We start from the raw sequence: 56,317 nt of genomic DNA on the forward strand, positions 1-56,317 counted from the left end.
GCTCGGCTGACCTGGCCTACCTGATGTACACCTCCGGTTCCACCGGCGCACCCAAGGGGGCGCTGAACAGCCACGCCGGCATCCGCAACCGGCTGGCCTGGATGCAGGACGCCTACCCGCTGACCGCCGACGACCGGGTGCTGCACAAGACACCGATCAACTTCGACCCGTTCGTCTGGGAGATCTTCTGGCCGTTGATCGTTGGTGCCCGGGTGGTGATCGCCAAACCCGAGGGCCACAAGGACGCCGGCTACCTGGCCCGCACCATCATCGAAGAGCGCGTCACCACAATGCATTTCGTGCCGTCGATGCTTCGCCGATTCCTAGCGGAACCCGAGGCGGCGTCCTGCACCGGCCTGCGGCAGGTGTTCTGCAGCGGTGAGGCACTCACTGCAGACCTGCGCGATGCGTTCTTCGCCGCGCTGCCCGCCGAACTGTACAACCTCTACGGCCCGACCGAGGCCGCGATCGACGTCACCCACTTCCATTGTGAGCGCGGGGTTTCTGACCCCGTCATCCCGATCGGGCGACCGATAGCCAACATCGCGATCCACCTGCTCGACGCCGCCGGCAACCCGGTACCGGTGGGGGTGCCCGGCGAGCTGTGCATCGGCGGTGTCGGCGTGGCCCGCGGCTACCTGAATCGGCCCGAGGCCACCGCCGCCGCATTCGGCGACGACCCGTTCAGTTCTGTTCCGGGCGCACTGCTGTACCGCACCGGCGACCTGGCCCGCTACCGGCCGGACGGCAACATCGAATACCTGGGCCGCCGCGACGACCAGGTGAAGATCAACGGTTTCCGAATCGAGCTCGGCGAGGTGGAGGCCGCGCTGGCCAAGCACCCGGAGATCGCCGAATGCGCTGTGGTAGCCCGCAAAGACGCCTCGGGCAACACGTTGCTGATCGCCCATATCGTGCCGGTTGCGGCAGCGCCAGGCACCGCCGAACTGCGCCGCTTTCTGCTGGACCTGGTCCCCGCGGCGATGGTGCCCGCCGTGTTCCGCGCAGGCGACCTGCTTCCGCTGTCGCCCAGTGGCAAGGTGGATCGGCGGGCGCTGCTGGCCCTCGACGCGGAACTTGATGGCGCGCCAACGGAGTTCGTCGCCCCGCGCAACCGCACCGAAGAGGCGCTGGCTGCCATCTGGCGCGACGTGCTCGACGCGGACCGCGTCGGGGTCACCGACGACTTCTTCGCTCTCGGCGGGGCTTCCACCCAGGCCCTGGAGGTCGCGGTGCGGGCGGGCGAGCTCGGTATGGAGCTGCGCCCGGAGTCGCTGTTCGTCTACGGCACCATCGCCGAGCTGGCACAGGAGTTCGGCCCGGTCCGCGATGACGCCGCCGGGGCGGCCGCGGTCGCCCCGGTTGCTCAGCAGGCGCCCGCAGCCCCGAAACCCGTTGCGGTGCCAGTGCTCAAACCGGTGCAGACCGGTCCGGCACGCAACGTCGTGATCGAAAGCCTCGGCGTGTACCTGCCGCCGCGGGCGGTCTCCACCGAGCAGGTGCTGGCCGACTGCGTCAACGAGGTGAAGATCCCGCTGGAGCGGCTCACCGGCATCAAGAACCGGCGGATGGCCGGGGTCGACGAGTTCTCGATCGACCTGGGCCGCAAGGCCATCAGCGACTGCCTGTCCCGGTCGAGCTATGCCCCCGAAGAGATCGACCTGGTTATCGCCTGCAACATCTCCCGGTGTGACGGCCCGGAGCACATGTTCACCTTCGAGCCCAGCACCGCCTCCCAGCTGCGCGACCAGCTCGGCCTGACGGGCGCCGTCTGCTTCGACATCAACAACGCCTGCGCGGGCATGTTCACCGGCGTCAGCGTGGCTCAGGACTTCCTCAAGACTCACTTGGTGCGCAACGCACTGGTGGTCAGCGGTGAGTACATCAGCCACATCACCGAAACCGCGCAGAAGGAGATCGACGGGCCGATGGACCCGCGGCTGGCCTGCCTGACCGTCGGCGATGCCGGCGCGGCGGTGGTGCTCGAACTCGGGGCAAGCGACCGCGTCGGCTTCCACGACCTCGACCTGGCCACCTACAGCGAGTTCGCCAAGCTGTGCATCGCCAAGGCCACCGACGGCCCGCACGGCGGCGCCATCATGGTCACCGACTCGGTCACCCAGACCGCGATCGCGGTGAAGCACTCGGTGCCCTACGTCGCGGCGGTGATGCAGCGGCACGGCTGGCGGCCCGAGACGGCCGATCAGCTGCTGATGCACCAGACCTCCGAGGCGTCGATCAACGACGCGATCCTGACCATCAACCGGGTCTTCGGGCCGGGCGCGGCCAGTCGGGCCAACACCATCTGCAACCTGGCCGAGCGCGGGAACACCGCCACCACGACGCATTTCGTCGCGCTGTATGACTACATCAACGCCGGCCGGATCAACTCCGGCGACAACGTGGTGCTGTCCATCACCGGATCCGGCCAGACCATCGGCACCGGGCTGTATACCTTCGACGACCTTCCCGACCGGATGCGGCGTGCCGCGGCCGGCCACTCCGGCCGCCCGGTCCGCGCCGGACGGTCCGCCGGCCGTCGGGAACTGCCGGCGACACCGCGGGTACGTATCGACGGCATCGGCATCGCTCCGGACGGCCAGGGCCCGCCGAGCTCCATCGCGTTCGCCGCCGACGCCGCCCGGGCCTGCCTGGACGACAGCGGAGTGGACTCTTCCCAGGTCGGCCTGATGATCCACACCGGCATCTACCGCGACGACTTCTTGAGCGAACCGGCGGTCGCCACCCTGGTGGCCGGCGAGGTCGGGATCAACGCCGAGCCGGAGTCCGCGGATGCGCCCAAGACCTTCGCGTTCGACATCCTCAACGGCGCAGTCGGTTTCCTCAACGGCTGCCATGTCGCCGCCGGCATGATCGGCGCCGGCCGCACCGGCCACGCCATGGTGCTGGCTTCCGAGGTGGAGAACAACACCCCGCAGAGCGGCTACCCGCGCAACGGCATCACCGAGACCGGTTCGGCGATCATGCTGAGCCCCAGCCCCGGCCGGGAAGGCTTCGGCCGGTTCGTCTTCGAACACCACCCGGAGTACCGCGGGGCGCTGGCCACCCACACCCAGGAGCGCGACGGCCGGATGTGGCTGCGGGTGGATCGCGACCCGAACCTGGCGGCGATCTATGTGAGCTGCCTGCCGTCCGCGGTCAAGCAGTTGCTGACGGCCGAGGCGCTGGATCCCGAAGACATCGCACTGGTGTTGCCCCCGTATCTGCCCGGTGCCGCTCTGGACGACCTGGCCGCGCGGATCGGGGTGGACCGGTCACGGTTCGTCGACCTGGAGGCGCAGGGCCACGCCAGTGACCCGTTCACCTCGACCCTGCCCTATCAGATCGCCGACGTTCGCCGGCGGGGGCTGGTCAAGCCGGGCGATGTCGCGCTGATCATGGCCGTCGGTTCCGGCGTTGAGGTCGGCTGCACCACCTACCGGTTCTGATGCGGGCATTCGTCACCGGGGGAACCGGATTCGTCGGCTCGAACCTGGTAGCAGCGTTGCTCGATCGCGGCATCGAGGTACGGGTGCTGCGACGCGCGACCTCGCCGATGGCCGCCCTCGAAGGCCTCGACTTTCAGACCTGCATCGGTGACGTCCTCGACGGTGTCGACGCGCTGACCGAGGCGATGACCGACTGCGACTGGGTGTTTCACACTGCGGCGGTGTCGGACTACTGGCGTTACCGCACTCAGACCCGGCTGTACCGCACTAACGTCGACGGCACCCGCGACATGGCGGAGGCCGCCCGGCGGGCCGGCGTCAAGCGGTTCGTCTACACCAGTTCCATTGCCGCCCTGGGCGTTCCGCGGCGCGGCCAGGAGCTGGTCGAGACCGATGAGTTCAACATCCGTCCGCGCCGATTCCCCTACGGGCACAGCAAGCATCTCGCCGAGGCGGTATTGCGCGAGGCCGTCGCGGCGGGCCTGCCCGCAGTGATCGTCAACCCGTCGGTGGTCATCGGACCGCGCGACGTCAACCGCATCGCCAGCGCGATGATCGTCGAGGCGCAACGCGGCCGGTTGCGGGTCGCCGCACCGGGCGGCACCAATTTCGTCTCGGTGGATGACGTGGTGGCCGGCCATATCGCCGCGGCCGAACGGGGCCGGATCGGTGAACGCTACATCCTGGGAGGGGAAAACCTGCTGTTCCGTGAGGCGTTCGCGACCGCCAACGAGGTCACCGGACGCCGTGGTCCCTCGATCGTGCTGCCGCGCTGGACGATACCGGTGGCGGCGGCCGGGATCAGCGTCGCCCGCGCCGTCGTGGGGCCCCGGCTGCCGATCGGCGCCCACCAGATGCGCCTGTCGAAAGCGGAGATCTACTGCGACGCCACCAAGTCCCGCACCGAACTCGGCGTACCGTTCACGCCGTTCCGCACCGCGCTGCGCAGCGGCTACCAGTGGTACCGCGACAACGGATATCTCGACGGGTGACCTGACGCGCCTCCATCGACAGCGGTTGTCAGCCGGCATGTTCCCACTCGGCGTCGTAGCCGTAGGTGCGGTGAAGTTCTTCGAGGGCGGCGTCGTAGTCGAAGTCGTCGTAGTCGAGATCTGGCGGCTGGGGATCGGGTGGCTCGTCGGCGTCGTCATCAGATCGGGCGGGCCGGTGGTAGTCGATGACGGCTTCGATGAAGTGGAACGGGTTGATCCGGGGTTGGCCGTGGTCGAGTTTGGGTGGGGGGATCCATTCGACGCGGCCGGACTCGCCGAGTCGGGTGGTCCAGCCCTGCTCGCTGGCCATCCGGTTATCCGGTGCGCATGCCAGGGCGAGGGAATCAATGTCGGTGTGGCCGTTGTCGGCCCAGTCCCGGTCCAGATGGTGTGCCTGGGTCAAATATCCCGGCACCGGGCAGCCCGGCCGGGTACAGCCGCGATCGCGCGCGTGCAGCACGATGCGCTGATCGGCTGAGGCGATCCGCTTGGTGCGGCCCAGCCACAACGCTCGGCCCTGGCCGTCGAAGATCGTCAGATAGTGGTAGGCGTGCGATGCCATCCGCAGCAGGTCCGGAATCGGCAACAAGCTGCCGCCGGCGGTGTGGGCCTTACCGGCGGCGGCCTGCAACTGCTCGAGGGTGGCCGAGGCGATCACCGTGACCGGCAGGCCGTTGAGCTGCCCGAGATCCCCGCACGCCAGGGTCGCCCGCAAGGCGGCCAACAGCGCATCGTGCTGGCGTTGATCGCGGGTGCGGTGATCGGCCTCGATCTGCTCCTGCGAGGGCGTTCCCGACACGCAGGGCTGCTCATCAGCGGAATTGCACATCCCGGGTGCTCCCAGTTTGGCCAGCACCGGCTCCATGGTGGCCCGCAGCTCCGGGGTGATCGTCCCGGACAGGGTGCTCATCCCGTCGGGGCGTTGCGGCCCCAGCCGCAGGCCGCGGCGGGCCTGGCGTTCACGGTCGTCGGGCTCGTCGCCATCCGGGTCCAGTACCGCGATCAAGTGAGCGGCCAGGCGCCCAAAGCTTTCCGGGGTGAACAAGGTGCCCAGCTGCGCCAGGTCACGCTCGGCACGCTCCCGATCGGCCACAGTGACCCCGGCCGGGATCTTGGCCATCGCCTTACGCGCGATCGCCACCTGCTCGGGGCCGACCTGCCCGGCGGCCTGGGCCGCCGCCAACGCCGGCAACACCGGTTCCAGGGGCTCGCCGGTGATCGCGGTGCGCGGGCCCAACTCGGCGGCCTCCTCGATGCGCCGCCGGGCCTCTTTCGTGCTGATCCGCAACCGCTCACTGAGCGCCTTGGTCAGCGAGCACCCCGCCAACACCTCCCCATGGCCCTCCGCCACCAATCGGGCCAAGATCTGATGATCGATCACCGGCGCCTGCCACGCCAACGCCTCCCGGCGGGCCAGCACCTCCACCAACTCCTCGGCACTCAACGCATCAAACGAACACTGCGCCAACCGGGCAGCAATCGCCTCCTGCTCATCGAGACATCCCATGATGGTGTCCCGATCCGCGAACGCATCCCTACCCATACTTCGAACACTAGTTCGACCCTCCGACAGAAAACCGGTCCGATCCAGCAACCCAGCTCTAAGAAAACCATGAGGAAAACAGCTCTCTGCGCTCGGTAGAGTCGATCCGCAACCCCATCACCGAAAGGGGAACACCGTGGCAGTCACCGTCGTCGACGCCGGCCCCGGGCAGGTCAGCCGGTCAGTAGAGGTTGCGGCCCCGGCTGCTGAACTGTTCGCGTTGGCTGCCGATCCCCGACGCCATCGCGAACTGGACGGGTCGGGAACCGTCCGCGACAACGCCAGGGCGCCGGCCGACATCACGGTTGGGTCAAGGTTTTCGACGAACATGAGGATGTTCGGGGTGCCCTACCGCATCACCAGCACCGTGACCGCGCTCCAGCCCGACGAGCTGGTCGAGTGGCGCCACCCGGCCGGCCATCGTTGGCGATGGGAGTTCGAGGCGCTCTCGCCGGGGTTGACCAGAGTCACCGAGACCTTCGACTACCGCAACGGCGGTGCGCTGCAACGGAAGTTCTACGAACTGACACGGGCGGTCAAGAGCAACGCCGCGGGTATCGAGGCGACGCTGACGGGGCTGCGTGCACGCTACCCGGCCAACTAACCGACCTGGGACAGTAACGCCTCGGTCGGCGGCCGGCGCTGAATCCACGGCCGCACCGACTCGATCTGTGCGGCAAGCAAAATCAGGGTCGCCTCGTCGTTGGCCCGCGCCACCAGGTGCACCGCCTCCGGTACGCCGTCGGCAGCCAGCCCGGTCGGGACCGAGATCGCCGGCTGGCCGCTGTAGCACTGCGGGAAGGTGAACGGGATGAACTTCAGCATCCGCAGCATGGCGCGGGTCGGGCCGTACCCCTCGAAGTAGCCGACCCGCACCGGCGGGATCGCCACTACCGGCGTCATCAGGATGTCGAAGTCGGCGATCGGGCGCTGGGAGCGGGCGGTGATCGCCGGCTCGGCGGCCACCGCGCGCCGGGCCAGCCAGTCCGGCACCAGCCGGCTGGTGCGGGCCTCGGCCTGCATACGCCGTTCCAGCAGTTCGGTTTTCGGCAGTCGTTCGATCTCGTGGGCGAACCCGTTCATGAACAGTGCGAGCACGGCGGCGATGCCCGCCACCGGATAGACCGGGTCCCGCTCGATCACCTCGTGGCCCAGCGAACGCAACAACTCCGCGGTCTCCAGCACCGGCCGGCGCACCTCGTCGCTGACGTGTACTGGCACCACCGGCTTGAACGACATGGCGATCCGCAGCGGCCGCGGCGGCGCCAGCAGCGCGTCCATCAGCGGCGGTGCCGGTGGGGGAGAGGGGATCTCGTCGTCGGGTTCGGGTCCGGTCATCGCATCGTGTAGCAGCGCCACGTCGACGACGCTGCGGGCCAGCGGGCCGATGTGGTTGAGGCCGTGGAACCGGTAGGCCCGTTCCGGTGACTCCTTGGTGCTGATCCGTCCGCGCTGGCCCTTCAGGCCGACCAGCCCGCAGCAGGCGGCCGGAATGCGCACCGAACCGCCGCTGTCACTGCCGGTGGCACCGGGCACCATGCCAGAAGCGACGGCCGCAGCCGAGCCGCCACTGGACCCGCCCGGGGTCCGGTAGAGATCCCACGGGTTGCGGGTCACCCCCCAGGTCGCCGATTCGCACACCGGGTAGGCGCCGAACTCCGAGAGGTGGGTCTTGCCGATGATCACCGCTCCGGCGGCCCGCAATCGGCGCACTGCGGCGCTGTCGGTGCTCGCCGGGCCGGCGTCAATTCCGGTGCCGCACATCGACGAAACGCCCGCCACGTCGGTGTCGTCCTTGACCGCGATCGGGACGCCGGCCAGCGGCAGCACCTCACCGGCGGCCAACCGGCGCTCGACCTGGGCGGCCTCGGCCATCGCCCGGTCGCCGAGCACTGTGCGAAATGCGTTCAGCACCGGGTCAAGTCGGGCGATCCGATCGAGATACAGCGTCACCAGTTCGCGCGGCGACACCTCCCGCTCGCGCACCAGCTGCGCCAGACGCGCGACGCCGGCGAAGGCCAACCCATCATCGTGCGCGCCCGGCATGCTTGCGTCCTTTCCCCCGCGGACAACAATACCGACCCTGCGCTGCGCAAAACGTGTGTCGGTGTTGGCGACACACGCAAGACCGTGAACGTCAGCCCGCGGGCTTGATGTTGTGGTTGAGGGTGAACCGGTTGTGCGGGTCCAGCCGCGCTTTGAGCTCGGCGAGGCGTTTATAGCCGGCGTCGCCGAACGTCGCGCGGATGCGGTCCTGCCCTTCGTCGCCGACGAAGTTCAGGTAGGCGCCGGCTGGGCCGAGCGGCCGCAGGATCTCGAAGGCCTGACCGGCCCACGCCGTGCAGCGCGCGGTGTCGGCCGGGTCGGTCCAGGTCGTCATCAGATGGATGATGTACGGGTGCTCGCGGGTGGGCACGGCCGTCGCCTCCGGCGGCACCCGGCTGGCGTACCCGCCGAGCCGGATCAGGTGCAGCCGGGTCTGGGCCGAGGGCCGCGAGCGGCCGAGCAGGGCGATGCGGCGGATCGCCTCGTCGGTGAGCTCGGTCAAGAACAGCGACTTCCAGTAGTTCAGCCAGCCGAACGGCGCGGTCTGGTCGATGGCCTGCTGCCAGGTCGGGTATTCCAGCTTGTGCTGCAGGGCCAGCACCGGCGAACTCGCCGCGCCGCGCACGTTGAGCAGGGCGCGGACATCGTCGCTGCCTACCGCATCGGTGCGCGTCGAGCAGCCCAGGATGTTGACCAGCGACTGACCGGACTTGAGGTCGGTGGAGAAGTCGAGGATGGACGCCAGGTGATCCGGGGCGTTGTCCATCTGGGCCCGGAAATGCTTCAGCGCCGCCTCGGCGTCGGTGTCGGCATAGGACTGCACGCCGGCCACCACGCCGTCGACCGGGTGCAGCCGCAGCACGAACTGCGCGACGACGCCGAAATTGCCGCCCCCGCCGCGCAAGCCCCACAGCACGTCGGCGTTCTCGGTCTCGCTGACCGTCAGCACCTCGCCGGAGGCCAGCACCAGCTCCGCGCCGATGAGGTTGTCGCAGGTCATGCCGTGGGCGCGGGACAGCCACCCGATGCCGCCGCCGAGCGAGAAGCCGCCGACACCGGTCGTCGACACCACCCCGCCGGGGCAGGCCAGGCCGTAGCGGCTGGTGACCGGGTCGACGTCGCCCCAGGTGGCACCGGCGTCGACGTAGGCGACCCGCGCCTGCGCGTCCACGCGTACCCCGCGCATCTGCGTCAGGTCGATGACGACGCCGCCGTCGGTGGTCGAGTGGCCGGCCACACTGTGGCCGCCGCCGCGCACCGCGATCTCGGCGCCGGCGTCCACGGCGTAGCGCACCGCGGCGACGATGTCCTCGCGCGAGCGACACTGCAGCAGCACCTGTGGCCGCTTGTCGATCATGCCGTTGAAGACCTGACGCACCGTGTCGTAGCGGGCGTCGTCGGGGTAGATGGCGTCGCCGGTGAACCCCGGCACGGTCGCGGTCATTGCATCCTTCATGTCACTCGTCGCGAAGTTCGGTCGCCGGGGTGGAGCGGGTGGACTTCCAGGCGGGAATGATGGCCGCGAACACCGCGGCGATGGTGGCCAGCACGGCGTAGACCACCGCGTCGGTCCAGGGGAACACCAGCGGGGTGATCAGGCCGACGTTGACGACGGCCGCCCGCCGCACCGCTTCGGAGATGGCGATCGACAGCACCGCTCCGAACAATCCGCCGGCCGCGCCGGCGACGACGGCCTCGACGGTGGTGATGGAGAACACCCGCACCCGGGTGGCGCCCAGCGCCTGGATCAGGGCCACCTCCCGCCTGCGCCGGATACCGACCAACAACAGCGTCGACAACACCGAGATGAAGGCGATCGCGAGGAGGCCGTACTTGAGGGTGTTCAGCGGCGTGAGGTAGCGGCCGATCGAGGTCGCGATCTCGGAGGCGTAGCCGGCGGTGTCCACCGCGGTCACCGGCTGGTCGAACCGGGTGGCCCGGATGTTCTCGATGACCTGACCGGCGGTGAACCCCGGGGCCGGGGTGGCGAAGATCAGGCCGGCGGGCTGCGGACCGTAGATCTGCTCGGCGACCGAGTAGGGCATGTAGATCCGGCGGCCGCCGTATTCGGGAGTGGCCACGATGGTGCCGATACTCATCGCGCGCGCGTCGAGTCCACTTCCAAACACCAATACGTCACCGATGCGGAGATCCTTCTCGCGGGCCAGGACACTGCCGATCACAACCTGATTGGCTTTCTGGCTTGCCTCCGGGGACTGCCCGGCGAGTAACCCGAACGGAAATGTGGGCCGGTCCTGCGCCTGGATATGCGCCAGTGACCCGTCTTTGAGGCTGATCTCGATCTCGGCCATCCGCTCGGTCTTCTCCACCCCGGTCACCGCGTCCAGCTTGTTGACCGTCTGCGGGGCGAATCGGGCATCAATCGGCCCGTAGTCGGCGAACTGCGTCGTCGTGATCGCAATGCGCCCGTCGGCCTGCGATTCGGCGACCTTGGTGGCCCCGATGTGGATCGCCACCAGGAACCCCGACAGCAGAATGGCAACCACGACGGGTACCGCGATGGCTCCCGAGATCGCCGCGGTGCGCGACCGGTCCGACCGCAGCGCGTTGAGGGCGATGGTCAGCGTCGCCCCGTTGGACTTGTCCGGCCGCGGGCGCAGGCTGGTGATCGCCTGCGCGCTGAGGTAGGCCGTAGCCAGCAGCAGACCGACGAGTGCCACGACCGCACCGGCGTCGGCGAGGATCGCCTGCCAGGCGACCAGCGCGCCGGACAGCGTGGCCAGCCGGGCCGCGATCACCCCGGCCAGGCCGATCGCCAGCAGCAGCAACGCCCTGGACCAGATCTTGCGCCCGGTGGTCTGCTCCTGGGCCGCTCGCCCGGACAGCTCGGCCGCGATCGGCGTGTTCGACGCCGACAGGGCGGGGCCGATCGCAGCACCCACCGCCAGCACGATGCCGGCCAGGACGCCGAGGATCAGGATCACCGGCTTGAGGACTACCGGGACGGTGACGCCGACGAACCGTTCGGTCAGCTCGCTGGCGCTGGCCACGATGGGTTCGGAGATCACGATGCCGGTCAGCACGCCCATGGCCGAGCCCGCCGCGCCCAACAGGGCGGCCTCGCTGAGGAACCCGGTCATGATCGAGGCCGGCGACGCCCCCAGCGCGGAGGCGATCGCGATCTCGCGGCGGCGTTCCTCGACCGACAGTCGGGTGATCTGGGTGATCAGGATGACCCCGACCCCGACCGAGATCAGGGCGAAGATGCCCAGCAGGGGCAGCAGCACGTCGTTGACGTTGTAGCCGCGCGCCGGTTCGCTGCGGGGCTGCACGCTGTAGGTGGGGCCGAGCGTGGTCTTCAGCCGCTGCTGCACTTCGCCGGCGTCGGCGTCGGAGTCCAGGGTCACGTAGAGCATGTCCACCCGGTCGCCGCGGGCGAACTGCACTTTGGCCATGCTCAGCGGGAGCACCGCGACCAGGCCGTTGTTGACCTCGTCGAGATCGCTTACCCGCTGGAACTTCTCCACCGACAGTTGCCCGACGTCGGTGACCAAGGTCGCCGCGGCGTTCAGCGAGTCGCCCAGCGACTTCGAGATCGCCGGCGGGGGTTCCTGCTGGCCGGTCTGGCAGACCTTCGGGTCGACGATCCACTGCGCCGAGCAGTCCACGCCCAGGCCCAGCCCGTAGCTCTCCTTGCCGTCGTCGTGGATCATCGTCACTCCGCGGATGACCGGCACCACGGCTGCCACCCCGGGCACCGACCGGGCGTCGTCGACGACGGCGGGACTGATGCCGCCGCGGGTGGCCGCACCGACCACGCGCAACGGCGCCGGGCCGGCGATCTGGTAGCCGACGTCGTCGATGGCCTTGGAGACGCTGGTGACTTCGATCATGACGGCCACGACGACTGCGACGCCGCCGCCGAGGGAGAAAGCGGCCAGTGCGGCCCGGAAGGCGTGTTTACGAACGGCCCGGAAATTGATAATCCGAAGGAGGCCGAAAGTCGCGGCTAATGTTCCGCGAGCCATGTCACATTGTTGGGCGGCTGAACCATTCCACTGTCGGTCTCGATTTCACCGTCGAGCAGCGAAACCAGGCGCGGAGCGTCGTCGGCTATTTTCCGGTCGTGCGTCACCAGAACGATTGTCTGGCCGGCCGCATTGAGGTTATACAGTGCGTCGATAACCCGTTGGCCGTTAAGTGTGTCCAGGTTGCCGGTCGGTTCGTCGGCGAGAATCACGTCCGGCTTCATGAATAGCGCTCGGGCCACCGCCACGCGCTGCTGTTCACCGCCGGACAATTCCGAGGGCACCCGCTTGGATTTGGCGGCCAGCCCGACCTGGTCCAGCAGGCTCATCGCGCGGGCGTGCTCAGAGCGGCCGGACTTGCCTGCCAGCAGCCCCGGGAGCATGACGTTCTCCACGACCGACAGCCCCGCCAGAAGGTTGAATGCCTGGAAGACATAGCCGAGCGTCTGACACCGGACGGCGGCCAATTGCTTGCGCGACAGCGCCGAGACACTGTGACCGTTGATGAGGACATCGCCGCTGGTCGGCATGTCCAGCAGGCCCAGGATGCTCAGCAGCGTCGACTTGCCCGACCCTGACGGCCCGACCAGGGCGACGAATTCCCCGCGGGTTATCTGGATATCGACGTTCCGCAAAACCGGTGTGGCCGTATCGCCGGCACCGAACTGCTTGTTGAGTTTGCGCGCTTCCAGCACTACCGGAGGCCTGAGAACGACCGGCGGCGTGTGGCCGTTATGGTCGAGCTCCACGGGGTGTATGTCGGTCCTGATCATGAATCTCCAGCGGGCTTGTGTAATACGCCGACCATGCCCGCGTAGGGCGAGGTTCTCAATTCAGTGCAGCACTCCGATGATGCTGCGTTACCGGGGAGCCCGGTGCCGATCATACCGACCCGAGCCGCCTGTCAAAAATCGTTCACCGGTGACCCCGCGCACCGTTGACGGCCCTGGTAGACGGCGGTTCCGGGGGTCGCGGGGCGGCGCCGTCGCGGCGGTGTCGCGGCGAGATTCGCGCTGACCTGCAGTTATTGCTTCATGGACTGCGGGCCATCGAAGTGCACGTCGCTCCGCTTCGCTTCCCGGGCGGCGCTGGTGGCCGGGTGCACGGCCACCAGGCCGAGTTCGTTGCGCCGCTCGCAGATCGCCGCCAGCTCGGCGTAGGCCTTGGGGCCCAGCAATTCGGTGAGCTCCGGGGCGAGGCTCTGCCACACCTGCCTGGTGCCGACGTGGGCCGCCGGATCGCCGGTGCAGTACCAGTGCAGATCCTCGCCGCCCGGGCCCCAGCCGCGCCGGTCGAATTCGGTGATCGTGGTCTTGAGTATCTCGGTGTCGTCGGGGCGGGTGACCCACTCCTGGCTGCGTCGGATCGGCAGTTGCCAGCACACGTCCGGCTTCATGGTCAGCGGCTCCACCCCCAACCGGACCGCCTTGATGTGCAGCGCGCAGCCCGCACCCCCGGCGAACCCGGGCCGGTTCAGGAAGATGCAGGCGCCCTTGACGGTCCGGGTGCGCAGCTGCTCCTCGCCGTCGTTCTCGTCGTACTCCAGGTAGCCCTTGCGGCCCAAACCCTTCTCACGCAGCTGCCAGTCGGCGTCGGTCAGCTGCGCGACCGCGTCGTCGAGCTTGGCCCGGTCGTCGTCGTCGCACAGGAACGCACCGTGCGAACAGCACCCGTCGTCGGGCCGGCCGGCCACGATGCCCCGGCAGGCCGGGGTACCGAACACGCACGTCCAACGGGACAGCAGCCAGGTCAGATCGGCGGCGATCAGGTGTTCGGGATTGTCCGGGTCGTAGAACTCCACCCATTCACGGGGGAAGTCCAGGCCAACTTCACGGCGACGGGGTGCAGGCTGTGCGGGGGTCACAAAACTCCACGCTAGACCAGAAATTCGCGTCGTCTCACGTTGTCTTGCCTTGGTCCGGGCCGCGCCCCACTAAGTTGGTTGAGTGCGATTAGGCGTGCTCGACGTCGGCAGCAACACCGTCCATCTGCTGGTGGTCGATGCCCACCGGGGCGGTCATCCGACTCCGATGAGCTCGACCAAAGCCACGCTGCGGCTGGCCGAGGCCACCGACAGCTCAGGCAAGATCACCCGCCGCGGTGCCGACAAACTGGTGTCCACGATCGGCGAATTCGCCACCATCGCCGCCAGTTCCGGCTGCGCGGAGCTGATGGCGTTCGCCACCTCGGCGGTGCGCGACGCGTCCAACTCCGAGGACGTGCTGGCTCGGGTGCGCAGCGAGACCGGCGTCGATCTGCAGGTGCTGGAGGGCGAGGACGAATCCCGGCTGACCTTCCTGGCGGTGCGCCGCTGGTTCGGCTGGAGCGCCGGGCGAATCATCAACCTCGACATCGGCGGCGGTTCACTGGAGCTGTCCAGCGGCCTTGACGAGGAGCCGGAGGTGGCGCTGTCGCTGCCGCTGGGCGCCGGCCGGCTCACCCGCGAATGGCTGCCCGAAGACCCGCCCGGCCGCCGCCGGGTGGCGATGCTGCGGGACTGGCTCGACACCGAGTTGGCGAGTGCGGCCGCGACCGTCCTGGACGCCGGACCGCCCGATCTGGCGGTGGCGAGCTCCAAGACGTTTCGTTCGCTGGCCCGGCTCACCGGCGCGGCGCCGTCGGCCGCCGGACCGCGCGTCCGGCGCACATTGACCGCCGCCGGCCTTAGGCAGCTCATATCATTCATCTCTAGGATGACCACGGCAGATCGTGCCGAATTGGAAGGGGTGAGCGCCGAGCGGGCCCCGCAGATCGTGGCGGGCGCCCTGGTGGCGGAAGCGAGCATGCGAGCGCTGTCGATCGAAACGGTTCAGATTTGCCCGTGGGCACTGCGGGAGGGCTTGATCCTGCGCCGCCTCGACCGGGAAGCCGACAGCGCCACCTTCCTGCACTCCTCGTCGATGGGCATGGTCCCGCAGGGAGGGGGTTCCCGATGACCGGACCCAAGCCTGATCCGCGTGACATCGAGACGCGGCCGATCTCGGTTGCCGAACTGCTCGCCAAGAACGGGACGATCGGCTCACCGCCGGTCACCGGGCGCCGTCGGCGCCGGCGCGGCAATGCCGACGCCGTCACGGTCGCCGAACTGACCGGCGAGATCCCGGTCATCCGCGACGACGAGAACCCGCCGGAGCAGAGTGCCGCGGCTGAACCGTCGGAGAGCGCGGACGGCTCCGACGGCGAGCCCAGCGGCGGGCTGCTCATCGGCCCGGCCCCCGGGTTCGTCGAGGACGACCGGCCCGCGACCGGGCCGCGCCCCGTCGAGCGGGACACCCGGCCCGCCACCGGCCCGCGCCCCGTCGAGCGGATCGAGCCCGGCCTGCGCTCGGCCTCCGAGCCGCGCTGGCCCAAATCCCCGGCGCAGCCGTCGCGCAGCACCGGTCCACTGCCGAGTGCTTACCCGCGGCCGATGCGCCGCTCCGATGCGCCGGCCGCGGAGAACGGCCGCCCGGCCGCCCGGCCGACGGCCTCCGGCGCCGAACGGATGCGCCCCGATCCGATCGACACCTACACCGACATCGAAGTCGACGTGATGGACGCCGACGTCCGTGACGCCGATCTGTCGGTCAGCGACTCCGCCTACGTGCGTTCCTTCCTCAGCAAGGCCGGCAGCCCCGAGCGGTCGGTCCGGTCGGATTTCGACTCCGACGCCGCCGATCTCGCCGATGCTGACGCCTTCACCGACGCCGAGGAGGCCGACGCCCCCGAAACCGAGCCGGTCGAGGAGTACGTCGGCCGACCGGGACTGGTCGGCGGGGTGCTGGTGGTGCTGCAGTCGATGTTGGCGGTGGCGTTCGGCGGCGGGTTGTTCATCGCGTTCGACCAGCTGTGGCGGTGGAACAGCATCGTGGCGCTGGTGCTCACCGGCCTGGTCACGCTGGGGCTGGTGGCCGCGGTGCAGGCCGTGCGCAAGACCCCCGACCTGGTCAGTACGTTGATCGCGGTCGCGGTCGGACTGCTGGTGACGTTGGGGCCGCTGGCGCTGCACGCCAATTAGCCGGTCACTATTAGTCCGTGCGCCCTGCCATCAAGGTCGGATTGTCGACGGCTTCGGTTTACCCTTTGCGGGCCGAGGCCGCCTTCGAGTACGCGGCCCGGCTCGGCTACGACGGCGTCGAGCTGATGGTGTGGGGGGAGTCGGTCAGCCAGGACATCGGCGCGGTGCGACGGCTGTCGCAGAAATACCGGGTCCCGGTGCTGTCGGTGCACGCGCCGTGTCTGCTGATCTCACAACGGGTCTGGGGCGCTAACCCGATCCACAAGCTGGAACGCAGCGTCCGGGCCGCCGAACAGCTCGAAGCCCAGACGGTGGTGGTGCACCCGCCGTTCCGCTGGCAGCGGCGCTACGCCGAAGGGTTCAGCGATCAGGTCGCCGAGCTGGAGGCCAAAAGCGACGTGGCCGTGGCGGTGGAGAACATGTTCCCGTTCCGGGCCGACCGGTTCTTTGGTGCCGATCAGTCCCGTGAGCGGATGCGCCGTCGTGGCGGTGGCCCCGGTGCGGGGATTTCGGCGTTCGCGCCGTCCTACGATCCGCTCGACGGCGGCCACGCGCACTACACCCTGGACCTGTCGCACACCGCGACCGCCGGCACCGACGCCTTGGACATGGCCCGCCGGATGGGCTCGGGCCTGACGCACCTGCACCTGTGCGACGGCACCGGGCTGCCGGCCGATGAACACCTGGTGCCTGGACGCGGCGACCAGCCCACGGCCGAGGTGTGCCACCTGCTGGCCGCCGGTGACTTCACCGGTCACGTGGTACTGGAGGTAACCACCTCCCAAGCGCGCTCGCCGCACGAGCGCGAGGCGTTGTTGATCGAGTCACTACAGTTCGCCCGCACGCATCTGCTGCGCTGATCCCACAAGGAGCCCTGCGTGACTTCATCCACGCTGTTCACTGACGCCATGACGCTGGTGCGGGTCGATGGCGACGAAGAGGTTCAGACGTTCGCCGGCGCGCTGAACGAGCATTGGACGATCGGCCCCAAGGTGCACGGTGGGGCGATGCTGGCGTTGTGCGCCAACGCCGCCCGCACCTCCCTTTCCGACCTTTCCGAGCACGGTGGTGCTCACCTGCAACCGGTGGCGGTGTCGGCCAGCTATCTGTGGGCACCGGACCCCGGCCCGATGCAGCTGGTGGCCACGATCCGCAAGCGCGGCCGCCGGGTCAGCCTCGTCGAGGTCGAACTCAACCAGGGCGAGCGCACCGCGGTGCGCGCCGTCGTCACCCTGGCCGAGCCCGAACACCATGCGCCGCCGCTGCTGTCGGTCAACCCGGTGGTGCCGCTGATGACACCGGAGCCGCCGCCCGGGCTGGAGCCGATCGGTCCCGGCCACCCGATGGAACACATCGTGCACCTGGCCCACGGCTGCGATATCCGGCCGGCGCTGACCACGCTCGGCCCGCGCTCGGATGGCGGCCCGCCGGTGATCGAGATGTGGGTGCGGCCCAAAGACGCCGCACCCGATGTGCTGTTCGCGCTGCTGTGCGGCGATGTGTCGGCGCCGGTGACCTTCGCCGTCAATCGCACCGGCTGGGCGCCCACCGTGCAGCTCACCGCATATCTGCGGGCCATTCCGGCGGACGGCTGGCTGCGGGTGATCTGCAGCTGCGTGCAGATCGGCCAGGACTGGTTCGACGAGGACCACACCGTGGTCGACTGCGAGGGCCGGATCGTGGTCCAGACCCGCCAGCTGGCGATGGTTCCCGCCCGCTAGCGCGTCCCCGAGGGTGCTCGAGGGGTCATATCTGCCATGCTGTCGCCATGGCCAGAATCGCGATCATCGGCGGCGGCAACATGGGCGAAGCCCTGCTGGCGGGCTTGCTCGCGGCGGGACGCCCGGTCAAGGACCTGGTGGTCGCCGAGCGGTTCGGTGACCGGGCCCGGCAGCTCTCCGAGAAGTATTCGGTGCTGGTGACATCGGTCGCCGATGCGGTGGAGAACGCCGCCATCGTGATCGTCGCGGTAAAGCCGCAGGACGTGGACACCGTTGTCGCCGAGTTCGCCAAGAAGGTCACCGCCGCCTCCGGCGACAGCCCGGAGCAGGTCCTGGTGACGATCGTCGCCGGTGTCACCACCGCATACGTGGAGTCCAAGCTGCCGGCCGGTACCGCGGTGATCCGGGTGATGCCCAACACCCCGGTCAAGGTCGGCGCCGGGGCCAGCGCGCTGGCCAAGGGCAGGTTCCCCAGCAACGAACAGGTCGAGCAGGTTGCCGCGCTGTTCGAGTGCGTCGGCACGGTGGCGATCGTGCCGGAAGACCAGCTGGATGCGGTCACCGCGGTGTCGGGGTCGGGGCCGGCCTACTTCTTCTTGATGGTGGAGGCGCTGGTGGACGCCGGGGTCGCGGCCGGGCTGAGCCGGCGGGGCGCCACCGATCTGGCCGTGCAGACCATGGCGGGGGCGGCGCAGATGCTGCTGGACGGGCGCAGCGAGACGGACGGGACCGCCAACGCGGTCATCGACACCGCCCCGGCACAGCTGAGAGCCATGGTGACCTCCCCCGGGGGAACCACCGCGGCGGCGCTACGCGAGCTGGAGGCCGGCGGGCTGCGGACCTCGGTCGATCGGGCGGTGCAGGCGGCAAAAACCCGCTCTGAGCAGCTAAGAATTACAACAGAGTAATTCACTTATTTTTCACATATTGGCCCTCAGGCGTCGCAGGAACCCCATTCGTCCCGCTATTCTCCTCTATGTCTGTGCGTGTGGGCGCAGCGGAGGGGAAGCCGCTGGGACTGCACGTGCCTGATTGAAATGGGTAACGATGACGTCTGCGAACGGGCCTTCGGCACGAGACTCCGCTGGCGGCAGAGCGGCACGGGATGCCGGCGCTGCCGACGCGGGTCGGACACAATTTCTCACCGTGGCCGAGGTGGCCGCGTTGATGCGGGTGAGCAAGATGACGGTGTACCGCCTGGTGCACAACGGCGAGCTGCCCGCGGTACGGGTGGGACGGTCTTTTCGGGTGCACGCCAAGGCGGTGCACGACCTGCTGGAGACCTCCTTCTTCGACGCGGGCTGACCGCCGGTCGACAGATAAGCGCCCCCCGGGCGTCGCCGCACGGCGACGCCCGGGGTCGGCTGTCGTGTGGGGCCGGCCAGTGCCGGTTTTCTGTCCCGCGCCTGCCTACGGGTAAAGTAACCGGGTCGAGCAAGTTCGCCCAGCGCCCCTCTGGCGGCGCGGGCAGAAGCAGATAGCGGAGTTCATGGGTTCAGTCATCAAGAAGCGGCGCAAGCGCATGTCGAAGAAGAAGCACCGCAAGCTGCTTCGCCGTACCCGGGTGCAGCGCAGAAAACTCGGTAAGTAACTCCGCCCCGATTGTCGCGCCGAGCGTGAAGTTGGCCTCACGCTGAGGGCCGAGCGTGAAGTCACCTTCACGTTGGCCGGGCGGCCGATCGCCGGTATTGCTTTTCTCCAGTGGCCGTTACGCTTGCGGAGTGGACGAGGCCGGCCCCCCGAGCGACAGCACGCGAAGCGACGTCCGGCACTACCCCAAGGTTGTGTTGGTTACCGGCGCATGCCGCTTCCTGGGTGGTTATCTGACCGCCAGGCTCACGCAGAATCCCTTGATCAACCGGGTGATCGCGGTGGATGCGGTCATGCCGAGCAAGGACATGCTGCGCCGGATGGGACGCGCCGAATTCGTCCGCGCCGACATTCGCAATCCCTTTATCGCCAAGGTGATTCGAAATAGCGAGGTCGATACCGTGGTGCACGCGGCCGCGGCGTCGTATGTGCCGCGCTCCGGCGGCGGGGCGGCGCTCAAAGAACTCAACGTCATGGGCGCCATGCAGTTGTTCGCCGCCTGCCAAAAGGCGCCCTCGGTGCGCCGGGTGGTGCTCAAGTCGACCTCGGAGGTCTACGGATCGTGCTCGCGTGACCCGGTCCTGTTCACCGAGGACAGCACCAGCCACCGGCCGCCCACCCAGGGTTTCCCTCGCGACAGCATCGACATCGAGGGCTACGCCCGCGGACTGGGCCGGCGCCGGCCGGACATCGCGGTCACCATCCTGCGGATGGCCAACATGATCGGCCCGGCCATGGACACCGCGCTGTCGCGCTACCTCGGCGGCCCACTGGTTCCGATGGTGCTGGGCCGTGACGCGCGCCTGCAGCTGTTGCACGAGCAAGACGCGTTGGGCGCCCTGGAACGGGCCACCATGGCCGGCAAGGCGGGCACCTTCAACATCGGCGCCGACGGCATCATCATGATGTCGCAGGCGATCCGCCGTTCGGGCCGGATTCCCTTGCCGCTACCCGGTTTAGGGCTGTGGGCGCTGGATTCGCTGCGGCGGGCCAACAACTACACCGAGATCAACCGCGAGCAGCTGAATTATCTCAGCTTTGGCCGGGTGATGGATACGACTAGAATGCGAACCGACCTCGGGTACAGCACCAAATGGACTACTGCCGAGGCATTTGACGACTACGTGCGGGGGCGAGGTCTCACTCCGATCATCGACCCCAAATGGGTGGAATCGGTGGAGCGGCGCGCGGTGAGCGTGGCGCAACGACTGGGCGATATCAGTATGGACAGGGCGCGGGGAGGTTAACGCCATGGCCGGTGATTCAAGGGCCAAAGTCATTCCACTGCACAAGAATTCGGGATCCGCGCGTCGGCACTCGTCGACGCTGAGCGGCCTCAGCGGACGGGCCTCGTCCGAGCAGATCAGCGCCGTCGTCCGCGAGATCGACGAGCGCCGCGCCGCCGTGGGGGCACCCGGCGCGCAGGCCGAACCAACCCCGGGTGAGTTTGCCCGGCGGGTGGCCGCGGTCGTGGCGTTCCTGCGGGAGCGGATCACCGGTGACTACCAGGTCGACGAGTTCGGGTTCGACCCGCACTTCAACGAGGCCATTGCACTGCCGCTGCTGCGGTTCTTCTTCAACGAATGGTTCCGGGTCGAGGTCAGCGGCATCGAGAACCTTCCGACCGAGGGGCCGGCGCTGGTAGTGGCCAATCACGCCGGTGTGCTGCCGATGGACGCGCTGATGCTCTCGGTGGCGGTGCACGACCACCACCCGTCGCATCGCGACCTGCGGATGCTCGGGGCGGACCTGGTGTTCGACCTGCCGCTGATCGGACCGGCCGCCCGCAAGGCGGGCCACACCATGGCCTGCACGGTCGACGCCCACCGGCTGCTGGCCGCCGGTGAGCTCACCGCGGTGTTCCCCGAGGGCTACAAGGGCCTGGGCAAGCGGTTCAAGGACCGCTACAAGCTGCAGCGGTTCGGTCGCGGCGGGTTCGTGTCGGCAGCGCTGCACACCCAGGCGCCGATCGTGCCGTGCTCGATCGTCGGCTCCGAGGAGATCTACCCGATGATCGCCGACGTGAAGCTGTTGGCCCGGTTGCTCGGCGTGCCGTACTTCCCGATCACCCCGCTGTTCCCGCTGGCCGGCCCTGCCGGCCTGGTGCCGCTGCCGTCGAAGTGGCACATCACGTTCGGTGAGCCGATTCCGACCACCGACTACGAGGCCGGCGCCGCCGACGACCCGATGGTCACCTTCGAGCTGACCGACCAGGTGCGCGAGACGATCCAGCAGACGCTGTACCGGCTGCTGGCCGGCCGCCGCAACATGTTCTTCGGCTGAGCCGGGGCGCGCCTATTTCTTGCCCAGCGCCCGGTCGCGCATCGATGCGATGGCAGCGATCGTCGCCGCCTCGGTGTCGGCGTCCTGGTTGACCGACTCGCCGAGCATGGTGACGACGCTGGTCACCACCGGATTGCCCTCGGCGTCGGAGACTTCGCTGCGGACCTCGCTGACCACCGTGCCGTGGGACTCGATCACCGAGTCCAGGTAGGTGTCGAAGTACAGCCGGTCGCCGGCCATGATCGGCCGGTGGAAGGTGAACTTCTGGTCGCGGTGCAGCACTCGCGAGATGTTGATCGGGATGTCGAATTTGTCGAAGATCTCCATCTGGACCTGACGCCCGGCGACGGCTAGGAACGTCAGCGACGCCACCAGGCCGAGGTGCCCGGCCTCAGCGGCTGCGGACTCGTCGAAGTGGGCGGGGTGATCGTCCTTGACCGAGCGGGCGAATTCCCGGATCTTCTCCCGGCCGACTTCGAAGTAGTCCGGGAACCGGTAGTGGGTACCGATGATTCCCTGCGACTCGGTGTGTACTGCCATGCCGGTCTACCCCTCCGCTCGCCGTGGTCGGCGGCGGAAGCTTATCAGCGAGCAGGTCAGCCGCGCTCGTTCCGGTGCGCCACGGCTGCCGCCAGGGCCCCGCCGACGGCCCCCAGTGCCAGCGCCGACGGCACGCCGATACGCGCCGCCTTGCGCGCGGTGCGGAAGTCGCGGATCTCCCAGCCCCGCTTGCGTGCCATCTCCCGCAACGCGGCATCCGGGTTGATCGCGACCGCGGTACCGACCAGTGACAGCATCGGCACATCGTTGAAGCTGTCGGAGTAGGCGGTGCAGCGCCGCAGGTTCAGCCCCTCGCGGATGGCCAGCGATCGCACCGCGTGCGCCTTGCCGGGCCCGTGCAGGATCTCGCCGACCAGCCGGCCGGTGAACACCCCGTCGACCGACTCGGCCACGGTGCCCAACGCGCCGGTCAGCCCGAGCCGGCGGGCGATGGTCTCGGCCAGCTCATAGGGGGTTGCAGTGACCAGCCACACCTGCTGGCCGGCGTCGAGATGCATCTGCGCCAGTTCCCGGGTGCCGGGCCAGATCTTGTCGGCGATGATCTCGTCGTAGATCTCCTCGCCCAGTTCCACCAGCTCCGACACCGGCCGGCCCTCGATGAACGCCAGCGCCTTACGCCGGCCGGCGGCGACGTCGTCGCTGTTCTCCCGGCCGGTCAGCTGAAACTTCGCTTGGGCGTAGAGGAACCCGAGGACATCGCGGTAGGTGAAGTAGTTGCGGGCGGCCAGCCCACGGCCGAAGTGCACCATCGAGGAGCCCTGCACCAGGGTGTTGTCGACATCGAAGAACGCGGCGGCGGTCAGATCGACCGGTGCGGGCGTGGCGGTGTCGAGCACGTCGTCCAGCGCCCGGTCGGCGCTGGCCGCGAAATCCCCGCCGGCCAGCGACTCGAGGTCGGTGCCCGCGGCGGATTTCCCGTCGGTCGGGCCCGGTACAGCCATCACCCGACTCCTTCCGCTGTGCAGGGGCGGCCGGTCATCTGGCCGCCATCAACCCTATCCGGCGCCGGCCCCGAAGACCCTCAGGTGATCGCGCAGATCACCTGTGAGCTCAAGCATCGAGTAGTCACGGAAACTGAACCGCCAGACGCCGTCGACCCGCTCGAACTCGTCGTGATAGCGGCCGGCCGCGACCACCTGCAGCGGCACGGCGTCGGTCTGCTGCAACACGGTGTAGTAGGACCGGCACGTCGCCGTCCCGGACTCCTCGTCGATGTCGAGGATCGGGTTGGTGACGACGTGCTTGGTGCGCGGTGTGCCGTCCGGGTGGATCTTGACCAGGCCCTGCCACAGCTGCAACAGCCCGGCGCTGTCCAGGATGGCGGTGCCCTCGGCGTCGGCCTTGATCCGGGCATGGGCGAATAACGCGGCCGCCGATTCCAGATCGCCGGCGTCCATCAACTCGGCGTAGCGGTACAGCAGGTTCGTGATGGGGACCGCACTTCCGCTGGACATATCGAAAACATAGCCACCCTGGGCCAGACTGAACGCATGACCCGCCCCCAGGTGCAGCTGCTGACCCGCGACGGCTGTCCGGTCTGCGTGCAGGTGTACGACCAGCTGACGCAGCTGGCCGCCGAGCTGCGATTCGACCTGCACGCAGTCGACGTCGACGCGGCCGCCGCGGCCGGGGACAGCGCCTGGCGTGCGGAATTCGGTGACCGGCTGCCGGTGGTGCTGCTCGACGGCCGCGAGCACAGCTACTGGGAGGTCGACGAGGCCAGGCTGCGCGCCGATCTGGCGGGTTGATGCGGCGGTCCCAGCTTCGCCTCTCCTCCGTCGCGCCTCGCTGAACCGCCGAATTTGGTGGGCCAGCGCTTTAGCCTCTACCGTGGAGTGAAGTTTGTTCACTGGTGACAGCAAGGAGCGGACCAGGTGATATTGCCGTGAGCGTCCTGCTCTTCGGGGTTTCGCATCGCAGCGCCCCGGTCTCGGTACTCGAGCAGCTCAGCACCGCCGAACCCGATCAGGTCAAGATCGTCGAGCAGGTGCTGGAATCGCCGCTCGTCACCGAGGCGATGATTCTGTCGACCTGCAACCGGGTCGAGATCTACGCCGTCGTCGAGGCGTTCCACGCCGGGCTGTCGGCGATCGGGCAGGTGCTCTCCGAACACTCCGGCATGTCGATGACCGACCTGACCAAGTACGCCTACGTCCGCTACAGCGAGGCCGCCGTCGAGCATCTGTTCTCGGTGGCCAGCGGTCTGGACTCGGCCGTCGTCGGCGAGCAGCAGGTGCTGGGCCAGGTGCGTCGCGCCTACGCCTCCGCGGAGGCCAACAACACCGTCGGCCGGGTGCTGCACGAACTGGCGCAGCGTGCGCTGTCGGTGGGCAAGCGGGTGCACTCCGAAACCGGGATCGACGCCGCCGGCGCCTCGGTGGTGTCAGTCGCCCTGGGGATCGCCGATAAGCAACTGGGCGACAAGGGATTACAGGGGCGGACCGCGGTGGTGATCGGCGCCGGATCGATGGGCGCGCTGTCGGCGGCGCACCTGGCGCGCGCCGGTGTGCAACGCATTCACGTGGTCAACCGCTCGCTGTCACGCGCCCAGCGGCTGGCGCGCAAGATCCGCGACAGTGGCGTCGCCGCGGACGCCGTGGCCCTGGACCGGATGACGGCCACGTTGGCCGACGCCGACGTCGCGGTGTGCTGCACCGGGGCGGTGAGCCCGGTGGTGTCACTGGCCGACGTGCACCACGCACTGGCCGGCGGCAACCGGGACGAGGCGACCCAGCCGCTGGTGATCTGCGATCTGGGCATGCCGCGCGACGTCGACGCCGCGGTCGCCGGGCTGCCCGGGGTGCACGTCATCGACATGGAGCGGATCCAGCGCGAACCGTCGGCGCAGGTCGCCAGCTCCGACACCGACGCCGCCCACAGCATCGTGGCCCGCGAGGTCGCCACCTACCTGGCCGGGCAGCGGATGGCCGAGGTCACCCCGACGGTGACCGCGCTGCGCCAGCGTGCCGCCGACGTGGTCACCGCCGAGTTGCTGCGGCTCGATCACCGGCTGCCGGACCTGGACACCGCCCAGCGCGAGGAGGTGGCGCGCACCGTGCGCCGCGTCGTCGACAAGCTGCTGCACGCCCCCACGGTGCGGGTCAAGCAGCTGGCCAGCTCGCCCGGCGGCGACAGCTACGCCGAAGCGCTTCGCGAGCTCTTCGAGCTCGATCCGACCGCCGTGGACGCGGTCGCGACCGCCGGTGAATTGCCAGTGGTGCCGGACGGGATCGACGTCGGTGCCGAAACCGGGTCGGCCGGGTAGCCGTTTTGGGTGACGTAATCCGTATCGGTACCCGGGCCAGCTTGCTGGCCACCACTCAAGCGGGGACCGTTCGTGACGCCTTGGTGGCCGCCGGTCACCCCGCGGAACTGGTCAAGATCAGCACCACCGGCGACCGCTCATCGGGGCCGATCGCCGAACTCGGGGTGGGGGTGTTCACCGCCGCGCTGCGCGAGGCCATCGTCGACGGCCGGGTCGACGCCGCGGTGCACTCGCACAAGGACCTGCCCACCGCGGACGATCCCCGTTTCGTGCTGGCCGCGATTCCGCCCCGGGAGGACCCCCGGGACGCGCTGGTGGCGCGTGACGGGCTGGTGCTGGGGGAGTTGCCGGCGGGCGCCGTGGTGGGCACGTCAAGCCCGCGACGGGCCGCGCAGCTTAGAGCATTGGGTCTCGGTTTGGAAATTCGCCCCCTACGAGGCAACCTAGATACCAGGTTGAACAGGGTAAGCAGCGGCGAACTCGACGCCATCGTGGTAGCCCGGGCGGGTCTGGCCCGCCTGGGACGTCTCGACGCGGTCACCGAGACGCTGGAACCGGTGCAGATGTTGCCGGCTCCGGCCCAAGGTGCGCTGGCCGTGGAGTGTCGCGCCGGCGACACCGCGCTGGCGGCGTTGCTGGCGGAGTTGGATGACACCGACACCCGCCGCGCGGTTACCGCCGAGCGGACCCTGCTCGCCGAACTGGAGGCGGGTTGTTCCGCACCGGTGGGCGCGATCGCCGAGGTGGTCGAGTCGATCGATGAGGACGGCCGCGTCTTCGACGAGCTGTCGCTGCGCGGGTGCGTGGCGGCGCTGGACGGATCCGACGTGATCCGCGCGTCCGGCATCGGCAGTCCGGACCGAGCCCGGGAACTGGGCGTGTCGGTCGCGGCGGAACTGTTCGAGCTGGGTGCGCGCGAGCTGATGTCGGACGCGCGGTGAAGACAGCCGCGCTCGGAAGTGGCTGAAGTGACTGGGAGTAGGGAATGGCTCGCCAAGTGAGCGTGCGAGGGCAGAAGCCCAAGCCGGGCCGCATCGTATTCGTCGGCTCGGGTCCCGGCGACCCGGGTCTGTTGACGACGCGGGCGCGGACGACGCTGACGAACGCCGCGCTGGTGTTCATCGACCCCGACGTGCCCGAGGCGGTGCTGGGACTGGTCGGTACCGACCTGCCCCCGATCGCCGGGCCGGTGCCGCCGGACCCCAAGGCCGACAAGAACGGCACGGCCCCCGACGGCGCTGAAGGCACCGACGGCACCGATGTCGACGGCACCGACGCCGACGCGGCCGCTGCGACCGTCCCGGGTGGACCCGACATCCGCCCGGCGCTGGGCGAGCCGGCCGAGGTGGCCAAGATCCTTACCGCCGAGGCGCGGTCCGGCGCCGACGTGGTGCGCCTGGTAGCCGGCGACCCGCTCTCGGTCGACGCCGTCATCACCGAGGTCAACGCGGTGGCCCGCACCAATGTCGCATTCGAGATCGTGCCCGGCCTGCCGGCCACCAGCGCGGTGCCGACCTACGCCGGCCTGCCGCTCGGCTCGTCGCACACCGTGGCCGATGTTCGCGACCCGCAGGTGGATTGGGCCGCGCTGGCCGCCGCCCCGGGCCCGCTGATCCTGCAGGCCACCACCTCGCATCTGCCGGAGGCGGCCCGCACCCTGATCGAGTACGGCCTCTCGGATGCCACGCCGTGCGTGGTCACCACGTCCGGCACCACGTGCGCGCAGCGTTCGATCGAGTCCACCCTGGCCGGGCTGACCGAGCCCGCGGCGCTGGCCAGTATCGACCCGGTCATCCTGCCCAACGGTCAGGAGACCACCGCGGGCACGCTGGTGGTGACCATCGGCAAGACCGTCAGCCACCGGTCGAAGCTGAACTGGTGGGAGAGCCGCGCCCTGTACGGCTGGACGGTGCTGGTGCCGCGCACCAAGGACCAGGCCGGTGAGATGAGCGATCGGCTGGTCTCCCACGGCGCCTCGCCGGTGGAGGTGCCCACCATCGCGGTGGAGCCGCCGCGGAGCCCCGCCCAGATGGAAAGGGCCGTCAAGGGTTTGGTGGACGGCCGCTACCAGTGGGTGGTGTTCACCTCGACCAACGCGGTGCGCGCGGTGTGGGAGAAGTTCGGCGAGTTCGGACTGGACGCCCGCGCATTCTCCGGGGTGAAGATCGCCTGCGTCGGCGAAGCCACCGCCGAGCGGGTCCGGGCGTTCGGGATCAGTCCCGAGCTGGTGCCCTCCGGCGAGCAGTCCTCGCTGGGTCTGCTGGATGAATTCCCGCCCTACGACGACGTTTTCGACCCGGTCAACCGGGTATTGCTGCCGCGCGCCGACATCGCCACCGAGACGCTGGCCGAGGGTCTGCGCGAGCGTGGCTGGGAGATCGAGGACGTCACCGCCTACCGCACGGTGCGGGCCGCCCCGCCGCCCGCGACCATCCGGGAGATGATCAAGACCGGTGGGTTCGACGCGGTGTGCTTCACCTCGAGCTCCACGGTGCGCAACCTGGTCGGCATCGCCGGCAAGCCGCACACCCGCACCATCGTGGCCTGCATCGGTCCCAAGACCGCCGAGACGGCAGCCGAATTCGGGCTGCGGGTGGATGTGCAGCCGGAGACGGCCGCGGTGGGCCCGCTGGTCGACGCGCTGGCCGAGCACGCCGCCCGGCTGCGGGCCGAGGGTGCCCTGCCACCGCCGCGGAAGAAGAGCCGCAGGCGATGATCCAGCTCGCGTTGACTCTGCGCCCACGGCGCAAAAGTGCGAGTAACCCCCGCCCTCAGCGCAGAGTCAACGTATGAGAGAGCGTCCGCGCCGGCTGCGCTCCACGCCCGCGCTGCGCCGCCTGGTCGCGCAGACCTCGTTGGAGCCAAGGCATCTGGTGTTGCCGATGTTCATCGCCGACGGCATCGACGAGCCCAGGCCGATCGTCTCCATGCCCGGCGTGGTTCAGCACACCCGCGATTCGCTGCGCGCCGCGGCTGCTGACGCGGTGGCCGCCGGAGTGGGCGGTCTGATGCTGTTCGGGGTGCCGGCAGAGGCGGACAAGGACAGCACCGGTTCCGCGGGCATCCACCCCGACGGCATCCTCAACACCGCGCTGCGCGACCTGGCCGCGGAACTCGGTGATGCCACCGTGCTGATGGCCGACACCTGTCTGGACGAATTCACCGACCACGGCCACTGCGGGGTGCTCGACGGCCGCGGCCGGGTGGACAATGACACCACCCTGGCCCGCTACACCGAACTTGCTGTGGCACAGGCAGATGCCGGTGCTCACGTGGTGAGCCCCAGCGGCATGATGGACGGCCAGGTCGCCGCGATCCGGGACGGGCTCGACGCCGCCGGGCACAGCGACACGGTGATCCTGGCCTACGCGGCGAAGTTCGCCTCGGCGTTCTACGGTCCGTTCCGCGACGCGGTCGCCTCCAGCCTGGAGGGGGACCGCCGCACCTATCAGCAGGAGCCCGGCAACGCCCGTGAGGCCCTGCGCGAGGTCACCCTGGACCTGGCCGAAGGCGCCGACATCGTGATGGTCAAGCCGGCCATGGGGTACCTGGACGTGATCGCCGCTGCGGCCGCAGTGTCACCGGTTCCGGTGGCCGCCTACCAGGTGTCGGGGGAGTACGCGATGATCGCGGCGGCGGCCGCCCACGGCTGGGTCGACGGGCGGGCCGCCGCACTGGAGTCGCTGATCGGGATCCGGCGCGCGGGCGCTGACATCGTGCTGAGCTACTGGGCGGCCGAAGCGGCCGGCTGGCTGACGTGACCGGGCCGCAGATCGGGTCGCAGCCACCGGCGGCGGCCCCGCCCGCCCGTCCGGCGGATGTCGACACCGGGTTCTGGCTGTGGCTGGCCGCCCTGCCGTTGATGACGATCGGCTACGTGGTGAGCCTGCTGGCCTCCCCGGAGATCGCCGACATGCCGGTGACCTACCCGATCGTCGGGCTGACCGCGCTGGTGCTGGTCGTGGTGGTGGCCACCTTCCTGGTGCTGATGCGCTCCGGGTACCGCTGGGCGCGCACCGGATTGACCGGCGGTGCGATCGGCTCGGTGGCCTACGCGGTGAGCGGGCTGTCGCACGCCGACGCGCGGCCGGCGGTCGCGGTCACCCTCGCCGTCACCGGCATCGTGGGCTCGGTGCTGCTCGCCGCGGGAACCTTCCTGCTGCACCGCGGTGACGCCCAGGAGTACTTCACCCGGTAAGCGGGGTCGCGGTCGCGGCAGACTGGGGTGATGGATCCGGTTGAGGTACTGCGCCAGATCGCGTTCTACAAGGACCGGGCCCGCGAGGACCCGCGTCGGGTGATGGCCTACCGCCGCGCCGCCGACGTCGTCGAGGCGCTGGACGACGACGAGCGGCGCCGCCATGGCGTGGCCGAGAGCTGGCAGTCGCTGCCGGGCATCGGACCGAAGACCGCCGCGGTGATCGCGCAGGCCTGGGCCGGCGCTGAACCCGACACCCTGGTGCGGTTGCGCGAGGAGGCGGCGGATCTGGGTGGTGGGGCGTTGCGGGCGGCGTTGCGCGGGGACCTGCATCTGCATTCGGACTGGTCGGACGGCTCGGCGCCGATCGAGGAGATGATGGCCACCGCGGTGGCGCTGGGGCATGACTACTGTGCATTGACCGACCATTCCCCGCGGCTGACCATCGCCAACGGGCTCTCACCGCAGCGGCTACGCCATCAACTGGAGGTGATCGACGGGCTGCGGGAGCGCTTTGCGCCGCTGCGGATCCTGACCGGCATCGAGGTCGACATCCTCGACGACGGCAGCCTGGATCAGGAGCCGGAGTTGCTGGAGCGCCTCGATGTGGTGGTGGCCAGCGTGCATTCCAAGCTGGCGATGGAGTCGGGCGCGATGACGCGGCGGATGGTGCGCGCGGTCTGTAATCCGCGGGTCAACGTGCTCGGGCACTGCACCGGGCGGCTGGTCACCGGTGGACGCGGCCGGCGGCCGGAGTCGCAGTTCGATGCGGAGGCGGTGTTCACCGCCTGCCGCGAACACGACACCGCAGTCGAGATCAACTGCCGCCCGGAACGACGCGACCCACCAACCCGACTGCTGCATCTGGCGCACGAGTTGGGGTGTTTGTTCAGCATCGACACCGACGCACACGCCCCCGGCCAGCTCGACTTCCTCGGCTTCGGCGCCCAGCGCGCGCTTGACGCCGGGATTGCGGCCGAGCGGATCGTCAACACCTGGCCGGTCGAGGAGCTGCTGGCCTGGGCGGCGGCCCGAGAGTCCAGGTGAAAGATCCGCCGCTTTTTCGCCTGGCCGCGACGCCTGACTTAGCTGAAGATGCCCCGAATACCACCGGGTCGTGGTCCCGCGACGGCCGGCCTAGCGCCGCGTTAGGCTGACCCGACATGTCTGAACCCGCGCCGACCGCCCAGCCGGCACCGCTGTTCTTCGAATGCGGTGCCAGCTGGTGGTGGGTGCTGTTCGGTCCGGTCGCAGCGGGGCTGCTGCTGTTGATCCAGAACTCCGGCGGCTATGGATACCAGCCGCTGATGCCCGCCGTGTTGATGGTGCTGGTCTCCACCATGTTGGCCATCCAGGTGAAGGCGGCCCGCATCCACACGTCGGTCGAGCTGACCGCAACCACGCTGCGGCAGGGCACCGAGACGCTCCGGATCGCCGACATCGTCATGATCTACCCCGAGGCCAAGCGGCCCACCGGCTGGGGCAAGCCCCAACCGGAGAAGTGGCAGGAAGCCCGGGCGCTGGGTGAGTTGAGTGGGGTGCCGCGCCGCCGGGTGGGGATCGGGCTGCGCCTGACCGGGCGGCGCAGGGTCCAGGCCTGGGCGCGGGACCACCGCAGGCTACGAGCGGCGCTGACCGACCTGGTTCCCGAGGCGGTCCCGCCCGGCGCACTCATCGAACCGGACCTCGACGACGACGCCGAAGAATCGTCGTGGTGAGGGCCCCGATCGTGCGGGCGCTCGCCGAGCTCGTCCTGGCCGTGGCCGCGGCGGCGGGTTGCGCCGCGAGCTGGCTCAACGTGCGCTATCTGGTGCTGGTCGCGCCGGTGATCGACGGCGAACCGGCCACCACCTCGGTGACCTACCACCCTCGGATGTTGCTGTTGGTGCTGCTGTTGGCGACGGCCGCCGGTGTGCTGGCGGTGATCGGCACGGCCCGGCTACGCCGTGCTCAGCGTCACGCTGAGCCCGTATACCCCGTGGGGGTATCATCGGCGGGGTGATCACCACTGACCTCGAACTGCGTGGAATGACCTGTGCGTCGTGTGCGGCGCGAGTGGAGCGCGGCCTGAACGCGCTCGACGGGGTGCACGCCACGGTGAACCTGGCGGTCGAACGCGCCCACGTCGAACACGACTCGAGCGTCTCGGCCGACGACCTCGTGCTGGCCGTGGAATCCGCCGGCTACCAGGCCGTGGTGCTCGGCGCGGCCCACGAGCACTCGGCCGACCACGCCGCCGGACATGCCGCCGGACATGGCGATACGCCGGCCGCGCAACTGCGGCCCCGGCTGATCGGCGCGGCGCTGCTGGCCGTCCCCGTCGTCGCGCTGTCGATGGTGATGGCCTGGCAGTTCGCCGGCTGGGGCTGGGTGGCGTTGGCGCTGACCACCCCGATCGTGGTGTGGGGCGGCTATCCGTTCCACCGGGCCGCGCTGCGCACCGCCGCCCACGGTGCCGCCACCATGGACACCCTGGTCTCGCTGGGCACGCTGGCGGCCTACCTGTGGTCGGTGGTCGCGGTCGTCACCGGATCGGGTCACCTGTATTTCGAGGTGGCGGCGGTGGTCACGGTCTTCCTGCTGGCCGGCCGCTACGCCGAGGCGCACGCCAAACGCTCGGCGGGTGCGGCGCTGCGCGCACTGCTGGAACTGGGCGCCAAGGACGCCGCGGTGATGCGGCGCGGCGATGACGGACTCAAGGAGACCCGGGTGCCGATCGCCGAGCTGCGGGTCGGTGACGTGATCGTGGTCCGGCCCGGGGAGCGGGTCGCCACCGACGGCGTCGTCATCGACGGCAGCACCGCGCTGGACACCTCGGCGATGACCGGCGAGTCGCTGCCCGTCGACGTCACCGAAGGCGACCCGGTGCTGGGCGGCTCGCTCAACACCACCGGGCTGGTGCTGGTCCGCGCCACCAAGGTGGGTGCCGACACCCAGCTGGCCCGGATGGCCAAGCTGGTCACCGACGCCCAGGCCGGCAAGGCGTCCATCCAGCGGCTGGCCGACCGGGTATCGGCGGTGTTCGTACCGGTGGTGCTGGTGATCGCGGCGCTCACGCTGGCCGGGTGGCTTTTGACCGGGCAATCCGCCGCGGCGGCCTTCACGGCGGCGGTCGCGGTGCTGATCATCGCCTGCCCGTGCGCACTGGGGCTGGCCACGCCGACCGCGATCCTGGTCGGCACCGGCCGCGGCGCTCAGCTGGGCATCCTGATCAAGAACCCGCAGGTGCTGGAGGCCGTCAAGGACATCGACACCGTGGTGCTGGACAAGACCGGAACGGTCACCACCGGCGTGATGGCCGTCGCCGGCCTCGCGGTCAACCGCGGGGAGGATCCCGACACGGTGCTGGCCCGCGCCGCCGCCGTCGAAGCGGCGTCTGAGCACCCGATCGCCGCGGCCATCGTCGCCGGGGCGAAAGCGGCCGGGCTTGCGATCGGCCGGGTGACCGACTTCGCCAGCCGGCCCGGCCACGGGGTGACCGGGGTGGTCGACGGGGTGCGGGTGGAGATCACCCGGTCGGCTGCCGCGCACCAGACCGGGACAGCGGTCGAGGTGTCCTGGGACGGCCGGGAGCGCGGCACGATCACGCTGACCGACACGGTGCGGCCCAGCAGTGCGGCCGCGGTGGCCGAACTCAAGGCCATGGGCATCACCCCGGTGCTGCTCACCGGCGACGGCGCGGCGGTGGCGCGCAAGGTGGCCGGCGAGGTCGGCATCGACCCGGCCCACGTCATCGCCAATGTGCTGCCCGCGGACAAGGCCGACGCCGTCAAGAGCCTGCAGGCCCAGGGCCACCGGGTGGCCATGGTCGGCGACGGCGTCAACGACTCGGTGGCCCTGGCCACCGCCGATATCGGTATGGCGATGGGCACCGGTACCGACGCCGCCATCGAGGCCGGTGATCTGACCCTGGTGCGGGGTGATCTTTGCACCGTTCCGACCGCACTGCGGCTCTCGGCGCGTACGCTCCGAATCATCCGGCAGAACCTCATCTGGGCGTTCGGTTACAACGTCGCCGCGATACCGCTGGCGGCGGCGGGGCTGCTCAACCCGATGATCGCAGGCGCGGCGATGGCCGCCTCGTCGGTTCTGGTGGTGACGAACAGCCTGCGGCTGCGGGCGTTTCGATAGACCGGAGGAGGTCTGAAGGTGAGGATCGTTTTGTCGGCGTCTATCGCCGTTTGTTCAGTGGTGCTCGCCGCACCGGCCCTGGCTGACCCGGCCAACCCCGACCCGTTCAGCCCCAGCGACTGTATTGCCAACGCGAGTGCGGTCTGCAACGTCGGTCCCTACGGCCCTAACAGCCTGACCAATCCGGCCAACATCGACAGCCCGCTGAATCCGGCGAACCCGGCCAACATCGACAGCCCGATGAACATCGACAACCCGGCCAACATCGACAGCCCGATGAATCCGATGAACCCGATGAACACGCCCTGATCCGACAACCGCTGACGATGCCGGCAGCGGGATAGGCCCGAATCAGGAATCCAGCCAAGCCAACTCGGCCGGCAGCTGCGCACGCCAGTAGGTCACGTCGTGTCCGCCCTGGGTGAACCCGCCCGCCGGCCGCGGATTCAACTGACTGACAAAGTGATTGGTCGCGTAGTAGAAGGTGTCCGACGTTCCGCAGTCGACCCGCAGCGGAATCGACGCCAGCCGGGGCGCCAGGCTGAAAACTGAATTCGTCCGCCAGTCATCGACGCTGTCGAATGCCCCGGCGGGCGCGCCGAAGTAGGTCATATAGATCGCCGGGCTGATCGCGCAGATGCCGGCGGTGCGGGCCGGGCCCAGCCGGGTGCCCAGCAGCATTGCGCCGTAGCCGCCCATCGACCAGCCCATGAACGCGACCCGCGAGGTGTCGATGCCCTTGTCGGCCAGCATCGGAAGCAATTCGTTGAGCACCATCGCCCCGGAGTCGTGGCCGGAACTGTGCGGGCGCCAGTAGGTGTTGCCGCCGTCGACCGCCACGACCGCGAACGGTGGCCGGCCCGAGGCGGTCAGTTTCGCCAGCTCCTCCTCGACCCCCAGATCCATCACCCAGGCCGCGTCGCCGTCCTTGCAGTGCAGGGCGATCACCGGCCGCAGCGGCGCGGTCTGCCCCGGTGGCCGGGCGATGATCCAGTTGGTCTCCAGCCCGCCGCGGGCCGCCGACACGAACGACCCGGACTCGCGGGTGGGGTAGGCGTTCCCGGTCGCCCGGGCCTCCGCCGACAGCAGCGTGCCCGCTCCCAACAGACCCGCCGCACCGACCCCAAGGCGCAGTGCAGCCCGGCGGGTCAGATCAGCCATGACAGCAATCATCTCGTGCCCGCGCACCGCGGTTGGACAGGCACGCCGCAGCGTCGGTCAGGTTGCTGCCGGCTCGCCGGGGTCCTCCGGTGCCGGGGGCTGGCCGAACTGCTCGCGGAACGCCTCCACCGTGTAGCTCACCACGGTCGCCTCCCGGGGCGCGCGGACCGTCGCCGAACGCGGGATACGGACCATCGGCCCCAGCTGCCCCGGGTAGTGGTCCGGTTTGCCGATCTTGAGCAGGCCGCCGCCGGCGTCCGAGGACTCCGGTGCGATCTCCACCTCGCCCTCGGTGACGACGTAGATCAGATCCTCTACGGTGCCCTGCTCCAGCAGCACCGCTCCGGGCCCCAACCGCACCGGGGCCTGCTGGGCGCGTGCCGGGGCCGGCGCCGCGGTCGGCGACAGCTGGATGACGATGTCGGCGAGCGGCACGATCCGGGTGTCGTGGGTGGCGACCACCACGACGCGGTCACCGGCGGCGAGCACCCGCAGCAGTTGCACCACTTCGCCGGCCCGGACGAAATCGAGTTGTGCGGTGGGTTCGTCGGCCAGGATCAGCGGCGGGTCCAGGGCCAGCGCGCGGGCCACCGCCACCCGCTGCTGCTGGCCGCCGCTGAGCTGGCCGGGCCGGTGATCGGTCCGGTCGGCCAGGCCGACCCGGGTGAGCAGATCCCGGGCCCGCTCCTGGGCGGACCACTGCGTCCACCCGGCCGCCCACATCGGCACCATCACGTTCTCCAGCGCGGTCAGGCTCGGCACCAGGTTGAACGCCTGGAAGACGATCCCGACGGTGCGCCGACGGTAGGAGGTGATCTCCCGGCGGCTCAGTCCGGTGACATCGGTGGCGCCGAACCGGATCTCGCCGCTGGTCGGGCTCAGGATGCCGCCCAGGCAGGACAACAGCGTGGTCTTGCCGCATCCGCTGGGGCCGAGCACAACCACCAGCGATCCGGCCGGAATCTCCAGGCTCAGACCGTGAATCGGGCGGATCGGTTCCCCGCCGCCGGTGGCGTATTCGATGACCAGATCCTTGATCCGCAGGTCGCCCATGGCTTAGGGACCCCCGAACGCCAGCACCGGGTCGATGGCCACCGCGTGGCGCAGGCCCGCCAGGCTGGCCAGCAGACCGATGCCCACCGCGGTCAGCACCAGCAAAGCGAACGACGACGTCGTCACCGCCACCAGCATCGGAAACGCCGGCCCGATCGCCACCGCCAGCACGCCGCCGAGCACCGCCGCGGCCACCGCCACGGCCACCGCCTGCAGCGCCAGCCCGGCCAACACCATCCATGTCGTGACCCCCAGCGCCTTGAACACCGCGAAGTCGCGGGTGCGCTCCAGCGCCGACAGGTAGATCAGCGAGCCCACGATCAGTGCGGCCACTCCCCACAGCAGCACCGACATGTAGGACAGCGCCATCTGTGCTCCGGCCAGCGGGCGCACCATGTCGTCGACGGCGGCGGCGCGGTCCACCACCCGGTAGCCCTCCGGCACCGTCGCCGGGGTGCCCCGCAGGCCGATCGCCGAGGCCACCGGTTGCCCGGAGTACATCAGCCGCTGGGCGCCCGACACGGTCAGGAAGGCATTGGGTTGACCGGCCAGTGTGGTGGACTTCTCGACCAGCCCGACGATCCGCAATTTGCCCGCGCCCAGTTCCACCTCGTCGCCGACGGCCCGTTTGAGCGTGGTGGACATCGCGATCTCGTTGGGCTCGGTCGGGGCGCGCCCCGAGCTGATCGGCGGCATCGCCGCCTTGGGGACGCCGTAGATGTTGACGTTCTGCGGCGACTCGCCGTCCTGCAGGATGGTGTTGCCGTAGACCACCGGCAGCGCCGCTTCGACGCCGGCGATGCGGGCGACATCGCCCGCCTCCTTCTGCGGAAACCGCGATGATCCCATGAACGGACCGACCGCGGCCGTCTGAATCAGGTAGCTGTCGATACCCAGCGAATCGACCACGTGCTCCGCCTCGACGCGGAAGCCGTGGGTCAGCCCGGCCAGCACCAGGGTCAGCGCGAACACCATCGCGGTGCCGACAGCGGCGACGATGAACCGACGCAGCCGCCACTGCAGGTCCCGCAAGGCGGTGATCAGCATCCGCACGCGCGCATGTTATCGCAGCGTGTGGCTGTGACCGCCATCTCGGCGTCGTGCTCCGCAAATCCGGAATCGCAGGCCACCGGCGTGGTTTTCGGCTAGAAATACACACACGCCGGTTTGCCCAGGGAAGGGGTCAGTGGATGAATTTCGCTGCCCTGCCGCCCGAGGTCAATTCGCTGCGGATCTACACCGGCCCCGGCTCCACGCCGATGCGGGCGGCCGCCGCGGCGTGGAGCGGGCTGGCCGCCGAACTGCACGCCGCGGTCACCTCCTACGAAGCGGTGATCGCCGAGCTGACCGGCCAGTCGTGGCTGGGGCCGGCGTCGGTGGCGCTGACCCGGTCCGCCGCGCGATACGCGGCATGGATGGCCGCCACCGCGGCACAGGTCGACCAGACCGCGGCGCAGGCCAATGCGGCGGCTGCGGCTTACGAGGCGGCGTTCAGTGCAACGGTGCCGCCCACGGTGGTGGCCGCCAACCGCGCCCGGCTGATGCTGCTGGTCGCCACCAACGTGCTGGGGACCAACACCGCGGCGATCGCCGCCACCGAGGCCGAGTACGCCGAGATGTGGGCGCAGGACGCCGCCGCGATGTACGCCTACGCCGCCGCGTCGGCGGCCGCGACCGGGCTGGCGCCGTTTCCGGAGCCACCGCAGACCAGCAATCCGGCCGGCCCGGCCGGCCAGGCCGCCGCGACCGGCGCAGCCGAAGCGAACTCGTCGTCGTCGAACATCCAGGCGCTGCTGAGCCAGCTGGCCTCGGGCATCCTGGGCACCCAGAACAACTCGCTGGCCCAGGCCGGGGTGGGAGCGGCGACCGTCGCCGGGCCGGCCCAGGGCCTGGCCGACCTGATCACGCTGCCCAGCATCAGTGACATCGTGGGGCTCAGCGCGGCGCAGGTGGTCTCGCTGGTGCTGTCCGGGGGAGCCTGGATCGCGGCGGACGCCAGCACCCGCGAGATCCTCTATGAGCAGGATCAGCTCCGGATGGTGGAGTACGAGATCCTGCACAACATCGACCTGTTCTCACCGCTGACCCCGTCACGGCCGAATGTGCCCGGCGTATCGGCGGCGCTGTCGGCGGCCATGGGTGAGGCGGTCACGGCCGGCAACCTGTCGGTGCCGATCAACTGGGCCGCCAACGCCCCGGAGATCCGCAGCCTGTCCTACACCAAGCCGCTGGCCGGCCCGGCCCTCGGCGGGGCTCCGGCGGCCTCGCTCGCCGGCGCCGGAAGTGCGTTCAGCCAGATGGCGCTGGCGGGCATGGGCGGTAGCGCGCTGGCCGGGTCGGTCAGTCGCGGGCGCGGCGGTGCCGATGCCACCGACGCTGCGGCGCGGGTCCAGACGCCGCAACGCGCCGCCGGCTCACCCGCCGACGCCGGCGCGGGTGAGGTCGACGGCGACGGCACGCCCGGGCCGTCGATGATGGGCATCGCCGCGGAGATCCGCGAATTCGCCGAGCTGCGCGACCGCGGATTGATCACCAACGACGAGTACAACGAGCAGAAGATGCGGCTGCTGGGCCGCTGAGCGGTCAGCCCGGCTCGGCCGCGTGGGGTGGCTCCCAGGTGTGCGGCAGCATCGGGACCGTCGGACCGGTGCCCGTGGTGGTGTCCACCATGGTGGTCAATCCCGTTACCGCGGAATCGCTTTCACGTTCCGCGGTGCCTGCGAAGCCCAGCGGGCCCGCCCCGCTGGCCGATTCGGCAGCCATGGCGGCATCCGAGTCGAGGTACTCGTAGCGGTTGCCGGGATCGGTCAACGTTTCACGGTGCCGCCGCCGGCGGGCCTGCCTCGTCGTGGCGGCGGCGGTCGCGGTGGCTGCGGGGGCCTGCGACCGCTGGCTCGCCGCGGGTGCGGGCAGGCGCATCTTGGCCGGTGCCCCGAGGGACGGACCGCCACCGACCAGATACGGCAACGCCGCGCCCTCGGCTCCGGTGACCGGCGGCGGCAGCACCGGGATGCCCCCGCCCGCGGTGACCGCGGGCGCCAGGGTCGGCGGGGCCATCGCCGGGGGAGCCGCCGGGGCCGGCGCGGGTGGGGCCGCTACCGCGGCCGGCGCGGCGGCCGGGACCACCGCCGGCGGGTTGGGGGCCGGCAGCGCCGGTGCGGCGGGGACGTTGATGCCGGTCAGCCCGGCCAGTCCGGCGACACCGGCGACGCCGGCCAGCGGTGCGGCCGGTGCGATCAGGGCGAGCATCGTCTCGGTCAGCGCCGTCACGGTCGGCGCCATCCCGAGCACGATCTCCCCGGCATAGTGCGGGGCGATCGTCATCAGCACCGGGTCGCTGATCAGACTGGTGAGCGGATTGTTGCTGGACAGGTCGGCCTGAATGGCCTCGTTGATCTCGGCGATGCGGGTGGTCCACCAGCTCTCCTGGTAGATGTTGCCGAAGTCCTGGGTGGGCGCCTGGTCGTTGCGGTGGTGGTGGTCGCGATGCTGTGGCGTGTCGGGGTTGAGCACCGTCGGCGCGGTCGCCGCCGCCGGGGACGAGGCCACCGCGGCACCGGCCACCGCCTGATACGTCGACATCGTGGTGGCCGCCTGCACCCACATCCGGGTGTAGTCGGCCTCGTTGACGGCGATCGGAATCGCGTTGACCCCAAAGAAGTTCGTCGCCACCAGCACCGCGTGGACGGCGTGGTTGGCGGCCAGCTCGGCCAGGGTGGGCATCGTGGCCAGCGCGGAGGTGTAGGCCGTGGCGGCGGTCTGGTGCTGGCGGGCCAGCGTCATGGCGTCGGCGCCGGCCTTGGTCAGCCAGGCCAGGTACGGCACATTGGCCGCCACATAGGATTCGGCGCTCGGCCCCTGCCAGGATCCGGCCTGCACCGCCGAGAGCAGCGTGGACAGTTCCTGCGCCACCGCGGTGTATTCGGTGCTCAACGCGTCCCACATCCCGGCGGCCGCCAGCAGTGGCCCCGCGCCCGGACCGCTGCTCAGCAACGCCGAGTGCACCTCCGGTGGTGACGCCATCCAGATTGGCTCCGTCATCGCCGCCTTCCCGCGTTGGATGTACGGAGCTTACATCCTCAAATCTCGATTATTCCCTGGAAGTTTCCTCGGAATACGGATACTTGCCCGCGGATTCTCCGCATTTATGGACTCGATGATGCCTCGGCGACGTCCGGGCGCACCAGGAAGCCGCTCATGATCAGGCTGCGGGCCAATTCGATCTGTTGGGCGGCGGCCAGCCCAGGCAGTTCGCCGATCCGAAACGGCTCGGTGCGTGCGGACAGGAACCGCATCGCGGCCTCGTGGTCCGGGCGGGCGCTGACGATCAGCTGGGCGAACTGCAGGCCCACACCGTCGGCGGTGGTGGTCACCCGGGAGTACAGCGGGTGCTGCTTGCACACCAGCGTGTCGGTATCGAGGCCGACGGTGTCGTCGACCTGCCCGACGACCGGGCAGCGGGCGCGGCGTACCAGGAAATCCTGCATGGCGCCCAGGCCTTCCGCGAGGGCGTCGGACGCCTCCATGGCGGCCAGCGCGTCCCGGATCAGCGGGCCCAGGCTGGCGCGCACCTGCGGGTCGTCCAGATGTCGTGCGGGCAACCGGGTGTGCACCGCGTCGTTGCGCAGGCTCAGCAGGTGCAGCGTGTGGGTCAGCAGCGTGAGCACCGTCGGAACGTGCAGTCCTACCGTCAGGTGCACCGAGGGCTCCGAGGTCGTCTCGGCCGAATGCACCCGGCCCCGGGGCAGATACAGGGTGTCCCCGGCGGCCAGCTGCAGGCTGGTCGGTGCCGGCAGGCCGGCCGGGTCGACCTCGTGCATCTGCTGCATCCGGTGTGGCGGTATCGGATCGTCGCCATAGAAGTACCAGGTCTTGTTGCCGTGGATCTGCAGCACCAGCACGTCGTGGTGGTCGTAGTGCGGCAGGAAACCCGTCGAGGCCGGCGGGGTGAGGTAGGCGTTGACGTGCGTCGGGAAGTTCAGCTCCACCTCGACCCCGTGGGTCAGCGTCGACATCGGCCGCAGGTACTTCTCGATGTTGTTGCAGATGATCGTGTAGCCGCGGTCTGACTCGGCGTGGATGCGGGCCAGGTCCAGGGTGCCGTCGGCGCGCGTGTAGTGCTGCGGCTCCAGATGGTCGGCCCCGCGCACCAGGCGCACCGCCGACGGTTCGGTGCGCAGCGCTTCCAGCAGCTGCGAGGCCGATGACGGCCCGGCCAGCACGTCGAAGTAGTCGGCGCGGTCCCGGGCGATGTGGTGCGGCGCGGCGCCCCACAGCTCATCGAGGAAGGTCTGCACCGTCACCGGTGCCAGCAGCCAGGCGAGCGGGGATTGCGAGCCGGCCGTCACCGGCACAAAATACACCCGGCGCCCGGCCTCGTCAGCAGCTGACCGCCACTGGTAGGTGCGGCGAGTATCGAACTGTGGACCCGCACATGCCCAACGACCTTCGGTCAAATATCCGTAGTTGTGGAATACCCATCCGGCTGGATAAGTTCGGTGGATGCCTGCTCGTCGCGCTGTGAACCCGAACCCCTTTCGTGCCGTCGGCGCGGCGACGTCGGTAGGGACGTTCCTCGCGCTCGGGCTGAGCCCACTGACCGCCGCGCCGGCGCGCGCGGACGTCGATGAGCTGTTCTCCCTCGACCCGTTGATGGACGCCTTCGCTGCGGCCGATCCGGCGCCGGCGGTGGACACTCTCGACCAAGTCGGCACCGACATCTACACCTGGGCGTCGGTGGCCGAGGTCGTCTTCGCTGGGCTGATCCAGAACCAGCTCTACGCCACCATCCACGACTTGGGCAATCTGTGGATGATGGGCCCTGGTGCTCTGATCGACCCGATCATCAACCCGCTCTTCGCTTTTGACGGCGCGTGCGGCCTGATCTGCAACGGTGTCGATGGCACCGTGGATCACCCGGACGGCGGCGACGGCGGCTGGCTGTTCGGTGACGGCGGCAACGGCTACGGCGCCGGCAGCGACGAGAACATCGCCGCGGGCGTGGTCGGCGGCCACGGCGGTAACGCCTTCATGATCGGCAACGGCGGCTGGGGCGGCGACGGCGGGGCCGGCGCCGACGGCGGCGACGGCGGAACCGGTGGCTGGCTGCTGGGCAACGGTGGGGAAGGCGGCTGGGGCGGCGACGGCCTGGACAGCATCTCGGGCACTGCGGGTAACGGCGGTGACGGCGGGCTCGGCGGGGAGGCCATCTCACTGTTCGGCGCCGGCGGTCGCGGCGGCGACGGCGGTGACGGCGGCTGGGGCAATGGCGGCGGTAATGGGGGCAACGGCGGCAACGCCGGCGACGGCGGCAACGCGGTGGCCGGCTTCGGCGGCCCGGGCGGCTCCGGCGGTTACGGCGGCAATGGCGGTGCCGGCACCGCCGACCACCCCAGCGGTGGTAACGGCGGCGACGGCGGGGCGGCCGGTAACGCCGGCGACCTGGTGTTCATGGGCAATGCCGGGCCCGGGGGATTCAGCGCGCCGGGCGGCAACGGCGGCGACGCGCTGGCCGGCTCCGACGGCAACGGCGGTAACGGCGGCCACGGCGGTGCCGGCGGCTCGGGCGGCTACGGCGGTGTCCCCAGCCATGGCCGGGTGGGCGGTGCCGGCGGAAACGGCGGTGCGGCCGGGTCGTGGGCCGGTACCGCGGGCAACGGCGGCGATGGCGGCGCTGGCGGTCAGGGGCAACTCGGCCACCCGACCGCCGGGGAGAGCGGCGGCGGTGGCAAGGGCGGCACGGGTGGCGCCGGCGGCGCCGGCACGGCCGGCCATCCCGACGGCGGTGCCGGGGGCGCGGGAGGCAACGGGGGCGACGCCGGCGACGGTGCGGCCGCGGTTGCCGGTGGCGCCGGTGGCACGGGCGGTGCCGGCGGTGCGGCGGCGGCCGGGGGATCGGTCGGCCCGGGTGGCCACGGCGGTGACGGCGGTGACGGCGGCAACGGCGTCGAGGCCGGAAAGGCGGGCGCCGCCGGTGCCGGTGGGGCCGGAAACCCGACCGGAGCGCCGGGGCAGCCCGGCAGCCCCGGCACGCCAACCGGGTAGTCAGCCGGCGCGGTCCAGCAGCACCGCCTGCTCGAAGGGCAGCCGCGCAAACGCGCGGCGACCGAACCCGGTGACGTGCGCCGCCGCCTCGTCCCTGCTCACCACCCGTGGATTGGTGACGGCGAAGGTCTTGCCGTGCCGGCGCAGCTTGGCGCCGCCGGCGGCGGTGATGTTCTTCAGCCAATCCCGGTCCGGGCCGTAGGTGAGCAGGATCGCCACGCCGTCATCGGTGCTGAAAACGGTCAATGGCGTCCGGAAGGGCTTGCCGGAGCGGCGGCCGACATGCTCGAGGATGCCGAAGGACGGCGCCCAGCCGGCCCACATCCGCTGGATCGGGTTCGTGACGTGCCGGTTAAAGCGGGCCAGACGTTGCGGTAGTTGCATGAGGGCCATCCAACTCCGGGGGCGCGGCCACCTCAACCCCTTATCCGACTACTCCGCCGTGGTGGCTCCGGTCAATCGGCGAAGTGCCGTGGCGAGCCGTCGGGTGTCGGGAACGGCGTCGGGGTCGAGCAACCACTGGATCATCAGGCCGTCGACGACAGCCACGAGGACGGCCGCCAGCGCCTCGGCGTCGGGCCCATCCGGTGGGGCCGCCAATGTGTGCAGCAGCGCGGCTGCGCCGCTGCGGAATTCGCGGTAGTGCTCCGCGAGCTGGCGGCGCAACTCGGGGGATCGTTCGGCCTGGGACCAGGCCTCCACGTAGGCGACGGCGATGCCCCGTCCGCTCTGCAGGGCGCCCCGGGCGGCCCCGATGGCACTTTCCCACGGGTCGCCGGCGGCGGTGCCGGCCGGGGCTTGCCGTACCTGCTGCAGCCAGCGCCGGGAGCACTCGGCCAGTGCCTCGTTGAGCAGCGCCTCTTTGGAGTCGAAGTGGTAGGTGATAGCGCCGAGGTTGGTGTTCGAGGCGGCGACGAGGTCGCGGGCTGTGGTGCGCGCGTAGCCGCGTTCCTCGATGCAGCGCATCGCGGCATCGAGCAGGCGCTCTCGATTTCCGGTCCTGCGGGTCACGGGCGGCGGCTCCCTATTTACTGAGACAAATGTCTGATACGTTTGTCTCATGGGGTTGGAGGCCACTGTACCCCCCGTCGACGTGGCTGTTGTCGGAGCCGGGCTGGCCGGCCTGACGGCGGCTCGAGCGGTGCAGCGCGCCGGCAGAAGCGTCGTCGTCGTCGAAGCGCGCGACGAGGTCGGCGGACGGGCCTGCTCCCGTGAACTCGACGGCCAGATGGTCGACTTCGGCGGCGAATGGATCGGACGGGCGCACCGGCGGATGCACCGCCTGGTGCGAGACCTGGGCCTCGACGTCGAGCCCGCGGCGAACCTCGGCCGGCCGGTTCGCTGGCGCCTTCCGGATCGGTCGACCACCGGCCGGCTGCCGCCACCGCGGACCTGGCCCGGGCTGGCCCGCGCGATCGGGCGCGCGGCCTGGCAGTCGCGCGGGATCGACCCCGAAGCGCCGTGGACGGCGCGCCGGGCCGCCGAACTCGACAACCGGTCCGTCGCCGGATGGCTCGATGACCTCGGCCTCGATGCCGAGGCCCGCTACCTGCTCGAGCGGCTCATCGGCTCGTTGGCCTGCCAGGCGTTGGACTCCATGTCGTTGCTGCACCTGCTGTGGCTGCTCCGGATCGCCGGTGGCCCGGTCCGCAGCATGAACGCGACCTTTCAGTGGCGGATCCGCCAGGGCGCCCAGCAGGTCGCGCGTCGGCTCGCCGAGCCGCTGGCCGTTGTGTTGAATACGCCGATCGAGCGGATCAGCCAGGACGGTGCCACCGCAGCGATCCACGCAACGGAGCTGTCGGTGCGGGCCGGCCGGGTAATCGTGGCGGTGCCGGTGACCCAGTTGCCGACGATCTCCTTCGACCCGCCCCTGCCCGGCGATCTGCAGCGACTACCCGATCTTCACATCGGCCCGGGCACAAAGGTGATCGCCCTGCTCCCGCAAGGCCATTCGGTGCGGCACAACACGGTGCTCGGCGGTGGGACCCTGTGGGGCGGGTGGCGACGCGGTGACCGGGTGAGCGGGTTCGTCCCGCCCGCCGGTGCCGATGCGCACGACGACGCGCTGGTCGCGGACCTGGCGAGCGCCTTCGACGTGCGGCCCGACCAGTTGCGATCCCCGACGGTGATGCGCTGGGCCGATGAGCGGCACATCGGCGGCTGCGACGCCGTGTTCGCCCCCGGCCAGGTCTGTGCCCTGGGCCCGTTGCTGGCCCAGCCGCACGGGCTGCTGGAGTTCGCGGGCGCCGAGCGCAGCAGTTGGCCCGACAATATGGAGGGCGCAGTGCGCAGCGGCGAACGCGCGGCGCGCCGCACGCTGGCGGCCCTGAAGGACTCGCGTCTTTCCACTACACCCCGTAGTTGACCGCCGGGGACCAGCTGGGACACTGAAGGCTATGCCCAGCACCGACCGGCGGACCGGGGCCCTCGTGCGCGCCTCGGCGAAGCTCTTCGATGACGCCTGCGCCGTGATTCCCGGCGGGGTCAACTCGCCGGCCCGCGCGTTCGCCTCGGTGGGAGGTACGCCCCGGTTCATCACCGAAGCCCAGGGCTGCTGGCTCACCGACGCCGATCACAACCGGTATGTGGACCTGGTCTGCTCCTGGGGGCCGATGATCCTCGGCCACGCCTATCCGGCGGTGGTCGACGCGGTCCGCGCTGCTGCCGGTGCCGGGCTGTCGTTCGGGGCGCCGACGGCCACCGAGACCGAGCTGGCAGCCGAGATCATCGCCCGGGTGCCCGCCGTGGAAAAGGTCCGGCTGGTCAATTCCGGCACCGAGGCCACCATGAGCGCGCTGCGGCTGGCCCGCGGGTTCACCGGCCGGGCCAAGGTCGTCAAGTTCTCCGGCTGCTACCACGGCCACGTCGACGCGTTGCTCGCCGACGCCGGCTCCGGGGTGGCCACCCTGGCACTGCCGGCGTCGCCCGGTGTCACCGGTGCCACCGCCGCCGACACGATCGTGTTGCCCTACAACGACATCGCTGCGGTGCGCGCGGCGTTTACCGAATTCGGCGACCAGATCGCGGCCGTCATCACCGAGGCCAGCCCCGGCAACATGGGCGTAGTGCCCCCGGCGCCCGGCTTCAATGCCGCGCTGCGGGTCATCACCGCGCAGCACGGGGCGCTGTTGATCATCGACGAGGTGATGACCGGCTTCCGGGTGAGCGCCAGCGGGTGGTACGGGCTCGATCCGGTCGACGCCGACCTGTTCACCTTCGGCAAGGTGATCAGTGGTGGGCTGCCGGCCGCGGCCTTCGGCGGCCGGGCCGAGGTGATGGACCGGCTGGCGCCACTCGGACCGGTGTATCAGGCCGGCACGCTGTCGGGGAACCCGGTGGCCGTCGCCGCCGGGCTGGCCACGCTGCGCGCCGCCGACGCCGACGTCTACGCAGCACTGGACGCAGGCGCCGACCGGCTGACCGCGATGCTGTCCGAAGCCCTGACCGACGCCGGTGTGGCGCACCAGATTCCGCGGGCCGGCAACATGTTCAGTGTCTTCTTCACCGAGGAACCGGTCACCGACTTCGCCGCCGCTAAGGCGAGCGAGACGTGGCGTTTCCCGGCGTTCTTCCACGCGCTGCTCGATGCCGGCGTCTATCCGCCGTGCAGCGCCTTCGAAGCCTGGTTCGTCTCTTCTGCGCTGTCCGACGAGGCCTTCGAGCGGATCGCCGCAGCGCTGCCCGCCGCCGCCCGTGCCGCCGCCACCACCGGAGAGCCGAAACCCTGATGCAGACCCGCGTCCACCTGATCCGCCACGGCGAGGTCCACAATCCGGACCGCATTCTCTACGGCCGCATCCCGGGCTTCCGGCTCTCCGAGACCGGCCGCGCCCAGGCCGTCGCCGCCGCCGACATGCTGGCCGATGCCGACATCGTCGCCGTGATCGCCTCGCCGCTGCAGCGGGCCCAGGAGACGGCCGCGCCGGTCGCCGCCCGCCACGGCCTGCCGGTGGACACCGACGAGAACCTGATCGAATCAACCAATATCTTTGAGGGAAAACGGGTTTCGCCGGGCGACGGCGCCTGGCGCAACCCGCGGTACTGGTGGCATCTGCGCAACCCGCTCACCCCGACCTGGGGCGAGCCCTATGCCGAGATCGCCGCCCGGATGGCCACCGCGGTGGACAAGGCCCGGTCCCGCGCCGCCGGCCATGAGGTGGTGTGCGTCAGCCACCAGCTGCCGGTGTGGACGGTGCGGCAGTACCTGACCGGCAACAGGCTCTGGCACGACCCACGCCGGCGGCAGTGCGACGTGGGTTCGGTGACCACGCTGATCTATGACGGTGATCGGCTGGTCGACGTCGACTACCGTGTCCCGTCCGGCGGCTGACGATGCGGGCGGTGCTGATCGCCGGGGTGGTGGTGGCCGCCCTGATCTCGGGCTGCTCGGTCGGCGACGACGCGGTGACCCACGGCGGCACCTTCGAGTTCGTCTCGCCCGGCGGCAAGACCGACATCTTCTATGACCCGCCGGAGGCCCGCGGTAAGCCCGGCCCGATCTCCGGACCCGACCTGATGGACCCGCAGCGCACCATCGGCGTCGACGACTTCGGTGGCCGCGTCGTCGTGATCAACGTCTGGGGGCAGTGGTGCGGACCGTGCCGCACCGAAATCAGCCAGCTGCAACAGGTTTACGACGCCACCCGCGCCGACGGGGTGGCCTTTCTGGGCATCGACGTCCGTGACCCCGAGCCGCAGGCGTCCCGCGATTTCATCAAGGACCGGCAGGTGACCTACCCGTCGATCTACGACCCGGCGATGCGCACCATGATCGCCTTCGGCGGCCGTTATCCCTCATCGGTCATCCCGGCGACCATGGTGCTCGACCGGCAGCACCGGGTGGCCGCGGTGTTTCTGCGCGAGGTGCTCGCCGAAGACCTGCAGCCGGTGATACAGCGGCTGGCTGCCGAGGCGCCGCAGTGAACGGCCTCACCGCCACCGCCGCCACCGGCCCGCTGCTGCTGGCCGTCGCGGTGTCGGCGCTGGCCGGTCTCGTGTCGTTCGCCTCGCCGTGCGTCGTGCCGCTGGTGCCGGGCTACCTGTCGTACCTGGCGGCGGTGGTCGGCGTCGACGAAAAACCTCCGGCTGATGCGCTGCAGCCGCCCCGGTCGGCCCGGTGGCGTGTCGCGGGGTCGGCGGCGCTGTTCGTCGCCGGGTTCACCGCGGTGTTTCTGCTCGGCTCGGTCGCCGTGCTGGGCATGACCACCACCTTGATCCGCAATCAGCTGATGTTGGAGCGGATCGGCGGCGCGGTGACGATCCTGATGGGCCTGGTGTTCATCGGCTTCGTCCCGGCGCTGCAGCGCTCACTTCGCTTCACTCCGCAGCAGCTGTCGACGGTGCTGGGCGCGCCGCTTTTGGGCGCGGTGTTCGCCCTGGGCTGGACGCCGTGCCTGGGGCCGACGCTGACCGGGGTCATCGCCGTCGCCTCGGCCACCGACGGCGCCGGCGTGGCCCGCGGGGTGGTGCTGGTGATCGCCTACTGCCTGGGCTTGGGCATTCCGTTCGTGGCGCTGGCGTTCGGGTCGGCCAGCGCGGTGGCCGGCCTGGGCTGGCTGCGCCGCCACACCCGGGCCATTCAGATCGCCGGCGGGGTGCTGCTGATCGCGGTCGGGTTGGCTTTGGTGACCGGCGGCTGGGGGCACTTCGTGGCCGCGGTGCGCGACGGGCTGGTCTCTGACGTGAGGCTGCCGATCTGATGAGCACCACCACCCCGCCGCACCCCACCCCTCCACCGCGAGCAGACGCGAAAGCCCCCAAAACAGGTGGTTTTAAGGGGCTTTCACGTCTGCTCGGCGGGGTTACCGCCAGGGGCCGCAACACCTGGCGGGCGCTGACGTCCATGGGCACCGCGCTGGTGCTGCTGTTCCTGCTCGCGCTGGCCGCGATCCCCGGGGCACTGCTGCCGCAACGTAACCTCAACGCCGCCAAGGTCGAGGAGTACCTGGCGCTTCACCCGGTGCTCGGACCGTGGCTGAACCGGCTGGAGGCGTTCGACGTTTTCTCCAGCTTCTGGTTCACCGCCATCTACGTGCTGCTGTGCGTGTCGTTGATCGGCTGCCTGACCCCGCGGACCCTCGAACACCTGCGCAACCTGCGCGCCCGCCCGGTCGCCGCGCCGCGCAACCTGGCCCGGCTGCCCAAACACGCCGAGACGCAGCTGACCGGCGATCCCGAGAAACTCGCCGCCGAAATGTCCGGGCGGCTGCGCGGTTGGCGGCGGATCACCCGCTTCCCGGAGAATGCCGCCGGCACCGTCGAAATCTCCGCGGAGAAGGGGTATCTGCGCGAATTCGGCAATCTGGTCTTCCATTTCGCGCTGCTGGGCCTGCTGGCCTCGGTCGCGGTCGGCCGGCTGTTCGGCTACGAGGGCAACGTCATGGTCATCGCCGACGGCGGCCCGGGGTTCTGCTCGGCATCTCCGGCCGCCTTCGACTCCTTCCGCGCCGGCACCACCGTCGACGGCACCCGGCTGCACCCGATGTGCATCCGGGTCAACGACTTCGACGCCAACTACCTGGTCTCCGGGCTGGCCACCTCGTTCACGGCGCACATCGACTACCAGGCCGGCGAGGACCTGCGCGCCAACCGGTGGCGCCCCTATCTGCTGGAGGTCAACCATCCGCTGCGGGTGGGCGGCGTCCGGGCCTACCTGCAGGGGCACGGCTACGCCCCCAGCTTCACGGTGATCTTCCCGGACGGCCAAACCCGCACCCAGACCGTCCAGTTCCGCCCGGACGACCCGCTGACCCTGCTGTCGTCGGGGGCGGTACGGATCGACCCCCCGGCTGGGACCTATCCCGACGCCACCGAACGCCGCAAGCACCAGATCGGGATCCAGGGGCTGTTCGCGCCGACCGCGGAGTTCGACCGCGGGCTGCTGTCGTCGCGGTTCCCGGCGCTACACGACCCCGCGGTGGCGGTCGACGTCTACCGCGGCGACACCGGCCTGGACACCGGCCGCCCGCAGGGGCTGTTCACGCTGGATTCCCGGCTGATCCACCAAGGCCGCCTGACCAAGGTGGCCCGGTCCAACCTCAAGCCCGGTGAGGAGATCCGCCTCGACGACGGCACCCGGGTGCGCTTCGACGGCGCCGTGCCGTTCATCAACATCCAGCTGTCGCATGATCCGGCCCAGGTCTGGGTGCTGGTGTTCGCAATGACGATGATGGCCGGCCTGGTGGTCTCCCTGGTGGTGCGCCGCCGCCGGGTCTGGATCCGGATCACGCCCGCCGCCGGTACGGTGAACGTCGAGCTGGGCGGGCTGGCGCGCACCGACAACGCCGGCTGGGGTGACGAGTTCGAGCGATTGAGCGCGCGGTTGTTCGGCAAGGAGAGCTAGATGAACCCCGCTGTCGACGATGCGGAGCGCAGCGACGAGGAGGAGCAGCGGCCATGAACACAAGTCACATCGACGTCGGGCTGGCCCGCTATTCCGACTGGGCGTTCACCTCGGCGCTGATCGTGCTCGTCATCGCGCTGCTGCTGCTGGCCGTCGAACTGGCCTACAGCCGTGCCCGCAGGCCCGCCGAGGCCGAGCTGGTGGCCGCCGGGGCGGTGCGCGCCGACAGCACCACCCCCGGGGTGGTGGCGCCGGCGGCGCGGCGGCCGCTCGGTGAGCGGGTGGGTCGCGCCGGGCTGGCGCTGGTCTACCTGGGCATCGCCCTGCTGCTGGCCTGCATCGTGTTCCGCGGCGCCGCCACCTTGCGCCCGCCGTGGGGCAACATGTACGAGTTCATCAACCTGACCTGCTTCTCCGGGCTGGTGGCCGCCGCGGTCGCGTTGCGCCGTCCGCAACACCGCAGCCTGTGGGTGTTCGTGCTGCTGCCGGTGCTGATCCTGTTGACGGTCTCCGGGCGCTGGCTCTACGCCACCGCCGCACCGGTGATGCCGGCGCTGCAGTCCTACTGGCTACCGATCCACGTGTCGGTGGTCAGCATCGGCTCGGGGGTGTTCCTGGTGGCCGGCGTGGCCAGCATTCTGTTCCTGGTGCGGTCGTCGCGGTTGAGTGACCCCGAGGCGCCCGGCGCGCTGGCCCGGATGGTGCGCCGGCTGCCGGACGCGCAAACCCTGGACCGCATCGCGTATCGGACGACGATTTTCGCGTTTCCGGTGTTCGGCTTCGGAGTGATCTTCGGCGCAATCTGGGCCGAAGGTGCCTGGGGCCGCTACTGGGGTTGGGACCCCAAGGAGACGGTGTCGTTCGTCGCCTGGATCATCTATGCCGCCTACCTGCATGCCAGGTCGACGGCCGGGTGGCGCGACTACAAGGCGGCCTGGATCAACGTGGCCGGCTTCGTGGCCATGATCTTCAACCTGTTCTTCGTCAATCTGGTGACCGTCGGACTGCACTCCTATGCCGGGGTCGGCTAACGCTGCTGACAGATACGCTTAGGTCGCCTGCGCTACCCTGCGCTTACAGACGTCCACCGACTCGACCCAACCACCGTGATGGGGGAGATATCAGTGTCTGACCATGCACCGGGTGATGCCACCCAGGGCCACGACATGACGGATCATCCGACCACCCAGTTCCGGCCGTACCAGCAGGTCGCCGGAGCTGACGACACGCCCGCCGGCACCCCTGCCGTCAACCCCGACACCGGGTCGTTCAACCGGCAGGCCGACGCCGGGGAAGGCACCGAAACTTCGGCGACCAGGTCTTTCGGGGGCTTCCGCACCGAGCGCCGGTTCTCCGAACCGCTCGACCCGTGGCCGTCACCCGGGGAGACCCAGGCCCAGCAACAGCAGTGGAACCCCGGCCCGGCGACCTGGGTCCCGCAGCCGATGGAGAACCCGGCCCCGGTCTACTACGGCGGCGCCCCCAGCGGCGGGAACGCCCCGTATCGGCCCGCGGAGCCCATCGCGCCGTTCTCGGACCTGTCCACCACGTCGCTGTTGCGGCAGGTCAAACCGCCGCCGACGTCCGGCTGGCGCCGACTGCTCTATGTGCTGTCCGGCCAGCTGATCAACGTCGGGGAGAGCCCGCGCACCGCGCGCTACAACGACCTGGTGGTGCAGGTCAACCGGCCGCTGCAGGGCTGTCACCGGATCGCGGTGCTGTCGCTGAAGGGCGGCGTGGGCAAGACCACCATCACCGCGACGCTGGGGGCCACGTTCGCCTCCATCCGCGGTGACCGGGTGGTGGCCGTGGACGCCAACCCGGACCGGGGCACGCTGAGCCAGAAGGTGCCGATGGAGACCCCGGCGACGGTGCGTCACCTGCTGCGCGACGCTGACGGCATTCAGCGCTACAGCGACGTCCGCAGCTACACCAACCAGGGCCCGAGCCGGCTGGAGGTGCTGGCCTCCGAGAGCGACCCGGCGGTGTCCGAGGCGTTCAGCGCCGAGGACTACGCCCGCACCCTGCAGGTGCTGGAGCGGTTCTACAGCCTGGTCTTGACCGACTGCGGCACCGGCCTGATGCACTCGGCCATGTCAGCGGTGCTGGCCAAGGCCGACACCATGATCGTGGTGAGCTCCGGGTCGGTCGACGGCGCCCGCAGCGCCTCGGCGACGCTGGACTGGCTGGATGCGCACGGCCACGAGGAGCTGGTCCGCAACTCGATCGCGGTCATCAACGCGGTGCGGCCGCGGGGCGGCAAGGTGGACATGCAAAAGGTGGTCGACCACTTCTCCCGGCGCTGCCGCGCGGTGCGCCTGGTGCCGTTCGACCCGCACCTGGAGGAGGGCGCCGAGATCGATCTGCTGCGCCTCAAGCGGGACACCCGCGAGGCGCTGGTGGAGCTGGCCGCCATCGTCGCCGAAGCGTTCCCGGGCGACGACCGGTTCAACCAGCACTTCGTCTAGATCGAGCCGCTACGGCTGGTTGTCGCCGTGGCTGAGCTGCCACAGGAAGTCCGGGTCGTCGTCTGGCCCGATGACGCGCGTCTTCGGCCGCGCCCGGCTGGCGCGCAGACCGATGTAGAGCAGTGTCCCCAAGGCTAGGACGAGGAGCAGGTAGAGCACTCGCGACACCTCCTGGCGCCGAATATACCGTTAGTGCCGCCGTACCCTCTGGGACCCGACAGTAGGCTTGGTGGACGTGACAGCAGGTGGTGCCCCATCGGGCCGTGCGATAGTCGATGTGGCCGTGTACGCCGCGGCGCGGCTGGGGCTGCTGATCGTGCTGAGCGCGGCGATCTACGGGGTCGGGCGGCTGATCGGGCTCAGCGACTTCCCGCCGATCGTGGCGGTGCTGCTGGCGCTGATCATCGCGTTGCCGCTGGGCATGTGGGTGTTCGCTCCGCTGCGCCGGCGTGCCACCGCGAGCATGGCGTTGGCCGGCGAGCGGCGCCGGCGCGACCGCGAGCAGTTGGAAGCCCGGCTGCGCGGGGAATCCGACTGAGCCACCCGGCCTGAGCCACGCGCCCTGAGCCCGCCCGGCCTGAGCCGCCGATGGCGCTCCCCACGCGTCACGCCAGTCACTTGCGTACCGTGGGCGCGGGGGTGAGATGTTTCTCAAACGATTGCGCCTGCGCTATCACCGAGTGGTGACCTCGGTGTTGATAGCACCTGCGATATCCGATTCAGAAAGATCCGCATGCCCCTGAGCTGGGGCTCCTGGGACTCGTGGGACCGGCTTGTCACGCCAGCCCCAACGCCACCGCCTCCACGATCGCCCACAGCAGCATCGCCAGCCCGGTATCACGCAGCACCGGAATCAACGCGGCGCCCCCCTTGCCGGCGCGCACCGGGGCCGCGGCCCGCACCGCCAGCGGCGCGGCGATCAGCCCGGCCGCGCACCAGGGGGTGGCCCGCATCAGCGCCAGCGTCAGCACCCCGGCCAGCGCCAGCAGCAGCTGAAACAACACCCGGGTGCGGGCGTCGCCCAGCCGCACCGCCAGAGTGATCTTGCCGGCCGGCTTGTCGGTGGCGATGTCGCGCAGGTTGTTGGCCACCAGCACCGCCGACGACAGCGAGCCCACACCGACGGCCAGCGCCGCCCCGACCCAGTCCACCCGCAGCGCCTGGGTGTACTGGGTGCCCAGCACGGCAACCAGACCGAAGAACACGAACACGGCCACCTCGCCCAGGCCGGTGTAGCCGTACGGCCGCGACCCGCCGGTGTACAGCCACGCCCCGGCAATGCAGGCCGCACCCACGGCCAGCAGCCACGGGGCGGACAGCAGCGCCAGCGCTAGACCAGCCAGCGCCCCCACCGACAGCGCGGTGATCGCCGCGGTCAGCACCGCTCGCGGGGTGGCCAGCCGCGAGCCCACCAGCCGCAGCGGGCCAGTCCGGTCGTCGTCGGTGCCGCGGATGCCGTCGGAGTAGTCGTTGGCGAAGTTCACCCCGATGATCAGCGCGACCGCGACGGCGAGCGCCAGCAGCGCCTTCCACCACACCGCGGCGCCCAGCCAGGCGGCCGCGCCGGTTCCGGCGATCACCGGGGCGATCGCGTTGGGCAGGGTGCGGGGCCGGGCGCCTTCGATCCACTGTGCAAAGCTGGCCTTTTGCGACATGGGCACGATCCTTGCATGCGGGAGGAGCACACCTTGCTGGGCGTGATCGGCGGTAGTGGCTTCTATTCGTTCTTCGGTGCCGACGCGCGCCGGGTGGCGTGCGAAACCCCCTACGGTAAGCCCAGCGCGGACATCACCGTCGGTGCCGTCGGCGGTCACGAGGTCGCATTCCTGCCCCGCCACGGCGAACGGCACGAATATTCGGCGCACACGGTGCCGTACCGGGCAAACATGTGGGCGTTGCGGACACTGGGGGTGCGACGGATCCTGGCGCCCTGTGCGGTCGGCAGTCTGACACCCGAGCTGCCACCCGGGTCGGTGGTGGTGCCCGATCAGCTGGTGGACCGCACCCGGGGCCGCGCCGACACCTACTTCGACGACGGCGGTGTGCACGTCGAATTCGCCGATCCGTACTGCCCGGTGCTGCGGACCGCGGTGACCGGCCTGCCCGACGTCGTCGACGGCGGCACCATGGTGGTTATCCAGGGCCCGCGGTTCTCCACCCGCGCCGAAAGCCAATGGTTCGCCGCGGCGGGTTTCCGCCTGATCAACATGACCGGCTACCCCGAAGCGGTGCTGGCTCGCGAGCTGGAAATGTGCTACGCCGCAATCGCATTGGTCACCGACCTCGACGCCGGTGTCGACGTCGGCAGCGGCGTGAAGGCCGTCGACGTCTTCGCCGAATTCCAGAAGAACATCGAGCCGTTCAAAAAACTGGTGCGGCAGGGCATTGAACGCGTCGACGAAGAGCGCACCTGCACCCACTGTCTGCCGCACGAGGGCATTCAGCTGCCGTTCGAGCTGCCGTAGCTCAGAGGTGGGCGGCCGCGTAATCGGCACCCTGCTCGGTCATCCCGTTGACGCCGTAGGACGCGTGCGCGAAGGGCGGCCCGCCGGCCGGGGCGCCATTGCAGATGGTGTCACCGTCGGCGCACAGCTGCAGCGTCTTGGACGCGTACAGCGGCCCGATCCGGACCGGCGGTGCGCCGTTGGGCTGCAAGAACTCCGCCGAAGGCGTGCCGAACAGGACGACGGCGGCGACGTGGTTGGCCACCGACGCCGGCATCGGCCGCGGGATGAACGCGAGATACTCGGCGGGTACCTCTTTGGGAATCTCGGCCGAGGTGGTGTAGCCGGCCAGCGCCGCGCCCTGCGAGAAGCCGCCGAGCACCATCCGGGTGTTGGGGCAGTTCGCGGCGGTGTTCTCGATGTGGGTGGCGGCGTCGCGGATTCCGTCGACGACGGTGCGGGCGAAGTCGACGCCGCCACTGAAGTCGCTGCTGGCGGCATAGTTGACCGGATACACCTCATAGGTGCGCGCACCCACCTTGGCGTGCAGCGCATCGACGAAGGCTTGGCCGATGCCGCCGACGCCGGGTGGCTCGCCGGTGCCCCGCGCGAACACCACCTCCACGTCCGGGCAGGGTTGTGCCGAGACCTCCGCGACGCCCGGGGCCAGCAGTGCGCTACCGCATATCACCATCGCGGCGACCAGGTGCCGGGTGACGGGGCGTGCCGTCGTTGCAACGAGTTGGATGTTCATCGTGACCTCATGCGTATCGTCCAGCCGAGCCAGCTAAAGCGCAGTGTCGGCTACCCGGCGTCCTCGTCCGATAAACGCTGCGAGCCGTCAATTGCGGTGCGAGTGGCCGTGCATCAGCGGGGCGTCGCCGGCCGAGTCGCCGGCGCCCCGGTAGATCTTCGGCGCGCCGGCCGGGGAGGGTGCCGTCGAGTTCTCCGACCGGAAGATGCGCGGTGCGCCGGCGTCACCGGGCTTGGGCCGGTCGCCATCGGACAGGGCCAGCCGGCCGGCGATGATCGCGACC

General features: G+C 70.1%; 55 protein-coding genes and 1 pseudogene (2 of these 56 only partly in view). 36 read left to right on the forward strand and 20 right to left on the reverse strand.

What is annotated here, in order from left to right; translation table 11 throughout:
- The 3 genes and pseudogenes from AC5Y4Q_RS09960 to AC5Y4Q_RS09970 all read left to right on the forward strand — a co-directional run.
- Positions 1-1,028: pseudogene (locus AC5Y4Q_RS09960) on the forward strand (amino acid adenylation domain-containing protein) (its annotated part extends 403 nt beyond the left edge of the window); the annotation flags it as partial.
- A gap of 12 nt (positions 1,029-1,040) precedes the next feature.
- Positions 1,041-3,449: a 3-oxoacyl-[acyl-carrier-protein] synthase III C-terminal domain-containing protein gene (locus AC5Y4Q_RS09965; protein WP_499959048.1), complete on the forward strand. Its 2,409-nt coding sequence runs from the start codon at positions 1,041-1,043 to the stop codon at positions 3,447-3,449.
- Positions 3,449-4,441: an NAD-dependent epimerase/dehydratase family protein gene (locus tag AC5Y4Q_RS09970; RefSeq protein WP_499958823.1), complete on the forward strand. Its 993-nt coding sequence runs from the start codon at positions 3,449-3,451 to the stop codon at positions 4,439-4,441. Before AC5Y4Q_RS09965 ends, AC5Y4Q_RS09970 begins: the two co-directional genes overlap by 1 nt.
- Positions 4,442-4,469: 28 nt before the next feature.
- Here AC5Y4Q_RS09970 and AC5Y4Q_RS09975 read toward each other — a convergent pair whose 3' ends face one another.
- Positions 4,470-5,984: an HNH endonuclease signature motif containing protein gene (locus AC5Y4Q_RS09975; protein WP_499958825.1), complete on the reverse strand. Its 1,515-nt coding sequence runs from the start codon at positions 5,982-5,984 to the stop codon at positions 4,470-4,472.
- Positions 5,985-6,120: 136 nt separating this feature from the next.
- On the opposite strand from AC5Y4Q_RS09975, the gene AC5Y4Q_RS09980 reads away from it, so the two are divergent.
- Entirely contained in the window at positions 6,121-6,588 is a 468-nt protein-coding gene (locus AC5Y4Q_RS09980; RefSeq protein WP_064922981.1) for an SRPBCC family protein, read from the forward strand.
- Here AC5Y4Q_RS09980 and AC5Y4Q_RS09985 read toward each other — a convergent pair.
- From AC5Y4Q_RS09985 to AC5Y4Q_RS10005, 5 genes are all read right to left on the reverse strand, one after another.
- Complete coding sequence (locus tag AC5Y4Q_RS09985; RefSeq protein WP_499958827.1) at positions 6,585-8,030, reverse strand: amidase family protein; 1,446 nt, start codon at positions 8,028-8,030, stop codon at positions 6,585-6,587. The genes AC5Y4Q_RS09980 and AC5Y4Q_RS09985 overlap by 4 nt on opposite strands.
- Before the next feature lie 91 nt (positions 8,031-8,121).
- Positions 8,122-9,474, reverse strand: coding sequence for an FAD-binding oxidoreductase (locus tag AC5Y4Q_RS09990; RefSeq protein ID WP_499958829.1), 1,353 nt, complete (start codon positions 9,472-9,474; stop codon positions 8,122-8,124).
- 13 nt (positions 9,475-9,487) lie between these two features.
- Positions 9,488-11,884, reverse strand: coding sequence for an FtsX-like permease family protein (locus tag AC5Y4Q_RS09995; RefSeq protein ID WP_499958831.1), 2,397 nt, complete (start codon positions 11,882-11,884; stop codon positions 9,488-9,490).
- Between the two features lie 116 nt (positions 11,885-12,000).
- The gene (locus AC5Y4Q_RS10000; protein WP_234786585.1) at positions 12,001-12,792 is read right to left on the reverse strand and encodes an ABC transporter ATP-binding protein; all 792 of its coding nucleotides are present in this window, start codon (positions 12,790-12,792) and stop codon (positions 12,001-12,003) included.
- Positions 12,793-13,043: 251 nt separating this feature from the next.
- A complete protein-coding gene (locus AC5Y4Q_RS10005; RefSeq protein WP_125225227.1) occupies positions 13,044-13,883 on the reverse strand; it encodes a DUF3109 family protein in 840 nt (279 codons plus the stop codon).
- A gap of 82 nt (positions 13,884-13,965) precedes the next feature.
- Between AC5Y4Q_RS10005 and AC5Y4Q_RS10010 the strand changes: the two genes are divergently transcribed.
- From AC5Y4Q_RS10010 to AC5Y4Q_RS10050, 9 genes are all read left to right on the forward strand, one after another.
- Positions 13,966-14,955: a Ppx/GppA family phosphatase gene (locus tag AC5Y4Q_RS10010; protein WP_064922993.1), complete on the forward strand. Its 990-nt coding sequence runs from the start codon at positions 13,966-13,968 to the stop codon at positions 14,953-14,955.
- Positions 14,952-16,016, forward strand: a complete 1,065-nt coding sequence (locus AC5Y4Q_RS10015; protein WP_064922995.1) for an Rv0497 family membrane protein — start codon at positions 14,952-14,954, stop codon at positions 16,014-16,016. Before AC5Y4Q_RS10010 ends, AC5Y4Q_RS10015 begins: the two co-directional genes overlap by 4 nt.
- A 17-nt stretch (positions 16,017-16,033) precedes the next feature.
- Positions 16,034-16,876: a sugar phosphate isomerase/epimerase family protein gene (locus tag AC5Y4Q_RS10020; protein WP_064922997.1), complete on the forward strand. Its 843-nt coding sequence runs from the start codon at positions 16,034-16,036 to the stop codon at positions 16,874-16,876.
- A gap of 18 nt (positions 16,877-16,894) precedes the next feature.
- Positions 16,895-17,737: a thioesterase family protein gene (locus tag AC5Y4Q_RS10025; RefSeq protein WP_064922998.1), complete on the forward strand. Its 843-nt coding sequence runs from the start codon at positions 16,895-16,897 to the stop codon at positions 17,735-17,737.
- A 47-nt stretch (positions 17,738-17,784) separates the two neighbouring features.
- On the forward strand, positions 17,785-18,645 hold the full coding sequence (gene proC / locus AC5Y4Q_RS10030) for a pyrroline-5-carboxylate reductase (RefSeq protein ID WP_499958835.1): 861 nt from the start codon (positions 17,785-17,787) through the stop codon (positions 18,643-18,645).
- 139 nt (positions 18,646-18,784) lie between these two features.
- Positions 18,785-19,042 (forward strand): helix-turn-helix domain-containing protein, encoded by a 258-nt coding sequence (locus AC5Y4Q_RS10035; protein WP_064923002.1) that lies wholly within the window; start codon positions 18,785-18,787, stop codon positions 19,040-19,042.
- A gap of 184 nt (positions 19,043-19,226) precedes the next feature.
- Entirely contained in the window at positions 19,227-19,328 is a 102-nt protein-coding gene (locus tag AC5Y4Q_RS10040) for a 30S ribosomal protein bS22 (RefSeq protein WP_003402602.1), read from the forward strand.
- Between the two features lie 130 nt (positions 19,329-19,458).
- The gene (locus AC5Y4Q_RS10045) at positions 19,459-20,574 is read left to right on the forward strand and encodes an SDR family oxidoreductase (protein WP_064923004.1); all 1,116 of its coding nucleotides are present in this window, start codon (positions 19,459-19,461) and stop codon (positions 20,572-20,574) included.
- Positions 20,575-20,578: 4 nt separating this feature from the next.
- A complete protein-coding gene (locus tag AC5Y4Q_RS10050) occupies positions 20,579-21,610 on the forward strand; it encodes a lysophospholipid acyltransferase family protein (RefSeq protein ID WP_064923006.1) in 1,032 nt (343 codons plus the stop codon).
- 12 nt (positions 21,611-21,622) lie between these two features.
- Here the strand turns inward: AC5Y4Q_RS10050 and AC5Y4Q_RS10055 are convergent, their stop codons facing one another.
- Genes AC5Y4Q_RS10055 through AC5Y4Q_RS10065 form a run of 3 tightly spaced genes read right to left on the reverse strand, consistent with a single transcriptional unit; the run spans position 21,623 to position 23,625 of the window.
- Positions 21,623-22,150, reverse strand: a complete 528-nt coding sequence (locus AC5Y4Q_RS10055) for an FAS1-like dehydratase domain-containing protein (RefSeq protein ID WP_499958838.1) — start codon at positions 22,148-22,150, stop codon at positions 21,623-21,625.
- 56 nt (positions 22,151-22,206) lie between these two features.
- Complete coding sequence (locus AC5Y4Q_RS10060) at positions 22,207-23,112, reverse strand: HAD family hydrolase (RefSeq protein ID WP_064923010.1); 906 nt, start codon at positions 23,110-23,112, stop codon at positions 22,207-22,209.
- 54 nt (positions 23,113-23,166) lie between these two features.
- Positions 23,167-23,625: a nuclear transport factor 2 family protein gene (locus AC5Y4Q_RS10065; RefSeq protein ID WP_125225224.1), complete on the reverse strand. Its 459-nt coding sequence runs from the start codon at positions 23,623-23,625 to the stop codon at positions 23,167-23,169.
- Between the two features lie 36 nt (positions 23,626-23,661).
- Between AC5Y4Q_RS10065 and AC5Y4Q_RS10070 the strand changes: the two genes are divergently transcribed.
- From AC5Y4Q_RS10070 to AC5Y4Q_RS10120, 11 genes are all read left to right on the forward strand, one after another.
- Positions 23,662-23,919 carry a glutaredoxin family protein gene (locus AC5Y4Q_RS10070; RefSeq protein ID WP_064923014.1) on the forward strand — a complete coding sequence of 86 codons (258 nt, stop codon included), beginning with the start codon at positions 23,662-23,664 and terminating at the stop codon, positions 23,917-23,919.
- Positions 23,920-24,056: 137 nt separating this feature from the next.
- Positions 24,057-25,436 carry a glutamyl-tRNA reductase gene (locus AC5Y4Q_RS10075; protein ID WP_064923016.1) on the forward strand — a complete coding sequence of 460 codons (1,380 nt, stop codon included), beginning with the start codon at positions 24,057-24,059 and terminating at the stop codon, positions 25,434-25,436.
- A gap of 5 nt (positions 25,437-25,441) precedes the next feature.
- Positions 25,442-26,377 (forward strand): hydroxymethylbilane synthase, encoded by a 936-nt coding sequence (gene hemC, locus AC5Y4Q_RS10080; protein WP_064923018.1) that lies wholly within the window; start codon positions 25,442-25,444, stop codon positions 26,375-26,377.
- Positions 26,378-26,421: 44 nt separating this feature from the next.
- Positions 26,422-28,152: a bifunctional uroporphyrinogen-III C-methyltransferase/uroporphyrinogen-III synthase gene (locus tag AC5Y4Q_RS10085; RefSeq protein ID WP_064923020.1), complete on the forward strand. Its 1,731-nt coding sequence runs from the start codon at positions 26,422-26,424 to the stop codon at positions 28,150-28,152.
- Positions 28,153-28,225: 73 nt separating this feature from the next.
- Entirely contained in the window at positions 28,226-29,197 is a 972-nt protein-coding gene (gene hemB, locus AC5Y4Q_RS10090) for a porphobilinogen synthase (protein ID WP_499958842.1), read from the forward strand.
- Positions 29,194-29,634: a hypothetical protein gene (locus tag AC5Y4Q_RS10095; RefSeq protein ID WP_499958844.1), complete on the forward strand. Its 441-nt coding sequence runs from the start codon at positions 29,194-29,196 to the stop codon at positions 29,632-29,634. The genes hemB and AC5Y4Q_RS10095 overlap by 4 nt, the downstream gene beginning before the upstream one ends.
- 30 nt (positions 29,635-29,664) lie before the next feature.
- Positions 29,665-30,681: a PHP domain-containing protein gene (locus AC5Y4Q_RS10100; RefSeq protein ID WP_499958846.1), complete on the forward strand. Its 1,017-nt coding sequence runs from the start codon at positions 29,665-29,667 to the stop codon at positions 30,679-30,681.
- A 116-nt stretch (positions 30,682-30,797) separates the two neighbouring features.
- The gene (mce1N, locus tag AC5Y4Q_RS10105; protein WP_125225221.1) at positions 30,798-31,352 is read left to right on the forward strand and encodes a transport-regulating membrane protein Mce1N; all 555 of its coding nucleotides are present in this window, start codon (positions 30,798-30,800) and stop codon (positions 31,350-31,352) included.
- The gene (locus tag AC5Y4Q_RS10110) at positions 31,346-31,636 is read left to right on the forward strand and encodes a hypothetical protein (RefSeq protein ID WP_125225220.1); all 291 of its coding nucleotides are present in this window, start codon (positions 31,346-31,348) and stop codon (positions 31,634-31,636) included. Before mce1N ends, AC5Y4Q_RS10110 begins: the two co-directional genes overlap by 7 nt.
- A gap of 26 nt (positions 31,637-31,662) precedes the next feature.
- Entirely contained in the window at positions 31,663-33,765 is a 2,103-nt protein-coding gene (locus AC5Y4Q_RS10115; protein ID WP_125225241.1) for a heavy metal translocating P-type ATPase, read from the forward strand.
- Positions 33,766-33,783: 18 nt separating this feature from the next.
- Positions 33,784-34,074, forward strand: coding sequence for a hypothetical protein (locus tag AC5Y4Q_RS10120; protein WP_125225219.1), 291 nt, complete (start codon positions 33,784-33,786; stop codon positions 34,072-34,074).
- Positions 34,075-34,116: 42 nt separating this feature from the next.
- Here the strand turns inward: AC5Y4Q_RS10120 and AC5Y4Q_RS10125 are convergent, their stop codons facing one another.
- The 3 genes from AC5Y4Q_RS10125 to AC5Y4Q_RS10135 are packed head-to-tail and all read right to left on the reverse strand — an operon-like array spanning position 34,117 to position 37,026.
- Entirely contained in the window at positions 34,117-34,938 is an 822-nt protein-coding gene (locus AC5Y4Q_RS10125) for an alpha/beta hydrolase (RefSeq protein WP_064923046.1), read from the reverse strand.
- Between the two features lie 45 nt (positions 34,939-34,983).
- The gene (locus AC5Y4Q_RS10130; RefSeq protein WP_064923030.1) at positions 34,984-35,979 is read right to left on the reverse strand and encodes an ABC transporter ATP-binding protein; all 996 of its coding nucleotides are present in this window, start codon (positions 35,977-35,979) and stop codon (positions 34,984-34,986) included.
- A gap of 3 nt (positions 35,980-35,982) precedes the next feature.
- Positions 35,983-37,026 carry an ABC transporter permease gene (locus tag AC5Y4Q_RS10135; RefSeq protein WP_064923032.1) on the reverse strand — a complete coding sequence of 348 codons (1,044 nt, stop codon included), beginning with the start codon at positions 37,024-37,026 and terminating at the stop codon, positions 35,983-35,985.
- A 143-nt stretch (positions 37,027-37,169) separates the two neighbouring features.
- On the opposite strand from AC5Y4Q_RS10135, the gene AC5Y4Q_RS10140 reads away from it, so the two are divergent.
- A complete protein-coding gene (locus tag AC5Y4Q_RS10140) occupies positions 37,170-38,558 on the forward strand; it encodes a PPE family protein, SVP subgroup (protein WP_125225218.1) in 1,389 nt (462 codons plus the stop codon).
- A gap of 4 nt (positions 38,559-38,562) precedes the next feature.
- Here AC5Y4Q_RS10140 and AC5Y4Q_RS10145 read toward each other — a convergent pair whose 3' ends face one another.
- Entirely contained in the window at positions 38,563-40,020 is a 1,458-nt protein-coding gene (locus AC5Y4Q_RS10145; protein WP_499958850.1) for a PPE domain-containing protein, read from the reverse strand.
- 104 nt (positions 40,021-40,124) lie between these two features.
- Positions 40,125-41,327 (reverse strand): JmjC domain-containing protein, encoded by a 1,203-nt coding sequence (locus tag AC5Y4Q_RS10150; RefSeq protein ID WP_235664016.1) that lies wholly within the window; start codon positions 41,325-41,327, stop codon positions 40,125-40,127.
- A 154-nt stretch (positions 41,328-41,481) separates the two neighbouring features.
- Between AC5Y4Q_RS10150 and AC5Y4Q_RS10155 the strand changes: the two genes are divergently transcribed.
- Positions 41,482-43,023, forward strand: a complete 1,542-nt coding sequence (locus AC5Y4Q_RS10155; protein WP_165604280.1) for a PGRS repeat-containing protein — start codon at positions 41,482-41,484, stop codon at positions 43,021-43,023.
- Here the strand turns inward: AC5Y4Q_RS10155 and AC5Y4Q_RS10160 are convergent, their stop codons facing one another.
- Positions 43,024-43,407 (reverse strand): nitroreductase family deazaflavin-dependent oxidoreductase, encoded by a 384-nt coding sequence (locus AC5Y4Q_RS10160; protein WP_064920979.1) that lies wholly within the window; start codon positions 43,405-43,407, stop codon positions 43,024-43,026.
- 48 nt (positions 43,408-43,455) lie between these two features.
- Complete coding sequence (locus AC5Y4Q_RS10165) at positions 43,456-44,034, reverse strand: TetR/AcrR family transcriptional regulator (RefSeq protein ID WP_185746749.1); 579 nt, start codon at positions 44,032-44,034, stop codon at positions 43,456-43,458.
- An 82-nt stretch (positions 44,035-44,116) separates the two neighbouring features.
- Between AC5Y4Q_RS10165 and AC5Y4Q_RS10170 the strand changes: the two genes are divergently transcribed.
- From AC5Y4Q_RS10170 to AC5Y4Q_RS10205, 8 genes are all read left to right on the forward strand, one after another.
- Entirely contained in the window at positions 44,117-45,391 is a 1,275-nt protein-coding gene (locus tag AC5Y4Q_RS10170) for a flavin monoamine oxidase family protein (RefSeq protein WP_185746748.1), read from the forward strand.
- A gap of 31 nt (positions 45,392-45,422) precedes the next feature.
- A complete protein-coding gene (gene hemL, locus AC5Y4Q_RS10175; protein ID WP_064920970.1) occupies positions 45,423-46,754 on the forward strand; it encodes a glutamate-1-semialdehyde 2,1-aminomutase in 1,332 nt (443 codons plus the stop codon).
- Positions 46,754-47,356 (forward strand): histidine phosphatase family protein, encoded by a 603-nt coding sequence (locus AC5Y4Q_RS10180; protein WP_064920971.1) that lies wholly within the window; start codon positions 46,754-46,756, stop codon positions 47,354-47,356. The genes hemL and AC5Y4Q_RS10180 overlap by 1 nt, the downstream gene beginning before the upstream one ends.
- Positions 47,357-47,358: 2 nt before the next feature.
- Entirely contained in the window at positions 47,359-47,949 is a 591-nt protein-coding gene (locus tag AC5Y4Q_RS10185) for a TlpA disulfide reductase family protein (RefSeq protein WP_064920972.1), read from the forward strand.
- Positions 47,946-48,725, forward strand: coding sequence for a cytochrome c biogenesis CcdA family protein (locus tag AC5Y4Q_RS10190; RefSeq protein ID WP_064920973.1), 780 nt, complete (start codon positions 47,946-47,948; stop codon positions 48,723-48,725). Before AC5Y4Q_RS10185 ends, AC5Y4Q_RS10190 begins: the two co-directional genes overlap by 4 nt.
- Before the next feature lie 143 nt (positions 48,726-48,868).
- Positions 48,869-50,368 (forward strand): cytochrome c biogenesis protein ResB, encoded by a 1,500-nt coding sequence (locus AC5Y4Q_RS10195; RefSeq protein WP_235664015.1) that lies wholly within the window; start codon positions 48,869-48,871, stop codon positions 50,366-50,368.
- A 53-nt stretch (positions 50,369-50,421) separates the two neighbouring features.
- Complete coding sequence (gene ccsB / locus AC5Y4Q_RS10200) at positions 50,422-51,399, forward strand: c-type cytochrome biogenesis protein CcsB (RefSeq protein ID WP_064920974.1); 978 nt, start codon at positions 50,422-50,424, stop codon at positions 51,397-51,399.
- Positions 51,400-51,477: 78 nt separating this feature from the next.
- Entirely contained in the window at positions 51,478-52,836 is a 1,359-nt protein-coding gene (locus AC5Y4Q_RS10205) for a nucleotide-binding protein (RefSeq protein ID WP_419179772.1), read from the forward strand.
- A gap of 9 nt (positions 52,837-52,845) precedes the next feature.
- Here AC5Y4Q_RS10205 and AC5Y4Q_RS10210 read toward each other — a convergent pair whose 3' ends face one another.
- On the reverse strand, positions 52,846-52,995 hold the full coding sequence (locus tag AC5Y4Q_RS10210; protein WP_109535612.1) for a hypothetical protein: 150 nt from the start codon (positions 52,993-52,995) through the stop codon (positions 52,846-52,848).
- Positions 52,996-53,071: 76 nt separating this feature from the next.
- On the opposite strand from AC5Y4Q_RS10210, the gene AC5Y4Q_RS10215 reads away from it, so the two are divergent.
- Positions 53,072-53,374 (forward strand): DUF4229 domain-containing protein, encoded by a 303-nt coding sequence (locus AC5Y4Q_RS10215; protein ID WP_082952544.1) that lies wholly within the window; start codon positions 53,072-53,074, stop codon positions 53,372-53,374.
- 238 nt (positions 53,375-53,612) lie between these two features.
- Here AC5Y4Q_RS10215 and AC5Y4Q_RS10220 read toward each other — a convergent pair whose 3' ends face one another.
- Positions 53,613-54,491: a 1,4-dihydroxy-2-naphthoate polyprenyltransferase gene (locus AC5Y4Q_RS10220; protein WP_125226020.1), complete on the reverse strand. Its 879-nt coding sequence runs from the start codon at positions 54,489-54,491 to the stop codon at positions 53,613-53,615.
- A 15-nt stretch (positions 54,492-54,506) separates the two neighbouring features.
- Between AC5Y4Q_RS10220 and AC5Y4Q_RS10225 the strand changes: the two genes are divergently transcribed.
- Positions 54,507-55,301, forward strand: a complete 795-nt coding sequence (locus AC5Y4Q_RS10225) for an S-methyl-5'-thioadenosine phosphorylase (RefSeq protein ID WP_125226019.1) — start codon at positions 54,507-54,509, stop codon at positions 55,299-55,301.
- A gap of 1 nt (position 55,302) precedes the next feature.
- Here AC5Y4Q_RS10225 and AC5Y4Q_RS10230 read toward each other — a convergent pair whose 3' ends face one another.
- Positions 55,303-56,034, reverse strand: a complete 732-nt coding sequence (locus AC5Y4Q_RS10230; RefSeq protein ID WP_125226018.1) for a cutinase family protein — start codon at positions 56,032-56,034, stop codon at positions 55,303-55,305.
- Between the two features lie 87 nt (positions 56,035-56,121).
- Positions 56,122-56,317, reverse strand: the 3' end of a protein-coding gene (locus tag AC5Y4Q_RS10235; protein ID WP_125226017.1) for a DUF7937 domain-containing protein. It continues 1,277 nt past the right edge of the window; the window shows 196 of its 1,473 coding nt (coding positions 1,278-1,473); its start codon lies off the right edge, out of view; it ends in the stop codon at positions 56,122-56,124.

This window comes from Mycobacterium sp. NGS16 (assembly GCF_059813225.1).

Bases quoted from the DNA above. Each gene is read 5' to 3' on its own strand.
- AC5Y4Q_RS09970 (WP_499958823.1), top strand. From the start codon at position 3,449: ATGCGGGCATTCGTCACCGGGGGAACCGGATTCGTCGGCTCGAACCTG.
- AC5Y4Q_RS09975 (WP_499958825.1), bottom strand. From the start codon at position 5,984: ATGGGTAGGGATGCGTTCGCGGATCGGGACACCATCATGGGATGTCTC.
- AC5Y4Q_RS09985 (WP_499958827.1), bottom strand. From the start codon at position 8,030: ATGCCGGGCGCGCACGATGATGGGTTGGCCTTCGCCGGCGTCGCGCGT.
- AC5Y4Q_RS09990 (WP_499958829.1), bottom strand. From the start codon at position 9,474: ATGACCGCGACCGTGCCGGGGTTCACCGGCGACGCCATCTACCCCGAC.
- AC5Y4Q_RS09995 (WP_499958831.1), bottom strand. From the start codon at position 11,884: ATGATCGAAGTCACCAGCGTCTCCAAGGCCATCGACGACGTCGGCTAC.
- AC5Y4Q_RS10000 (WP_234786585.1), bottom strand. From the start codon at position 12,792: ATGATCAGGACCGACATACACCCCGTGGAGCTCGACCATAACGGCCAC.
- AC5Y4Q_RS10015 (WP_064922995.1), top strand. From the start codon at position 14,952: ATGACCGGACCCAAGCCTGATCCGCGTGACATCGAGACGCGGCCGATC.
- proC (WP_499958835.1), top strand. From the start codon at position 17,785: ATGGCCAGAATCGCGATCATCGGCGGCGGCAACATGGGCGAAGCCCTG.
- AC5Y4Q_RS10035 (WP_064923002.1), top strand. From the start codon at position 18,785: ATGACGTCTGCGAACGGGCCTTCGGCACGAGACTCCGCTGGCGGCAGA.
- AC5Y4Q_RS10040 (WP_003402602.1), top strand. From the start codon at position 19,227: ATGGGTTCAGTCATCAAGAAGCGGCGCAAGCGCATGTCGAAGAAGAAG.
- AC5Y4Q_RS10050 (WP_064923006.1), top strand. From the start codon at position 20,579: ATGGCCGGTGATTCAAGGGCCAAAGTCATTCCACTGCACAAGAATTCG.
- AC5Y4Q_RS10055 (WP_499958838.1), bottom strand. From the start codon at position 22,150: ATGGCAGTACACACCGAGTCGCAGGGAATCATCGGTACCCACTACCGG.
- AC5Y4Q_RS10060 (WP_064923010.1), bottom strand. From the start codon at position 23,112: ATGGCTGTACCGGGCCCGACCGACGGGAAATCCGCCGCGGGCACCGAC.
- AC5Y4Q_RS10065 (WP_125225224.1), bottom strand. From the start codon at position 23,625: ATGTCCAGCGGAAGTGCGGTCCCCATCACGAACCTGCTGTACCGCTAC.
- AC5Y4Q_RS10070 (WP_064923014.1), top strand. From the start codon at position 23,662: ATGACCCGCCCCCAGGTGCAGCTGCTGACCCGCGACGGCTGTCCGGTC.
- AC5Y4Q_RS10085 (WP_064923020.1), top strand. From the start codon at position 26,422: ATGGCTCGCCAAGTGAGCGTGCGAGGGCAGAAGCCCAAGCCGGGCCGC.
- hemB (WP_499958842.1), top strand. From the start codon at position 28,226: ATGAGAGAGCGTCCGCGCCGGCTGCGCTCCACGCCCGCGCTGCGCCGC.
- AC5Y4Q_RS10100 (WP_499958846.1), top strand. From the start codon at position 29,665: ATGGATCCGGTTGAGGTACTGCGCCAGATCGCGTTCTACAAGGACCGG.
- mce1N (WP_125225221.1), top strand. From the start codon at position 30,798: ATGTCTGAACCCGCGCCGACCGCCCAGCCGGCACCGCTGTTCTTCGAA.
- AC5Y4Q_RS10115 (WP_125225241.1), top strand. From the start codon at position 31,663: ATGACCTGTGCGTCGTGTGCGGCGCGAGTGGAGCGCGGCCTGAACGCG.
- AC5Y4Q_RS10125 (WP_064923046.1), bottom strand. From the start codon at position 34,938: ATGATTGCTGTCATGGCTGATCTGACCCGCCGGGCTGCACTGCGCCTT.
- AC5Y4Q_RS10130 (WP_064923030.1), bottom strand. From the start codon at position 35,979: ATGGGCGACCTGCGGATCAAGGATCTGGTCATCGAATACGCCACCGGC.
- AC5Y4Q_RS10135 (WP_064923032.1), bottom strand. From the start codon at position 37,026: ATGCTGATCACCGCCTTGCGGGACCTGCAGTGGCGGCTGCGTCGGTTC.
- AC5Y4Q_RS10140 (WP_125225218.1), top strand. From the start codon at position 37,170: ATGAATTTCGCTGCCCTGCCGCCCGAGGTCAATTCGCTGCGGATCTAC.
- AC5Y4Q_RS10145 (WP_499958850.1), bottom strand. From the start codon at position 40,020: ATGACGGAGCCAATCTGGATGGCGTCACCACCGGAGGTGCACTCGGCG.
- AC5Y4Q_RS10155 (WP_165604280.1), top strand. From the start codon at position 41,482: ATGCCTGCTCGTCGCGCTGTGAACCCGAACCCCTTTCGTGCCGTCGGC.
- AC5Y4Q_RS10160 (WP_064920979.1), bottom strand. From the start codon at position 43,407: ATGCAACTACCGCAACGTCTGGCCCGCTTTAACCGGCACGTCACGAAC.
- hemL (WP_064920970.1), top strand. From the start codon at position 45,423: ATGCCCAGCACCGACCGGCGGACCGGGGCCCTCGTGCGCGCCTCGGCG.
- AC5Y4Q_RS10180 (WP_064920971.1), top strand. From the start codon at position 46,754: ATGCAGACCCGCGTCCACCTGATCCGCCACGGCGAGGTCCACAATCCG.
- AC5Y4Q_RS10185 (WP_064920972.1), top strand. From the start codon at position 47,359: ATGCGGGCGGTGCTGATCGCCGGGGTGGTGGTGGCCGCCCTGATCTCG.
- AC5Y4Q_RS10195 (WP_235664015.1), top strand. From the start codon at position 48,869: ATGGGCACCGCGCTGGTGCTGCTGTTCCTGCTCGCGCTGGCCGCGATC.
- ccsB (WP_064920974.1), top strand. From the start codon at position 50,422: ATGAACACAAGTCACATCGACGTCGGGCTGGCCCGCTATTCCGACTGG.
- AC5Y4Q_RS10205 (WP_419179772.1), top strand. From the start codon at position 51,478: ATGGGGGAGATATCAGTGTCTGACCATGCACCGGGTGATGCCACCCAG.
- AC5Y4Q_RS10220 (WP_125226020.1), bottom strand. From the start codon at position 54,491: ATGTCGCAAAAGGCCAGCTTTGCACAGTGGATCGAAGGCGCCCGGCCC.
- AC5Y4Q_RS10225 (WP_125226019.1), top strand. From the start codon at position 54,507: ATGCGGGAGGAGCACACCTTGCTGGGCGTGATCGGCGGTAGTGGCTTC.
- AC5Y4Q_RS10230 (WP_125226018.1), bottom strand. From the start codon at position 56,034: ATGAACATCCAACTCGTTGCAACGACGGCACGCCCCGTCACCCGGCAC.